This window comes from Streptomyces sp. NPDC059454 (assembly GCF_042749965.1).
Classification (GTDB): domain Bacteria; phylum Actinomycetota; class Actinomycetes; order Streptomycetales; family Streptomycetaceae; genus Streptomyces.
Genome location: NZ_JBHYVC010000002.1, coordinates 124623 through 181513, shown reverse-complemented (window position 1 = coordinate 181513; position 56891 = coordinate 124623). Strand labels below are relative to the sequence as shown.

Sequence of the window (56891 nt, the reverse complement as noted above, 5' to 3'; positions counted from 1 at the left end):
CGCCCGCACGCTGGGACGACCTCGTGGCACACGCCCCCGCGCGCCGCGGCCCGACCACCGCGCTGGCCGCCGAGCGGGCGCGGCAGGCGCGCATGGCCGTCGTCGGCCCCGTGACCGAGCGGTGGGCGCCCGAGCAGGCCGGGCCCGTGCACGAGAACTGGCAGCTGGCCGCCCCGATCGGCCCCGCCACCGACCTCTGGGCGCTGGGCTCCCTGCTGTTCCGGGCCGTACAGGGACACGCCCCCTACCCGGAGGAGTCGACGGCCGAGCTGGTGCAGATGGTGTGCGCCGAGCCGCCCGCGTTCGCCGAGGAGTGCGGGCCGCTGCGGCCGGTCGTGGAGTCGCTGCTGCGTCAGGATCCCACTGAGCGTCTTGATTTCGAGGAGCTGCGCGGCTGGCTGCGTTCGCTGGTGCGGTCGGCGCCCGAGCCCGAGGCGGGTGTGCACGTCATAGCGGCGCCGCCCGTGGACGCCAGCCGGCTGCCCGTCATACGGCGCCGGGGCGAGCTGGTGCGCAGGCGCCGTGCCGGGCTCCCCGCGCACCACGGGCGGCACAAGCGGGCCAAACAGGAAGCGGGTTCCCCGCGCCGGCTCGGCCGCACCCTGCTTCTGCTGGTGCTGCTCGCCATGGCGGCGGCGATCACGTACGCCATGCTGTTCATGCCGAAGTCCGGTGAGGACGCCGCGGGTTCGGCCGACCGCACCGGAGCCGCCGGTGAGGTGAGCCCCGCACCGAGCCCGCCGGACACCGGCGGGGAGCCGGGAGACGGGAAGAACCCGCCGAACCCAGAGGACACTTCCAAGGACGGACCCGAGGAGTCGGCCGCCTCCGCCGAGACGCAGACCACCGGCCCCGAGATCGCCGACGGCTTCACCCTGGCCAAGGACCCGGAGGGCTTCCGGATCGCCGTCGCCGAGGGCTGGCAGCGCACCGCGAAGAACGGCAGCGGTCAGGTCGTCTACGCGAGCGGCGACTTCGAGCTCATCGTCGTACCGGGCCGGGACAGCGCGGAGACGTACGGCGGTGACCCCATGGCCTACCAGCGGGACGACGAGCGCGAGCTGCAGCCCTACCGCGACTCCAGCTGGGCCACCTCCACCGGTCTGAAGACCATCGAGGTGGGCGGACGGACCATGGCCGAGGGCCAGTTCACCTGGACCGGCGACGGCGGCGAGCTGTACGTCCGCAACCTCGCGGCGCTGATCGACGGCCGTTACCACGTGGTGCAGGTACGCGGACCGGAGGCCGAACGGGACGAGGTGACACGGCTCTACGAGCAGGCGGCGGCGACCTACCGGTTCACCGGCTGAACCACCGACTCAACGCGTTCGCAGGGGTTTTGGTTGCCTGACGCCCCATACAGCGAGAACTGTCACAGTGCGGTCTCCATGGCACGTGGTCGGTTCCCAGGGCGGGCCGGGGTATTTACGCTGACCCTGTCAAGACCATTGCGGGGCAACGTGAATCAGATGCAGGGCTCGCTCGTCGCGGGCCGCTACCGGCTCGGCGAATCCATCGGGAGCGGTGGCATGGGCCGGGTGTGGCGCGCCCACGACGAGGTGCTGCACCGGGCCGTCGCCATCAAGGAACTGACCGCGGCGCTCTACGTCTCCGACAGCGAGCGGACCATGCTGCTGGCACGCACCCGCGCGGAGGCGCGGGCGGCCGCGCGGATCAACCACTCCGCCGTCGTCACCGTGCACGACGTACTGGAGCACGACGGCCGGCCGTGGATCGTGATGGAGCTGGTCGAGGGTCACTCGCTGGCCGACGCGGTGAAGGAACAGGAACGCGTCGAGCCCCGCGAGGCCGCGCGCATCGGCCTGTGGGTGCTGCGCGCCCTGCGCGCCGCGCACACCGCCGGCGTACTGCACCGTGACGTCAAGCCGGGCAACGTCCTCCTCGGCCGGGACGGCCGGGTGCTGCTCACCGACTTCGGCATCGCGCAGATCGACGGCGACGCGGCCATCACCCGCACCGGAGAGGTCGTCGGCTCGGTCGACTACCTCGCGCCCGAACGGGTCCGCGGCCACGACCCGGGCCCCTCCTCCGACCTGTGGGCGCTCGGCGCGACGCTGTACACGGCGGTGGAGGGCAGGTCACCGTTCCGCCGCACCTCACCGCTGACCACCATGCAGGCGGTCGTCGAGGAGGAGGTCGAGGAACCACGGCACGCCGGCCCCCTCGGGCCCGTCATCAGCGCTCTTCTGCGCAAGGATCCGGCCACTCGCCCCGACGCGGCCCAGGCCGAGCAGATGCTCGCCGAGGCGGCCGAGGGACGCCGTCCGCATGCCGCGCAGGAGTACGTGCCGACCCGGGCCGTCGACGCCCATGCGCCACTGCCGTACGAGACCGCGCCGGAGGCGGTCCCGCAGCACCGGCAAGGCGGTCCCACGGCCGTTCGGCAGCCGTACCCGCCCGCCGCCGGCGCACCCCGTCGGCGGGTGCGCGGGCGGGTGATCGCCCTGGTCGTCGTCCTGGCGGCGATCATCGGCGGGGGAACCGCGGTGATGCTCCAGCAGGGGGAGCGCGGTGGTACCACGACCGGCCCCTCCCCGACCACCACGCCCGGCCCCACGGAGACGGGGCGGACCGAGTCGCGGGGAAACCTCCCGGAGGGCTGGGTGCGCCGCAGCGACCCCTGGGGCTTCAGCATCGTCCTGCCCGGCGACGACTGGGAACGCGTGCTCTTCGACGAGGAGACCCGGCAGGTCGACTACACGCCCGACGGCGGCAAGCACTACATCCGCATCGCCATCGACGACTCGCCCGACTTCGACGATCCGTACGAACACCTGAGGGATCTGGACCGGCAGATAGGGCAGCGCCTGGCCGGCTACCAGCGGACCGGTCTGGACCGCCGCGTCTACCGGGACCGTAAGAGCGCCCGGCTGGAGTTCACCTGGACCGCGCTGGCCAAGGACCCCGGCTTCCCGGGGCCGCGCCGGGCGGTGGACCAGATGTACCTCTCGCGCGACGGGATCGAGTACGCGATCTACATGTCCGGGCCGGCCGAGGACTGGGCCACGACCAGCGCACAGTTCGAGACGGTGCTGAAGGGGTGGCGCGAGCCCTGACACCCGCGGCGGGCGGGGATGCCCGTCGCTTGGCCGAATCGCCGTACCGGAGGGCACACATCCGGTGGGGCATGATGGGCCCATGGGGACCGACGGGGACGCCGAGAACGCGACCGCCAGGACCAACGGCCGTGTCATCGCCGGTCGTTACCGTTTGGAGGCGAGGCTCGGGCGCGGCGGCATGGGTGTGGTCTGGCGGGCCACCGACCAACTGCTCGGACGGGGTGTCGCCGTCAAGGAACTCCCCCTCGACGAGACGCTCTCCGCGGCGGACGCCCGGCGGCAGCGGGACCGCACCCTGCGCGAGGCACGTGCCCTGGCCCAGTTGAGCCACCCGCACATCATCGTCGTCCACGACGTCGTCGAGGACGACGAACGCCCGTACATCGTCCTGGAACTGATCGACGGGCCGTCCCTCGCCGACCGCGTCGCCGAGCAGGGCCCGGTCGACGCCGCGGAGGCCGCGCGGATCGGCGTCGACCTGCTCGGCGCGCTGCGCGCCGCCCACGCGGCCGGTGTGCTGCACCGCGACCTCAAACCCGCCAACGTCCTGCTGGAGAACGGCACCGGCCGGGTCGTCCTCACCGACTTCGGCATCGCCCGGGTGTCGGGCTCCACCACGCTCACCGAGACCGGCTCCTTCGTCGGCTCGCCCGAGTACACCGCCCCCGAGCGGATGTCCGGTGCCAGGACGGGACCGGAGTCCGACCTGTGGTCGCTGGGCGCGCTGCTGTGCACGGCGCTCAGCGGCGAGTCGCCGTTCCGGCGGGACTCCCTGGGCGGGGTCCTGCACGCGGTCGTGGTCGACGAGATACGGCCGCCCGCCGAAGCAGGACCGATTCTTCCCGTGGTGCGCGGCCTGCTGGAGCGCGACCCCGACCGCCGACTGGACGCGGACCGGGCCGAACGGATGCTGCGGGCGTTCCGAAAGACGGGCCGTACGCCGGAGTCGGCACCGCCCGGCCCGCTGCTCCCGGACCGGGACGCGCCCCGCCGACGGCCCCCGGTGCGGCGGGAGGAAGCGGGCGGGAGTCCCGAGGCGCGTCCGGTCCGGCGGCAGCCCACGAGGGGTGTGCTCGTCGCCGCCCTGGCGGTCGCCGCCATGGCGGGAGCGGGGGTGTCCGCGGCGGCGCTGCTCCTGCAGGACGGGGACGGCGGTGGGGGCGGCGCGCCGACGAGTACGGCGCCGGAGACACCCGCGAGCCCCTTGCCCTCCGGGTCGCCGAGTCCCTCTGCCTCGCCCACGCCCACCGACTCCTCGATCCGGCCGCATAACCCCGTAAACGGGAGATAAGTCCCCACGAGGGTCACGGGTCTGTGACCGGTCGGCGTCCGCAGTGGATACGTGAGGGCTTGGCGCGATATGGATGAACCATGAGCAGCAACGGGGGAGCCCGCCACGGGGCCGACGAGCCAACCAGCTTTGGTCTGCAGCCGCCGGTCCCGAACCCGCCCACGGCCGTGCCGCACCCCGGCAACCCGTACGCGGCACCGACCGAGGTGGTTCCGCCGCAGGCGCAGGCGCAGGCGCAGGCGCAGACACGGACGCAAACGCAGAACGAGCCGGGCGCCGGTCGGCTGATCGCCGGCCGTTACCGGCTGCTCGCCAAGCTCGGACACGGCGGCATGGGCACGGTGTGGCGGGCCAAGGACGAGACCGTGGACCGCGAGGTCGCCGTCAAGGAGCCCCGGGTCCCGGACCACCTTCCCGAACGCGAACGCTCCAACGCCTCCGAGCGGATGCGCCGCGAGGCCCGTGCCGCCGCCCGGCTCGACCATCCCGCGGTGGTCGACGTCCATGACGTCGCGGTGGTCGACGGCCGGCCGTGGATCGTGATGGAGCTGGTCCAGGGCCGTTCGCTGGGCGCCGTACTGCAGGAGGAGGGCACCCTCTCCGCGCGCGAGGCGGCCAGGATCGGCCTGGAGGTGCTCGGCGCGCTGGAGGCCGCGCACGCGGCGGGCATCCTGCACCGGGACGTCAAACCGGACAACGTGCTGCTCGGCCGGTACGACCGGGTCGTCCTCACCGACTTCGGCATCGCCCAGATCGAGGGCGAGACCAATCTGACCGACACCGGCGGCTTCGTCGGCTCGCCCGAGTACATCGCCCCGGAACGGGTGCTGGGCCAGCGCCCCGGCCCCGCCTCCGACCTGTGGTCGCTCGGTGTGGTGCTGTACGCGGCGACGGAGGGCGTCTCGCCGTTCCGCCGCAGCAACACCCCCGCCACCCTCCAGTCGGTCCTCAACGCCACGCCGGCGCCGCCCGCCTCCGCGCAGGGCCCGCTGGCCGAGGTCATCACCGGACTGCTGCAGAAGGACCCGGCGCGCCGTCCGAACGCCGCCCAGGTCCGTGCCGCACTGGAGACGGCCGCGCACCCGCCCGCCCCGCGGCCCACGCAGGTCGTCCGGCTCCCCGCCGGGGAATCCGGCGGCAAGGGCATCCGGATCGGCCGCAGGACGCTGACGGGGCTGGGCGCGGCGCTCGTCGCGGGAGCGGTGGCCGCCTACCTGGTGATCGCCGACCCGTTCGCGGGACCGCTGCCGGACGGCTGGAAGCGGCACGGTCTCCCGGAGCGGGTGGGCGCCGCCGTCGCGGTGCCGGAGGACTTCGTGGCGGACGAGCAGGCCGAGGACTCGGACGGGACCATCGCCTCCTTCACCGATCCGAGCGGACTGGTGCGGGTCGAGGTCAACCGCGACATCAAGGCCGAGGACAAGAACGGCGAGATCGAGGCCTCGGCCTCGGAACGGGCGTTCGCCCACTGGGAAGAGCTCAGGGACGGCGAGTACGGCTGGGGCATCGCCGACACCCCGGCCCCGAAGGGCAAGCCGCGCGAGACCACGTACAAGGACCGTGAGGCGGCCACCAACACCATCGTCTACACGACGACGACCGATCCGGCGCTGGTGCGCGAGGTGCGGGTCATGTACTACCGGAACAAGGACGGCGACATGTACCGGCTCTGGATCGTGTACCCGGGCAAGGGCTACTTCGCCGAGGAGGGCCGGGAGATCGCCCGTACGGTCATCGACTCGTGGGACATCCGCAAGCTCTGAACGCGCCGATGTCCGCCAACGCCCTGATCAGGGGCTTTGTTGCCAGCGTTCACTGGCGATGTGTGAGCGGTGGGTGAATCTGTTACCGACGGGTACACAAAGTGTTCCCCCGGGCATACCCTGCGGCTCATGACGGACGCGCAGACCCGGGAAACGACCGGCACCAATCCCCTCGCCCCCGCGCCGGCGGGGGCCCGCACCGCCGCCGACGTGGTCACGCCGGAGCTGGTCGCCCAGCTCACCAAGGGCGTGGCCGGCTCCGGCCGGACCGCCAGCCACACGCCGTTCACCGGCGAGAAGCTGGCCGACCTGCCCGAGTCGACGCCCGAGGACGTCGAGAAGGCCTTCGAAGCGGCCCGCGCCGCCCAGGCCGTCTGGGCGCGGATCCCGGTACGGGAGCGCGCCGCCGTTCTGCTCCGCTTCCACGACCTGGTGCTGGAGCGCCAGGCCGAGGTGCTCGACCTGATCCAGCTGGAGACCGGCAAGGCCCGCCTGCACGCCCACGAGGAGGTGCAGGCCGTCGCCGTCGCCGCCCGTCACTACGGCCGCCGGGCCGCCGCCTACCTGCGGCCCAAGCGGCACGCGGGCGCCGTGCCGGTCCTCACGAAGGTCACCGAACTGCGCCACCCGCGCGGTGTCATAGGCCAGATCGCACCCTGGAACTACCCCCTCGAACTCTCCGTCGGCGACGCGCTCCCGGCGTTCGTCGCGGGCAACGCGGTCGTGATGAAGCCCGACACGGAGACCTGCCTCACCGCGCTGTGGGCCCGTGACCTGCTGATCGAGGCCGGACTGCCCGCCGACGTCTTCCAGGTCGTCCTCGGCGAGGGTCCGGTCGTGGGCCCCGAGGTGGTCCGGCACGCCGACTACGTCTCCTTCACCGGCTCCACCCGCACCGGCCGCGAGGTCGCCCAGGGCGCCGCCGCCCGCCTGGTCGGCGTCTCCCTCGAACTCGGCGGCAAGAACGCCATGCTGGTGCTTCAGGACGCCGACCTCGACAAGGCCGCCGCGGGCGCCGTCCGCGCCTGCTTCTCCTCCGCCGGCCAGCTGTGCATCTCCGTCGAGCGGCTGTACGTCCACGAGTCGGTCGCGGACGCCTTCCTGGAGCGCTTCGCCGCCCGCACCAAGGCGATCCGCCTCGGCACGTCCCTCGCCTACGGCGCCGACATGGGCTCGCTGGTCGGGCAGCGCCAGCTGGACGCCGTCACCCGGCACGTCGACGACGCCGTCGCCAAGGGCGCCAAGGTGCTCGCGGGCGGCACGGCCCGCCCGGACATCGGCCCCTACTTCTACGAGCCGACCGTCCTCGACGGCGTCGAGGCCCCGATGAGCGTCTGCTCCGAGGAGACCTTCGGCCCGGTCGTCTCCGTCTACCGCTTCTCCTCCGACGACGAGGCGGTCGAACGCGCCAACTCCACCCCGTACGGCCTGAACTCCTCCGTCTGGACCAAGGACGCCCGGCGCGGCCGCGAGATCGCCGCCCGGCTGCGCACCGGCACCGTGAACATCAACGAGGGGTACGCGTCCGCGTACGGCAGCGTCCAGTCGCCGATGGGCGGTATGAAGGACTCCGGCCTCGGCCGCCGGCACGGCTCCGAGGGCATCCTCAAGTACACCGAGGCCCAGACGGTCGCCCACCAGCGCCTGCTCCCGATGGCCCCGTCACTGGGCATGGACGACGAGAAGTACGCGGCCTTCATGAGCCGCAGTCTGCGCCTCATGAAGGCATTCCGGTTCAGGTGACCACCCCCAGAGGCGCGGGGCCGCATCGATGTGCGGCTCCGCCGCGCGAGCGCGACCAGCCACCTACCACCCGCACGTGAACTCAAAGAGGAGACACCTGTGCCTCAGGACGCTTACGACTACGACGTCCTCGTCGTCGGCTCCGGCTTCGGCGGCTCCGTGTCCGCCCTCCGCCTGACGGAGAAGGGATACACCGTCGGCGTCCTGGAGGCCGGCCGCCGCTTCACCCGCGACACCCTGCCCAAGAACTCCTGGGACCTGAAGAACTACCTCTGGGCGCCGGGACTCGGCATGTACGGCATCCAGCGCATCCACCTGCTGGGCAACGTCATGGTGCTGGCCGGCGCGGGCGTCGGCGGCGGCTCGCTCAACTACGCCAACACTCTCTACGTACCGCCGAAGCCGTTCTTCGAGGACCCGCAGTGGGGGCACATCACCGACTGGCGGGAGGAGCTGGGTCCGTACTACGACCAGGCCAGGCGCATGCTCGGCGTACGGCTCAACCCGACGATGACCCCGTCGGACGTGCACCTGAAGGCGGCGGCCGAGCGGATGGGCGTGGGCGACAGCTTCCACATGGCGCCGGTCGGCGTCTTCTTCGGCGACGGCGAGGACGCCGACGGGAAGGTGAGGGCGAAGCCGGGGCAGGAGGTGCCCGACCCGTACTTCGGCGGGGCGGGGCCGTCGCGGCGGGCCTGTGCCGAGTGCGGCGAGTGCATGACCGGCTGCCGGCACGGCGCGAAGAACACCCTCAACGAGAACTACCTCCACCTCGCCGAGAAGGCGGGCGCGGTCGTGCACCCCATGACGACGGCCGTGTCGGTCACGGAGGACTCGCGGGGCGGGTTCGCCGTCGCCACGCTCCCGACCGACGACCGCCGCAAGGGCGAGGGGCGCACCTTCCGCGCCCGCCGGGTCGTCCTGGCCGCCGGCACCTACGGCACCCAGACGCTGCTGCACCGGATGAAGGCGGGCGGCCAACTGCCGCACCTCTCGGACAGGCTGGGCGAGCTGACCCGCACCAACTCCGAGGCCCTCGTCGGCGCGCAGACCGACGACCGCCGTTACCGCAGGGCCACCGGCGCGCCGAAGGCCGACTTCACCCGCGGTGTGGCCATCACGTCGTCGATCCACCCGGACGAGAACACCCACATCGAGCCGGTCCGCTACGGCCGCGGCTCCAACTCGATGGGCGGGCTGTCGATCCTCCAGGTGCCGTACGCGGGCGGCGGCTCGGGCGCGGCCCGGGTGCTGGGCTGGCTGGGCAACGCGGCGAGGCACCCATGGCTGCTGCTGCGTTCGCTGTCCAACCGGCGCTGGTCGGAGCGGACCATCATCGGGCTGGTGATGCAGTCGCTGGACAACTCCCTGACGACGTACCTCAAGCCGTCCGGGGCCGGCCGCGGGCTGCTCACCGCCCGGCAGGGCCACGGCACCCCCAACCCCAAGCAGATCAAGGCGGCCACGGACGGCGCGTCGGCGCTGGCGGCCGAGATCAACGGCTTCGCCGGCTCCAACGTCGGCGAGCTGACGGGGATGCCGCTGACCGCCCACTTCCTGGGCGGCTGCCCCATCGGCGGCTCCCGCGACACCGGCGTGATCGACCCGTACCACCGCCTCTACGGCCACCCCGGCATCTCGGTCGTGGACGGAGCGGCGGTCTCGGCGAACCTGGGCGTCAACCCCTCTCTGACCATCACGGCACAGGCCGAGCGGGCGATGTCGTACTGGCCCAACAAGGGCGAGGCCGATCCGCGTCCCGCGCAGGGGGAGGCGTACCGGCGTCTGGAGCCGGTCGAGCCGAAGTCCCCGGCGGTCCCGGCGGAGGCGTTCGGCGCGCTGCGGCTGCCGTTCCTGGGGATGCCGGCGGTGCCGCCGAAGAAGTAAAGGGAAGAGGACCTGTGCCCCCCTCCGAGCTCAGGTCCTCTTCCCTTGTCCTGGGTGGTGCCGCACGCGGTGCGGCCGGGCGGTGTTACGCCTCCGAACCGGCCTTGCGCCGGCGCACCACGAACACCGCACCGGCACCGGCCACGACGGCGGCACCGCCGGCCAGGCCGATCATCGGCAGAGCGGAGTTCGAACCGGTCTCGGCGAGGCTGCCGGTGACCTTGACGTCCTTCACCTCGTCGAGCTCGACCTTGCCGCCGGTCTGCGGCTTGGCGTCGTTCGGCTCACCGGGGTCGGAGCCGGCGGCCAGGATGTCGAAGAAGTAGATCCAGCCGTTGGAGTCGTCGGCGATCCAGCAGCCCTCGTCGTCCGCGTACTCGGCGAAACCGCCGGTGAGGCCGAGCGCGTCGGGCACCTTGCCGCTGACGCTCAGCCGCAGCTGGTACGAGACCGACTGACCGGCACCGAGCGAGAACGCGGCGAACGTACCGCCCTCACCGGCGGCGTCCGCGAGCGTGTTCCACGTCCCGGTGGCCTTGTCGAAGACCTGGACCGTGATCTGGCCGGAGTAGTCCTCCTCGTCCCAGCCGAGGGCCGCGACGCCGATCAGCGGCTTGATGTCCTTGATCTCGTCGTCGCTGCGATTGGACACGTTGAACGAGAACGCCGTCCAGCCGCTGCCGGCGACGATCGTCTCGGGCAGCCCCGACAGACCGCTGCGCAGGTCGGCGCTGAGCTCGGCGGTGCTGTTGCCCTCCTCGTCGAGGCAGAGCTCGACGTCGTCCTCGTCTTCCGCCGGGGGGTTTTCGTCCTCGGCGGGCGGGTTCTCGTCTTCCGCCGGAGGGTTCTCGCCCTCGGCGGGCGGGTTCTCGTCCTCTGCCGGGGGATTCTCGCCGTCCGCCGGAGGGTTCTCGTCCTGGGCGGGCGGGTTCTCGCCGTCTGCCGGGGGGTTCTCGTCTTCAGCGGGCGGGTTCTCGTCTTCCGCCGGAGGGTTTTCGCCCTCGGCGGGCGGGTTCTCGCCGTCTGCCGGGGGGTTCTCGTCCTCGGCGGGCGGGTTCTCGCCTTCCGCCGGGAGGTCCTCGTCCTCGACGGACGTGCTCGTCGACGTGCTCGGCGTCTCCTCGCTGCCGGTCGCGAAGGCTGCCGGAGCCGAGAGCAGGGCCAGTGGCGCGATGACGGCCGTCGCGGCCGCTGCGGCCATGGCACGGCGAAGCTTCATGAAGACCTCGGTGAGTCCGGCGTACTGCTCGGGTGCGGTACGAGAGGGGAGGCTCCTCCGCGGAGGGAGCCACGGGTGTGATCCGTGAGGATTCGGTGAGTTCGATCAACAAGGCCGGTGAATGGTTGTCCTGCCCTTCACGGAATTTTTATGTGAGGTGGATCACAAGTGAGAGGTGATCGTCATGTGGCGTACGCTCGGCCGCCTACGACCGCCATCGAGAGAAAGCCCGCGACCCCGTGGCCGAACAGCCGTCCGAAGAGTTCGGACCGGAGTCCTCGTCCCTCCCCGATGACGTCTGGGAGAAGTTCGTCCAGGACAGTGAGCGCGACATCCGTGCCTCCGCTCCCAAGGAGCCGTCGGCGCGGGCGCGCATGGTGACCGAGCGGCTGCGGGCCATGGACGAGGCGCAGGCCGGGGCGGCCGGTGGCGGCAAGCGCCGCTGGGGCAGGAAGCGGACGCCCGTGCGGCCCGCCCGGCCCGAGGGGTGGCGCACGGGTCCGGCCTGGCAGGAGACGAACGGCCGCACCTCGCGACGGCGCCGGATCTGGAGCGCGGTCGGCGTGGTGGTGGCCGCGGCGCTGGCCGTGGTCGCCGTCAATCCGTCCGCCGCGCTGTCCTGGCTGCCCGGCGGCCTCGGTGAGGGGTCCGGCGCGGCGGACGAGGCACGGACGGCCGACGCCACGCCGCTGGCCCCCGAGACCGCCCGGCCCAGCACCGCGCCCTCCGCCGTCCCCGCGGACGTCCCCACCCGTGCGAGGCCGTTCGCCGGATCCCCGGCCGCCCGGTGGGAGGCGGGAGCGGATGCCGTCCGGCTGCCCGAGGCCGAGGCCGTCAACGGAGTCCCCGCCGCCCGGATCGAGGCCGCGCTGAAGGGGACGAAGGAGTTCCTGGTCGCCTCCAACCTCGATCCCGCGGTGCTGAAGGGCGGCCGGCCGGAGAAGGCGCTGGACCTCGTGGACCCGCTGGAGAAGGACTACCTCGCCGAACTGCGCGCCGGGCTGCGCGAGCCCACGGTGAAGAACGACCCGGTGTGGACGTTCACCCGCTTCGATCCCGAGGAGGTCGAACTCGTGGGCGACGTGCGGGTCCGTGGCCGTATGACGGTCGAGGCCGTGAGCGGAACGGCCGGGAGGGCCGTGATCAAGGCCGACTACACCTTCGTGTACCCGGTGGCCCGGGCCGGCGGCGGTGACGAGGTGACCCGGGCCGTCGTTCGCCGGTCGGTCGAGGTGGAAGCCGTGGACCCGGCCAGGTTCCAGAACAGCGAGGGGCACATCTGGCTCGCCGCCGTCAACAGCGAGATAGCCAACGACGACTGCCGGGAGGGTGACGGCGTGATCCGTCCGCAGTTCTTCGCCGACCGGCGGACCGCCGCTCCCGAGTCGTCCGGGGAGGCGCGCGATCCGTACGACCGCAGCAAGGAGCTGACGGCGGACGGGCGCGACGAGGAGTGCGGCGTCGTGACCCGTACCTGAGACGCGCGCCGTTCGTCCGGCACGGTCTCGGACGGTTCCCGCCGGCCGGTCCCGGGCGTCCCCGGGACCGGCCGTTCTCCGGGGTGACCGGGCCGCTGTCCCCTGCCGTCCGGTCACTCGTCCGGAGCGAGGTCCCACGGCGTACGGCGGAGCCGCACGCCTCATCGCTCCGGCGAGCCACGCGTGGTTCTCCCGGGCCCGCCCCTGGACGGCGCGGACACCGGTACCAACGAAGCGGTTCCGGTGCCGGTCACGCGCCGTACGGGTGAGGGGCACGCGTTCGTCCGTACCGCGAACGCGGATTCAGATCCTGCCGCGGCACAGCTCCAGCAGGGTCATCGCGAGCGTGGTGCCCGGCTTGCCCAGGGCGTCCCGGTAGTGCGCGAGGACCTCCATCTCGCGGGAGAGGTTCACCCGCCGCCCGCCGGAGGCGATCCGTTCCTTCTGGATGACGGCCGACACGGCCATCCGTTCCTGCACCAGACCGATGATGCGGTCGTCGAGCGCGTCGATCCGTTCGCGGGCGCCGGTGATCAGCTCGGCGGCCTCGGTGGTGCGGGCGCCGGTCTTCTCGGTCGACTCCGTCGTGGTGGCGGTCATGTCGGGGCTCCTCGGTGGGTGGGCGCGGTGCCCCGGAGCGGCAAGGTCCGGAGGGAAACGCCAGGCGCCCCGGACCTTGTCGGCCCGGGGCGCCTGGGAAGTCGCTCGTCAGTTGCTCAAGCGGCACGACCATGGCAGCCGGCGGGCCGGTCGCCATAGGTAAAGAGGAAGGTCGGGTGCGTGAGCATGGGGCAAGTATGCCCGGCCGGCCGCGGCCGGCCAACACGGATCGCATGGTGAGACGGGGCCCGGTTCCGGCGGCGGGACGTGCCCCGCCGCCACCTCGGTAGAATTGGGAGGCACAAGACTCCCGCCCCACCGCCGGAAGGCACCTCGTGTCATCAGCGTCTCCCGCTGCCAACGCGCCCGACACCGTCCTGGTCGTCGACTTCGGCGCGCAGTACGCCCAGCTCATCGCCCGTCGCGTCCGCGAGGCGCGGGTCTACAGCGAGATCGTGCCGAGCACCATGCCGGTCGAGGAGATCCTCGCCAAGAACCCGGCGGCGATCATCCTGTCCGGCGGCCCCTCGTCCGTGTACGAGGAGGGCGCCCCCCGTCTCGACCGCGAGCTCTTCGAGGCCGGCGTCCCCGTCTTCGGCATGTGCTACGGCTTCCAGCTCATGGCCCAGAGCCTGGGCGGCCAGGTGGACAACACCGGCGCCCGCGAGTACGGCCGTACCGACCTGCACGTCTCCAGGAACTCCTCCACCCTCTTCGAGGGCACCCCGGACGAGCAGGCCGTCTGGATGTCGCACGGCGACGCCTGCTCCGCCGCCCCCGAGGGCTTCACCGTCACCGCCTCGACGGACGTCGTCCCGGTCGCCGCGTTCGAGAACGACGAGAAGAAGCTCTACGGCGTCCAGTACCACCCCGAGGTGATGCACTCCACGCACGGGCAGCAGGTGCTGGAGCACTTCCTGTACCGGGGCGCGGGCCTCACCCCGGACTGGACCACCGGCAACGTCATCGACGAGCAGGTCGCCGCCATCCGCGAGCTGGTCGGCGACAGGCGCGCCATCTGCGGTCTGTCCGGCGGCGTGGACTCCGCCGTCGCCGCCGCCCTCGTCCAGAAGGCCATCGGCTCCCAGCTGACCTGCGTGTACGTCGACCACGGTCTGATGCGCAAGGGCGAGACCGAGCAGGTCGAGAAGGACTTCGTGGCCGCGACCGGCGTACAGCTCAAGGTCGTGGACGCCCAGGAGCGGTTCCTCACCGCTCTGAAGGGGGTCTCCGACCCCGAGGAGAAGCGGAAGATCATCGGCCGGGAGTTCATCCGGGTCTTCGAGCAGGCCCAGGCCGAGATCATCGCGGACGCGGGTCCGGCGGTGGAGTTCCTGGTGCAGGGCACGCTCTACCCGGACGTCGTCGAGTCCGGCGGCGGCACCGGCACCGCCAACATCAAGTCCCACCACAACGTGGGCGGCCTGCCCGAGGACCTCGAGTTCCAGCTGATCGAGCCGTTGCGCAAGCTGTTCAAGGACGAGGTCCGGATGGTCGGCCAGGAACTCGGCCTGCCGGACGAGATCGTCCACCGCCAGCCGTTCCCCGGCCCCGGCCTCGGCATCCGCATCGTCGGCGAGGTCACCAAGGAGCGGCTCGACCTGCTCCGCGAGGCCGACGCCATCGCCCGTGAGGAGCTGACCGCGGCCGGTCTCGACCGGGACATCTGGCAGTGCCCGGTCGTGCTGCTGGCGGACGTGCGGTCGGTGGGTGTCCAGGGCGACGGCCGCACCTACGGCCACCCGATCGTGCTGCGCCCCGTCTCCAGCGAGGACGCCATGACCGCCGACTGGTCCCGGCTGCCGTACGACGTCCTCGCCAAGATCTCGACCCGGATCACCAACGAGGTGCGGGACGTCAACCGCGTCGTCCTCGACGTGACCTCCAAGCCGCCGGGCACCATCGAGTGGGAGTAGTCCCCGCCGTCACCTAGGTCCGCTTGAGAGTGCGCACCGGCTCTCCGGGCTTCCAGACCTGGACGACCAGGTACTTCTCGTCCTCGACGCAGGTCCTCACGACCTCCGTCAGTTCGGTGCGGAAGAGGTGGAACGGCTCCGGCGGTTCCACCTCTTCGGCGTACCTGCCCCGGGTGTCGTCGTCGGCGATCTCGACCGCCCGGCCGCCGATCCGGACGTCCCCGCCGCCCATGCCCGTGCCGTCGCCGGGGTTCGCCTGGAGCGCGAAGCGCGGGTCGCGGCGCAGATCGAGTGCCTTGAGCGAGTCCGGCATCATGCCGAACCAGAGCTCTCCGTCCAGAAAGCGGACCTCCAGGCCGGTGGTGCGGGGTGAGCCGTCCTTGCGCAGGGTCGCGAGGACGTGATGGGTGTACGCGGCGAAGCGTTCCTCCACGGTCTTCGCGAGGTCCGGTTCGGCGGCGGTGAAGGCCGCCCAATTCGTGTGCATGGGCCGAGTGTGGCGGGGATACCGGACATCTTGTGTCGGGTATCGGCGGTGTCCTCCGGACGGAGCAGCGGGGCCCGTGCGCTTCTTTATCGAAGAGAGCTGTCGTTCGGGGCTGCCCGCCGGTAACTTCCGCCCCGTACGCAACCCCCCCGCGGGAGGACTCATGCACGGGCCCACGTCGCCCCTGCCGCTGCCCACCGACAAGCTGCGCTTCGCCATGCCGCCCCGGCACGAGTCGGTCGAGGACGAGCGCCGGCACCGCAAGGAGCGGCTCGCGGGCGCGCTGCGGCTCTTCGGGCGGCTCGGCTTCGAGGACGGTGTCTCCGGGCACATCACCGCACGCGACCCGGAGTTCAGCGACTGCTTCTGGGTCAACCCGTTCGGGATGTCCTTCCGGCAGGTCACCGTGAGCGACCTGGTGCTCGCCAACCGGGACGGCCAGGTCGTCGAGGGCGGCCACCACGTCAACCAGGCCGCGTTCACCGTGCACGCCCAGGTGCACGCGGCCCGGCCCGACGTCGTCGCCGTCGTCCATTGCCACTCGGTGCACGGCCGCGCCCTCGCCGCCCTCGGCGACCTGCTCGACCCGATCACCCAGGAGAGCTGCGCCTTCTACGAGGACCACGCCCTCTACGACGCCTACAGCGGCGTCACCGTCGACGCCGAGGAGGGGCGGCGGATCGCGGATGTGCTCGGCTCTCACAAGGCGCTGGTGCTGCGCAACCACGGGCTGCTCACCGTGGGCGACTCGGTGGACGCGGCGGCCTGGTGGTTCGTGACGATGGAGCGGTCCTGCCAGGTGCAGCTCACCGCGAAGGCGGCGGGCCGGCCCGTCCTCATCGACCACCGGCAGGCGGTGGCGACGCGGGAGCAGCTGGGCGGGGACCTGGTGGCGTGGATCAACTACCAGCCGATGTGGCAGGACATCAGCCGGAGCGAGCCGGATCTGCTGACGTAGGCGGCAGGTCAACCCGGTGCCCTGAAGTTCACTCGTCCGGACCGGGCCTGCCGGACGGGGAGGGGGCGGGGTAGGGCACAATTCGCTGTCGTCACCGGGGACTTGCGTGGGGACGGTGGCAGTGATCGTGGGTCGATTCGTGGTTGTGACGGCGGGGAAGGCGGGCTTCGGGCGTGGCGGTGCAGGAGGCGAGGCAGGGCGGCCCCGACATGGGCGCCCACGGGGGCGGCTGCACCTGCGGGGACTGTCCGCACGGGGTGCGTGAGGGGCATCGGCGCGCGGTCGCCGCGTTCCTGCTGAAGCGGGACGAGTTCGCGGCCGGGCAGGGAGTGCCGGCCGCGGTGGCCCACTCCGCCTCCGCCTCCCGGCAGTGGGTGTCGGAGGAGCTGACGCAGGCCGCGGAGGTCGTCGCCGAACGGGGGCGGGCCGAGGGCGCGGCGTGGCTGGTGCGGCTGTGGCGGCGGACCGCGGGTGTGGTGTGGGCGGGCGTCGTGCTGCTGCTCCTGGGACAGGCGCTCACGGCGATCGGCGCGGGGTGGACCGCCGCGCGCACCGCCGGGTTGCTGGCCGCGCTGGTGGTGGCCGGGGCACTGACCGCCGCGTCGTGGTTCCACCGGGCGCGCGGGGGTGTGCTGGCGCCGGTGATCGGGGAGGACAACCGGCTCTCCACGTCCCGTGCGGTGGCCGCGTGCTGGGTGCTGTTCCTGGCGTTCGCGGTGCTCGTTCTGGTGGGGCGGCTCGCGGCCGCCTCCGGCCACCGGGAGCGGGACGCTCTGCTCGACGGGCTGGAACTCGCCCGCGGTGCCGGTGTGGTGACCGTGCTGGCCGTGGTGTGCGGTATCGCCGTGCTGGTGCGGCGGGTGGTCGGGCTGCGGGTGCTGGGGCAGCGACTGCAGAAGGTACGCGCGTACCGGCCCAGGGCGGCGGACCTGCTGACCGACGACTCGGGGCGGGGCAGCTTCGCCGACATCCAGTACGTCGTGATCAGCGGCGTCGCCCTGGTGTTCGCGGCGGTGCGGCTGGCCCGGCGACCGGACCAGCTGCCGGATCTGCCGTGGGGGCTCGCGGTGGTGGTGCTGGTGTCGGCGGCGACGTATCTCGCGGGGAAGTACGCGGAGGGCGGCCGTCCGGTCATTCTCTCGGTGGTGCGTGCGCGGGAGGCCGGAGATCTGGACGCACCGATCCGGACCGGGGACGACATCGAGATCCGGGGGGCCGGGTTCGTGCCGGTGGGGGCGCAGGGGGCGGACCGGTTGTCGCGGATGGTGGTGCGGGTGGGGCCGGTGCACGTACACGTGCCGTTGGTCCCGGTGACGGGGGGCTTCGACAACCCGACGGACGCGCTGCTGACCGTGCCCGTGCCGGCGGAGGTGGAACCGGGACGGGTGGAGGTACAGGTCGTCACGGCGGCGGGCGTGGAGACGAACCGCTACGCCATCGACGTGACGGACTAGACGGACACCCGCTTCCGCGGGCAGTCGTGCCGCTGGGGTGGCACGGGTGGGCGCGACGGCACTCCGCAAGCACCGGGCCGCGCGAACACCCCGGCCCGCACCAACGCGGAGCACCCCCACCAACACCCCCACCCACAAGCACCGCACCCCGAAGAAAACCCCGCCTTCAGGATTGAGCCGCCGTCATTTGTCGTACGTATGGTCTATTGAGGAGTGCCGGCACAGCAGTGAGAGGCGGCGGACAGCGATGACTCACGGTATGCGCGCGGACACGTACTCCCCACACTCCGGCGGCGGCGGAGACTGGCGGGACACCGCCACCCGCTACGCGCTCGTGCCCCTGCGCATCTTCCTGGGCATCACCTTCATCTACGCCGGCCTCGACAAACTCACGGACAGCGCGTTCATGAAGGACGCCGGCGCCGGATCGATCGGCGACATGATGCGCGGCGTCCGCGATTCCTCCGCCCTTCCCGCACTGGTCGACATGGCGTTGGAGAGTCCTGTCGCATTCGGTTACGCCATCGCCCTGGGGGAGTTGGCCGTCGGGGTCGGCACCCTGCTCGGCCTGCTCACCCGCCTGGCCGCCCTGGGCGGCGCGCTGATCTCCCTCAGCCTGTGGCTGACCGTGAGCTGGGCCGCCGATCCGTACTACTACGGCAATGACCTCCCGTACATGTTGTGCTGGGTACCCCTCGTACTGGCCGGCGCGCCCCTCTGGTCACTGGATGCCCTGATCAGGAACCGACGCGGCCGAGGGCGCTACTAGGGTTGTAGCCTCCCCTATCTGATGATCTGATGGCCCGGATTCCGCTGGTGCCGGCGGGCGCTCCGCTGCTGTCCGTGGACGCCGCTCTGCGCGCGCGACGGCGGCAGCGGAGGGGGAGTACCGGTAGCGCCCGCTCAGGGTGCCGTCTCCGCGTCGGTCCTCCGGGGGACCGACCTGCCTCGGCGGCGGCGCATGAGGCCGGTCAGGGAACCCACCGCGCCGGCCAGGCAGAGCCCGCCGGTGACCACGGGGATCACCACGAACCAGGGGGTCTCCCAGGCGCCGCCCGCGTCACCGGCGTAGATCACCGCGGCGAGGGTGAGGAAGGCGCCGGCCACCAGCCTGCCCGGCTGGAACTCATGACGTAGCACGGCTCACCTCCGCCTGTCCCGCGCCGACCTGGAGATCGAGGTCGAGCGTGCCCCCCTCCTTGACGCCGGCCGGCGGCTCCAGGGTCACCTCCTTGTGCTTGCCCGGTGCCACGTCCACGTCCTTCCTCCTGTCGCCCGGCAACTGGATGTCACCCACTCCCACATCGACGCTCAGCCTCACGGTCACGTCCCTGGGCACGATCACGTGGATCCGGCCCAGGCCGACATCGGCCCGTGTCGAGACGGTTCCGTCCGCGGGGACGCGTATCGCCGACAGGTCCAGGAGGCCTTCCCCGGCGCCCAGGTCGTAGGCCGGGCGTATCTGCGCGACCGAGGCCGGCTCCCAGGTCGTGTGCGTCCACTCGGTGCCGATGTCCTTGGGCAGGGCGGCCGACCCGGCGAGCAGGCCCGCCGTGACGACCGCCAGGATGATCGATCCCGCCCCGGTGCGGCCGAGGAACGCGCTGACGGCCACGCCGATGCCGAAGACGGCGAGCGCGCAGGCGAGACCGGTCTGCAGGCTGGTGCCGAGCGGGTGTTGCTCCCACGTCAGTTTGGTGCCGAGACCTCCGGCGAGCAGGGCGAACAGGAAGATCCAGCCGCCGGTCCCGCGGGGGCCGCGCGGCGTCGGCGGCCGGCGGAGCGGCGCGTACGCGGTGCCGCGGGTACCGGTGCGGGGGTCGAGGCTGATGTCGACGGCGGCGGCGATGTCCATGGCGCGGGAGTCCTGGGGGCCCCACAGATAGCCCGTGCCCCCGACGTGTGTGCCGTCCTTGACGATGGGATCACGCCACCACGACGGGAAGGCGGAGGGGGCCGGCGGTGCCTGGGGCTCCGGCGGGGCGTCGGCCACGGCCTGGGCGGCTATGTGATCGGGGCTGGGCGCACCGCGCCGCCGTGACCAGTACCCGGCGCCGGCGAGCAGCAGGGACAGTATGACGGCGAAGCTCAGCACCCCGTCGTTGCTCAGCATGGTGAGGAAGACGCCGCAGCCGACCAGCGCGAACAGCACGGCCGTCAGGGTGTGGCCGTCGACCCGGCCGGTCAGCAGCCGGCGGATCTCGTTCTCCTCGTCGTCCTCGTACGGGACGAAGAGCCAGGTGAAGCCGTAGAAGATGAGGCCGATGCCGCCGGTGGCGGACAGGACCGCGAGCGTGATCCGGAAGATCACCGGGTCCATGTCGCACTGCCGGCCGAGCCCCGCGCACACCCCGCCGAGCATCTGGTGCCGGCGGTCGCGCCGGAGGCGTCCGCTGTCGTCGGCCCGCTCCGGTGGCGGGTCGGCCGCTCCCCCCGGGGCGGAGACGGGTCCCGGATCCGTCGCGGCGTGCTGGTGATCGGTCATGGGTCCATGGTGACGGGCGAGCCGCCGCGGCGGCAGTCGGTACGACCCTGGCCGGACCCTGATATCGGCCCCCGAAGGAGGCCGGGGGAGCGTTCGGCGGTCCCGGCCCGTGGAGATCAGGGGAGTCTCCGGGGCCGACCCTGATGCTCCGGTACTTCGGGCGTGTGACCATCAGTGGCATGTCGGAAGCCGCAGCAGCGCCCGTAGCCGAGCCGCGGCCGCCGCGCAAGCTCTACCGCAGCAGCGACGGACGCTGGCTCGGTGGTGTGGCGCGAGGGCTCGCGGGACACCTCGGGCTGCCCGTGATCTGGGTACGTCTCGTCTTCGTCGGTCTGTTCATGGCCGACGGTCTCGGTGCGCTGCTGTACGCCGCGTTCTGGTTCTTCGTACCGCTGGGCGTCGGCGGGGTGGACGCGCAGAAGCCGCCCTCCCTGGTGACGACGGAGACCTCGCCGGACGGCCGGCGCAGACTCGTCACCCGGAAACCGGACAAGGGCCAGATCGTCGCCCTGCTCCTCATGGTCGTGGTGGCCATGATCTTCGTGGGCAATGTGAACCTGACCAACGGCGCCAGGGCCTACCTCTGGCCGACCGTGCTGGTCGGTGCGGGCGTCGCCCTGGTCTGGCGGCAGGCGGACAACGCCCGCCGGGCCCGCTGGATGGAGGTCGGCCGCCGCCGGCGCACGGTCACGCTGCTGCGGGCCGTGGCCGGTGTGCTCCTGGTGACGGCGGGGGCCTCGGGCATCTTCGTCCTGCGGGGCTCCGGCAGCCACCTCGGCTCGGTGCTCCAGGCGGCCCTCGCGGTCCTCGTCGGCATCACCCTCCTCGCAGGCCCCTACCTCGTGCGCATGACACAGGACCTCTCCGAGGAGCGCCTGATGCGCATCCGGGCCCAGGAACGCGCGGAGGTCGCCGCCCATGTCCACGACTCGGTGCTGCACACCCTCACCCTGATCCAGCGCAACGCGGACAACGCGGGCGAGGTGCGTCGCCTGGCCCGGGCCCAGGAGCGCGACCTGCGCGCCTGGCTCTACAAGCCGGAGGGCAACGGCAAGGACGAGGACGACGAACCCACCACGCTCGCCGAGGCGGTGAAGCGCAACGCCGCCGAGGTGGAGGACAAGCACGGTGTCCCCCTCGAGGTCGTGGTCGTCGGCGACTGCCCGCTCGACGAGAGAATCGGTGCACAGATGCAGGCCGCGCGCGAAGCGATGGTCAATGCCGCCAAGTACGGTGGCGAGGGAGGCGCGGTGCAGGTCTACGCCGAAGTCGAGGGAAGGACGGTCTTCGTGTCCGTCCGGGACCGCGGCCCCGGCTTCGACCTGGACTCGATACCCGCCGACCGCATGGGCGTCAGAGAATCGATCATCGGCCGCATGGAGCGCTACGGCGGCACGGCGCGGCTGCGCGCGGTGCCGGACGGCGGCACGGAGGTCGAGCTGGAGATGGAAAGGGCGGAGAAGACGTCATGAGCGAGCCGACCGAGGTGAACGGAACGACGGGAGCGGCACAGGGAGCCGAGTCCGCGGAATCGGCCGCCGGTACCGCCGGGCGTCATGTGCGCGTCGTCCTCGTCGACGACCACCGCATGTTCCGCACGGGCGTCCAGGCGGAGATCGGGCAGACCGAGCAGACCGGTGTCGAGGTGGTCGGCGAGGCCGCCGACGTCGACCAGGCGGTCACGGTCATCACCGCCACCCGGCCCGAGGTGGTCCTGCTCGACGTGCACCTGCCCGGTGGCGGCGGTGTCGAGGTGCTGCGCCGCTGTGCCCCGTTGATGGGTGACGCCGAGCAGCCGGTCCGTTTCCTTGCCCTGTCCGTGTCGGACGCGGCGGAGGACGTGATCGGGGTGATCCGGGGCGGTGCCCGCGGATACGTGACCAAGACGATCACCGGGACCGACCTGGTCGACTCGATCTTCCGGGTGCAGGAGGGGGACGCGGTCTTCTCGCCGCGTCTGGCCGGCTTCGTCCTGGACGCCTTCGCCTCGACCGACGCCCCGCCGGTCGACGAGGACATGGACCGCCTCACCCAGCGCGAGCGGGAGGTACTACGGCTGATCGCCCGGGGCTACGCCTACAAGGAGATCGCCAAGCAGCTGTTCATCTCGGTGAAGACGGTCGAGTCCCACGTCTCGGCGGTCCTGCGCAAGCTCCAGCTGTCCAACCGCCACGAACTGACCCGCTGGGCGACGGCGCGGCGGCTGGTCTGAGCGGGCCGTTCGGACCACGCGCGTGGCGCCTGCGAAGGGCATCTCGCCGGGAGCCGCGCGGCTCCGGTGGCGGGTTGTGCGGAAGTGGCGTGAGCGGACCCGTCGGGGGACCACAAGTGGCAGGGGCCCTGCTCCGGCTTCGTCGTCTTCGCTCAGGGTGATGACCGATGTGCCGGAGGAAGGACGGATGAGGGCGCCGGAGTGCTACGCGGCGGCTATGGCTAGGCTCCGGCCTCATGGACGTACTCATCCACCTCTTCGTCGGTCTGCACATCATCGGCATCGCGTCGCTCCTCGGCGGTTTCCTCACCCAGATGAAGGCGATGGGCGCGGGCACCGCCCGGTTCGTCCCCGCGATGCTGCACGGTGCGCTGACGATGCTGGTCACCGGTGTGGTCCTGGTCGGCCTCAACCAGGCCCAGGACTACTCCGTCGACAACATCAAGATCGGCGTGAAGCTGGCCCTGCTGATCGTGATCCTCGGCCTGGTCTATGTGAAGCGGGACGAGGAGAGGGTGGACAAGGGCCTGTTCGGCCTGGTCGGCCTGCTGACCGTGACGAATGTCTTCATCGCGGTGCTGTGGACCTGATCGCCTCCGCCCGGCGCCGCGTGCAGGGGCGCCGGGCTCCGTCCCCCGAGCAGGTCAGGCGGGGCGCACCACGCTGTGGATCGAGGACTCGCCGTCGTAGAAGATCGACTCCTCGCGGACGTACGTGCCGGGCTTCGGCGCGTGGATCATCATCCCGTTGCCGATGTAGATGCCCACGTGGGTGACATCGTCGTAGAAGAAGACCAGGTCACCGGGGAGGGCCTGGGAGACGGGGACCGTCGTGCCCGCGTCGACCTGGTCGTAGGTGGTGCGCGGGACGGTGACGCCGGCGGCCTTCCACGCGGCCTGGGTGAGGCCTGAGCAGTCGTAGGAGCCGGGGCCGGTGGCGCCCCAGACGTACGGCTTGCCGATCTGCGCGCGGGCGAAGGCGAGGGCCTTCTCGGCCTTGGTGGCGTATGAGGAGTCGGTGGACGGCGTGGTGGCCGAGCCGGAGGACCCCGAGGAGCTGCCCGACGTGCCGTCGTCCTGCTGAGCGGCGGCGGCCTCCTCCTGGGCCTTCTGCTGCTCCGCCTGCTGCCGGGCGAGCTCGGCGGCCTTGCGGGCGGCCTCCTTCTGCTTCTTCTTCTCGATCGCCGCGAGCCGTGCCTTCTCCTCGGCGGTCAGCTTCGACATCAGCGCGCGGGCGTCGGCGAGCTTCTTCTGGACGGTGGCCTTGGCCGTCTTCAGGTCGCCCTGGGACTCGGTGAGCGTCTCGAGGCTCTCGGTGGCCTCCTGGCGCTTCTTCATCGTCTCGGACTGCTGGGTGACGTAGTCGTCGACCGCTTCCTTCTGGCGGCCGGTCATCCGGTCCATCAGCTGGGACCGGTCGAAGAAGTCCTGCGGGGTGTCCGCGAGCAGGAAGGTCGCGGTGTCGGGGACACCGGAACCGGTCCGGTACTGGGCGGCGGCGAAGGTGCCCAGCTCCTCCCGCGCGTCGTTGAGCTTCTGGGTGCGCTTGGCCACGTCGTCGAGGAGGGTGCCGACCTGCTTGCGCTGCTTCGCGGTCTTCTCCTTGGCCGCGTTGTACTTCTCGGTCGCCGACTCCGCCTGGCGGTAGAGGTCGTCGACCTTCTTCTCGACCTCCTCCAGGCTCGGCCTGCCGTCGTCGGAGGGGGCGGCGGTGGCCGTCTGGGACAGCAGGGCCACGGAGGTCAGCGCGGCCGTGGCGAGGGCCGGGGTCCGTATGCCTGCCACGCGCGTGCCGGGGATGCGCGACTTGCGGTGCGACGCCAAGGGAGGCGACTCCTTCCAGTGCTCCGCCTACCGGGTTAGCTGTCGGGTTCGGGCGGGTGCTTGGAAGGGTTGCCCTACGGCCGCTCCGCGAGGGAGTGGGCCGATTCACCCCAAGGTTTCGGTGGGTCCCCGGCTCCGGCTGCCGTGATCGGCAGTGACGGACTCGGCGGAGGCCGCGCGGCCCGGCGAGGTTCGCCGGTGGGGGTCGCACGGCCCGCCCGCACCGTAGCCAACTGGTGTGGTCCCTGTGAAGGTTGATGGGTGATATGCCCGATACATTTTCGTGACCTTGCGTGTGGCGTCACGCAGGGTGAGATGATGGTTCTGGAGGGTGCGTGTTCTGCCCCGGCTGCCGGAATCCGGGGATGTTCCCGGGGCGGCCCCGGGTTGTCGGTGGAGCGCCCTAGACTCGGAGAGCGATGAGCAGCCTCTTTGACGACAGCTTCCTGGCAGACCTCCAGGCCCGGCGGGGCCCCGCGGAGGAGCCCCCGCCACCACCCGAGGACGAGCACGTACCGGAGCAGATCCCGGACGACCTGTTCGGCGGGAGGTTCGACGTGCCGCCGGACAGGGACACCCACTACCGCGACGGCGCCCCGCGCCCGGTGATCGACGCCGCCGCGCTCCTCGAAGGGCTCAACGACAACCAGCGCGCCGCCGTCGCCCACTCCGGCTCCCCGCTGCTCATCGTGGCCGGCGCCGGCTCCGGCAAGACCCGCGTGCTCACCCACCGCATCGCCCACCTGCTGGCCGAGCGGCACGTCCACCCGGGCCAGATCCTCGCGATCACCTTCACCAACAAGGCCGCGGGTGAGATGAAGGAGCGCGTCGAGCAGCTCGTCGGCCCGCGCGCGGGCGCCATGTGGGTCATGACGTTCCACAGCGCGTGCGTGCGCATCCTGCGCCGCGAGAGCAAGAAGCTCGGCTTCACGTCGTCGTTCTCGATCTACGACGCCGCCGACTCCAAGCGTCTGATGGCCCTGGTCTGCCGGGACCTCGACCTCGACCCCAAGCGCTTCCCGCCGAAGTCCTTCAGCGCCAGGATCAGCAATCTGAAGAACGAGCTGATCGACGAGGAGGACTTCGCCGCCCGGGCCGCCGACGGTTTCGAGAAGACCCTCGCCCAGGCCTACGCCATGTACCAGTCACGCCTGCGCGAGGCGAACGCCCTCGACTTCGACGATCTGATCATGACGACGGTCAACCTGCTCCGCGCCTTCCCGGACGTCGCCGAGCACTACCGCCGCCGCTTCCGGCACGTCATGGTCGACGAGTACCAGGACACCAACCACGCCCAGTACGCCCTGGTGCGTGAGCTTGTCGGCACCTCCGGGCACCCCGCCGACGTACCGCCCGCCGAGCTGTGCGTGGTGGGTGACGCCGACCAGTCGATCTACGCCTTCCGCGGCGCGACGATCCGCAACATCCTCCAGTTCGAGGAGGACTACCCGGACGCGACCACGATCCTGCTGGAGCAGAACTACCGCTCCACGCAGACCATCCTGAGCGCGGCCAACGCCGTCATCGAGCGCAACGAGTCCCGCCGCCCCAAGAACCTGTGGACCAACGCCGGCACGGGCGCGCGGATCACCGGGTACGTCGCGGACACCGAGCACGACGAGGCCCAGTTCGTCGCCGACGAGATAGACCGCCTCACGGACGCGGGCGAGGCGAAGGCGGGTGACGTCGCCGTCTTCTACCGCACCAACGCCCAGTCCCGTGTCTTCGAGGAGATCTTCATCCGCGTTGGCCTGCCCTACAAGGTCGTCGGCGGCGTCCGCTTCTACGAGCGCAAGGAGGTCCGGGACGTCCTGTCCTATCTGCGGGTGCTCGCCAACCCCGAGGACTCGGTGCCGCTGCGCCGCATCCTCAACGTCCCCAAGCGGGGCATCGGCGACCGTGCGGAGGCCATGATCGACGCCCTCGCCCAGCGCGAGAGGATCAGCTTCCCGCAGGCGCTGAAGCGCGTCGACGAGGCGTACGGCATGGCCGCGCGGTCGTCGAACGCGGTCAAGCGGTTCAACACGCTGATGGAGGACCTGCGTACGGTCGTCGAGTCCGGGGCGGGCCCGGCGACGGTTCTGGAGGCGATCCTCGAACGCACCGGTTATCTTGCCGAGTTGCAGGCATCCACCGACCCGCAGGACGAGACCCGGATCGAGAACCTCCAGGAACTCGCGTCCGTCGCCCTGGAGTTCGAGCAGGAGCGCGGCGAGGGCGAGTCGGTGGCGCTGTCCGACTTCCTGGAGCAGGTCGCCCTGGTCGCCGACTCCGACCAGATCCCCGACGAGGACGAGGACGGCTCCGGAGTCATCACCCTGATGACCCTGCACACCGCCAAGGGCCTGGAGTTCCCGGTCGTCTTCCTCACCGGCATGGAGGACGGCGTCTTCCCGCACATGCGCGCCCTCGGCCAGACCAAGGAGCTGGAGGAGGAACGGCGCCTGGCGTACGTCGGCATCACGCGCGCGCGTGAGCGGCTGTACCTGACCAGGTCGACGCTGCGCAGCGCGTGGGGCCAGCCGTCCTACAACCCGCCCTCGCGCTTCCTGGAGGAGATCCCGGCCGCCCATCTGGAGTGGAAGCGGACGGGGGCCGGCGCGCCCGCGTCGTCCGGTCCGGCGTCGGGCGCCTCCGGTTTCGCCACCCGGCGGGCCGCGGACAAGCCCGCGGTGTCGCTGGTGGTCGGGGACCGGGTCACCCACGACCAGTTCGGCCTCGGCACGGTGGTCGCGGTGAAGGGCACGGGGGCGAACACGGAGGCGACGATCGACTTCGGGGACCCCAAGCCCAAGCGGCTGCTGCTGCGGTACGCGCCGGTGGAGAAGCTGTAACCGGACGCCGGGACCCGTCGAGGGGGGACCCTACGACGGGTCGAGGCCGTGGCTGCGGAACCAGGCGAGCGGGTCGATCGCCGAGCCGCCGCCGGGGCGCACCTCGAAGTGCAGGTGCGGGCCGGTCGAGTTGCCGGAGTTCCCGGAGAACGCGATCGTGTCGCCGGCCTTCACGGTCGTACCGGAGGGGACCTGATAGCTGGAGAGGTGGCAGTACCACGTCTCCGTGCCGTCCATCGCGGTCACGATCATCATGTTGCCGTAGGCGGCGTTGTACTGCGTGCGCACCGTGCCGTCGGTCGCGGCCATCACCTTCGCGCCGTACGAGACGGGGAAGTCGATGCCGGAGTGGACGGACATCCAGTTGATGCCGGACTGGCCGTAGTAGGCGCTGAGGCCGTGCTGCGCCACCGGGAGCGCGAACTTCGGCCGCAGCCGCTCCTTGCGGGCCGCCTCCTCCGCGGCCGCCCTGCGCTCGGCCGCCTGCTGCGCCTTGAGGTCGATGCGCTCCTGGGTGCGGCTGGCCCGGTCGGCGAAGTCGTCGGCGCCGGCGGCGAGGCTCTCCAGCTGGGTGTCCAGCTTGATGTTGGCGGCGGACGGTTTCACCGGCTGGACGTCCGCCGCGGTCGTCGCCGTCTCCTGGCCGCCGTCGTCGGCCAGGTTGCCGACCGAGGCCGCGGCGATACCGGCGACGCCCATCACACACGCCGAGGGCACGGCCACCGTCAGCAGCGCGGAGCGCTTGACGGGCGCACGGCGGCGGGAACGGGACCCGGAGCGCGGGGCCGGGGTGGGAGCGGCCTCCTCCTGCTCGTCGAGCAGGTGCACCGCAGGCAGCTCACCGGTGTCGGCCGGCTCGCCGTCGGCGCCGGGAGCCTCGTAGGGATCCTGGTCGAACGACTCGGCCTGCGGCTCGTAGGACTCGGCCTGCGGCTCGTAGGACTCGGACGCGGGCGTCGGGGCGGTGGTGTCGCCGCCGTCGGAGTTCCACTGCGTGGCGTCGTAGACACCGCTGTCGAAGGTCTGCGCGCTCCAGTCCCAGTGCTGGGTCCGGTCGGCGGGGTTCCCGGCCTGGTCGGGCTGGAGCCACTCACCCGCGTCCCACTGGCCGCTGGTCTCCGGGGAGGTGGCCTGCGGCGGAATCACCGTCATCGGGTGGTGGCCGGTGGTCCATGCGGTCGCGTCGTAGCCGCCGGTGTCGTGCGCGGACGGGTACGGGGCCGCGTACGTGTCGTACTGCCCGGTGTCGTGACCGCCCGCGGGCCAGTGCCCGGTCTCGTACGCACCCGTGTCGTGGCCGCTGCCGGGGAGGTCGCCGAAGAGGGGGTCGGTGGCGAAGGTTCCGGTGGTGTGGCCGGTCCCGAAGTGGGTGGCGGTGAAACCGGTGGCGTTGTACTCGCCGTATGGGGTGAAGTCGCCGTACTGGGCTTCCTGGGTGCCGTACGACGCATAGGGCGCCGAGGCGGCGTCGGAAGCCGGAGCCGGGTCCATGGTCCCCGACGGGTGACGGTCGTTCACCAACTTCTCTTTCGCCTCGACAACAGGGGCTGCCAGAGCAGTGCGGCGACTGTACCCGGCGGTACGCGGGCGCGACAATCTTCCGCAGGTTTCGCGCGCGCAGGAAACGGGCAATCGGTCGCCTTTTGGCGGACGGCGGGCGCGGTCTTGGCTTTTTGTTCGAGATTTGTTCGAAGTGGTGGAGGGGTCGACGGCGGTAAGTGGGCCGTCCCTGGCCGTTGTTGTTCGGATTGCTGTCGAGGGGACGCGTGGTTCCGGTTGTCTCGCGGCGCCGGTGCCGGGCGTGTCGCGCCATCCCCGTGTGTCATCCCCGCGTGCCACCTCCGCGCGGCGGCGCCCGGGGCCCGCCGGCCGTCAGGCCACCGTCAGGCCTTCCGGGCGGCCGGTGGCCGGCTCTCCGGGGTGTGCCGTGTCCAGGGCCTGCCGTATGCGGGTCGCCACGGCCGGGTGCACGGGCAGGGCGAGATGGCCCACGCCGCTCACCCGTACGTTCACCGCCGTCAGGTCGGGGTGCTCGACGCACGCCGACTCCAGCGGGTCCATGATGTGGTCGAGGTCGCTCCAGAAGGCGACGAAGCGCGTACGGCAGCCCGGTGCGGGCTGAGTGAGCTCCTCGAGCACCGGCGAGCCGGGGCGCATCTGGCGCACGATGGGGTGCGCGTTGGCCAGCGGCGCGACGCGGGTGCCGGAGTGCGGGGTGCCGAGCGTGACGAGCGTCCGCACGTGGGCGTCACCGCCCAGCCGCTGCACGTAGTACCGCGCGATGAGCCCGCCGAGGCTGTGCCCGACGACATCGACCCGGCGACTGCCCGTGCGTTCGCACACCTGCTCTATGTGTCGGCCGAGCAGTTCGGCCGCGATGCGGATGTCGCAGGTCAGCGGCGAGTAGTTGAGCGACTCGATCTGCTGCCTGCCGTGCTGGGAGAGGCTGCGGCGCAGCAGGACGAAGACCGACCGGTTGTCGATGAAGCCGTGCAGCAGCACCACCGGGGGCTTGGCCTCCGCCGGCAGCTGGGCGGTGCCGTCCAGGGCGGGCAGCGCGGCGCTCGCACCCCGGCGCTCCTGGACGATGCCGGCGGGATAGAGCAGGAGGTGGCCCGCCAGGATCGCCAGCTCCAGGGCGGTCGCCTTCAGCAGGCTCAGGGAGAGATCCGCCAGCCGGATCGGCAGAAGACGCCGGCAGAGCGGCAGGAAGGGGAGAGCTGCCTCGGTGACCTTCATGGCCGACCTCCTGTCGGCACGCGGGAGGACAGCCCTGTCCCTCGTGTGCCCTCATGGGAAATCGCCGCGAGAGCGGTCGACGGTGCGCGCGTGCGATGCGTGGAGGGGGCGCGGTGGTGCGGCGACCTCGGTGCGAATCCCTTGTGCGCATGCTCCCACCGTTGCCCGAGTGGTGCACGGGCGCGCGGTGTACGGGGCTCGGAGCCCGGGAACGCTACGCGGTGAACGTGTCCCTCCGTGTGATTTGCCCCTCGCTGCGCACCGTGAAACTGCCGGTTGCGGGATGCTGGAGATAACGTTCGTTCACTTCCCCGGCCGGTTCGGGCCGGAGTGCCCGAACGATGTGTACGGCACGACGGATGTGTGCGGTACTTGTCGGTACGGATGGATGTAGTCGCTTCATGGAGGCAGTGATGGGTGTGGCAGCCGGTCCGATCCGCGTGGTGGTGGCCAAGCCGGGGCTCGACGGCCACGATCGCGGGGCCAAGGTGATCGCGCGGGCGCTGCGCGACGCCGGTATGGAGGTGATCTACACCGGGCTTCACCAGACCCCCGAGCAGATCGTCGACACCGCGATCCAGGAAGATGCCGACGCGATCGGTCTGTCCATCCTCTCCGGGGCGCACAACACGCTCTTCGCGGCCGTCATCGAGCTGCTCGAGCAGCGGGACGCGGCGGACATCCTGGTCTTCGGCGGTGGGATCATCCCCGAGGCGGACATCGCTCCGCTGAAGGAGAAGGGCGTCGCGGAGATCTTCACGCCGGGCGCGACCACGGCGTCCATCGTGGACTGGGTGCGGGCGAACGTGCGGCAGCCGGCGGAGGCGTAGGGCGGCTTTGTGGCGCCTCGCGTGTCGCGGCCGGGGAACGGCCGGTCCACGCGGCCGGCGTTCCCGGAGCGCCCTGCATCGGTGCGGACAGGGGGTGGGTCGCGCTGCCCGGCGTTTGCGGGGTGCCGCCGCGCCCACCCTCCCCCACTCTCGGCTTCGCTCGGGCGAGGGGACCACCGTCGCCCCCGGGGGTACCTCCCAGGCCTTCAAGGCACTGGGGGAGGCACGACTGCCCGCAGTTGACGCGGCGTGGGCGCTCACGGCGGGTCGGCCGGGGACGGGCTTGTCGTCCCGGGACGACAGGGGGCGGCCGGGATCAGTTCCGTCAGCATGGCCGCGCGCAGGCGCAGTGTGGTGACCAGGCGCTGGAAGGCCTCCGACCAGTAGCCGCCGGCTCCGGGCGACGCGTTCTCCGGCTCGTCCGGTATCGCCAGGAGCGCGTCGAGGCGGCCGGCCTCGGACGGGTCGAGGCAGCGCTCGGCCAGGCCCATGACTCCGCTGAAACTCCATGGATAACTCCCTGCGTCACGCGCGATGTTGAGCGCGTCGACCACCGCCCGTCCGACCGGCGCGGCCCAGGGCACGGCACACACCCCGAGCAGCTGGAACGCCTCGGACAGGCCGTGCGTCTCGATGAACCCGGCCACCCACTCGGCCCGCTCGGCGGCGTCCAGCGTGCCGAGCAGCTTGGCGCGTTCGGCCAGGGACACCGCCCCCGGGCCGCCCGCCTCCGGCGCGGAGGGCTCTGAGAGCAGCGCCCGGGACCAGGCCGCGTCGCGCTGCCGTACCGCCGCCCGGCACCAGGCCGCGTGCAGTTCGCCCTGCCAGTCGTCCGCCACCGGCAGCGCCACGATCTCCCGCGGCGTACGCCCGCCGAGCCGCCGCGACCAGCTGCCCAGGGGTGCCGCCTCCACCAACTGACCGAGCCACCAGGACCGTTCGCCCCGGCCCGCCGGGGCTCTGGCCACCACGCCGTCGCGTTCCATGCCCGCGTCGCATTCGTGCGGCGCCTCGACGACGATCGTCGGTGTGTCCCGCGTACGGTCGACGGCCACACAGGCCCCGGCCCGGACCGCCATGCGCTCCGCCAGCGCCGAGCCGGGCAGTGCCGACAGCAGCTCCGCCGCCGTGGCCCGTACGTTGCGGCTGCGGTCGGCCAGGGCCTGTTCGAGGAACGGTTCGTCGTCCGGGCCGAGTCCGGTGCGCAGCGAGTCCAGGAACATCAGGCGGTCCTCCGCCCGCTCCGTCGCCCAGCTCGCCGCGAGGAGTTCCCGCGCGGTGGCCGGCCTGCGGGAGCGGAGGGCGGTGAGGAGGGCGACCCGTTCGGCGAAGAGGCCCTCCTGCCAGAGCCGTCGTATGCCCTCCGTGTCGTGGAGGCGGGGCACGGACGGGCCCCCGCCCGGTGTGGAACGCAGGGCGAACCGCCAGTCCGGGTTGAACCGGGCCAGCCACAGGGCGCGCGGCCCCGCGAACCGCAGCGCCGCCGGACGCAGGTCGGTCCGTCCCCGCGCGGCGTCGAGCAGGGCGGGCAGCGCGGCCGGGGGCGCCGCGAAACCGCGGGCGTTCGCCGCCGCCAGCCACTGGGGCAGCAGCTCCATGAGGTCCGGAGCCGTGCCCCGGCGGCCACCGCCCGAGGTGCCGGGACGGTCGGCGAGCAGCATCGTGAGCCGGCGCGCGGCGGCGGACGGCAGCGGAGGGCGCGGGTCCTCGGGAGCCGGCCGCGGACGCTCCGCGGCCGGCGCGGGCCGCAGCCCGGCGCGTCGCCGTACGGTCGCCACGGCCGCCGCGTCCAGCAGGGCCGACGGCGCGTCCGGCCCGGGCGCGGAGCCAGGCGGTGTGCGCCGGTCCGTGCCCAGCAGGGCCGTGGTCACCAGTTCCTCCCAGGAGTCCGGGAGGGAGGCGCCCACGGCGGTGGTCGTCCTGCTCATGAGCTTCCTTTCCGACGGGCGTCCCGGCACGGTCGAAGACCCACGCGCACCGAGTGTCCAGTGATGTCCGAAAGATTCCTTGACTGTGCGGGAACGGGGAGGAGCGCGCCGCTCAGCACAGCGGCACCACCTCCCCGGGCCCCTCCGGCCATGCCGCCAATGGAGTGAATCCCTGGTGGCCGCACTCGCCGAAGACCCTGACCGGTGCGCCGCCCGACAGGGCGACCAGGCGCCACAGACCGGGGCGGGACCGCGCGGCCGGCGTGAGCGGCAGGGCCGCGTCCTCGTCGGCGTCGGCCAGCTGCCAGCCGTCACCGTCCGGAGCCGGTACCACCCGGTCCAGCGTCACCGGGACCGAGTCCAGCCAGGGGTCGTCGCGCAGCGCCTCGCCGTAGCGGGCGGCCGCCCGGGCCGTCGTCGTCCCCGGCGGCCGTACGTCCGTCGGCGCGGGCGGCGCGAACCGCTCACCCAGGGCCACCCGCGGCTGCTCCGCGCCCGGGTACGCGGACAGCTCCGCGTCGAGGGCCAGCCCGACCGGCAGCGCGAGCTCCGGGGCGCGGCCCGCCGCCCCGTAGGAGAGGAGCAGCGCCGTGCGCCCCGAGCCCGCGCCGTACAGCCAGACGCGGCGGGTCGTCAGACGGCTGTCCGCCGTGTCGTACTGGGCGAGGACCAACCAGCGGTCCCGTATCGCCGGGCCGTCCGCCGACGCGGGCAGGCCGATACGGGAACGGACCGTCGCGGCCAGCCCTTCCGGCAGCCGTTCCCGGCGCAGCCAGCCTTGGCCGAGGAGGTGGAGCAGCGCGCACTCCTCCAGCAGCCGCACCGGCCCGCCCGGCCCGGTGCCCGCGAGCGCCCCCAGCTCCCGCACCCGGGCGGCCAGTCCCGGTGCCTGGGCGTCGACCATGCGGGCCGCGGTCTCCTCCCACAGCCCGTACCCCGACTGCTCGGCCGACGCCAGGCCGCCGCGGAGCAGATCCGCCAGGCGCTGCTCCAGTTCCACCGCGCCCGCCGTCACCCGCTCGGCCCGGCGCTCGGCCCGGCGCCGCGCCGCCTTTGGGCCGGCGGAATCCGAGGAGCCCGAGGAGTCCGAGCGGCCCGCGGTCCGCTTCTGTTCCGCGCGTGTGCGCCGGCCCGCGATCCAGTGCTCGGCCCACTTCGGCGCCTCTCCCCGCGGCACCACCCCGTCACCGCCCGACCAGAGCAGCAGCAGACCGAGCGCGTGCTTGCACGGGAACTTACGGCTCGGGCAACTGCACTGGTACGCGGGCCCGGAGGCGTCCGCGACGTCGACGACCGTCCGGTACGGAGTGCTCCCACCGCCCTCGCACAGACCCCACACCGTCCCCTCGCCCGAACTTCCGGCCCCGGACCACGCACCGGCCGCGCCGAGTCTGCTTCCCGCCGTGCGTGACGCGGGGTCAGGCGCCAGTGCCAGCACCTGGTCCGCGGTCCAGCGCACCCCCTGCTGAGTCATACCGACGAAACTAGATCCCGGCACTGACAATCGCCCCGGCGAGCGCATTAGTGCAGGTCAGAGCGATTGTCAGTGGTGTGGTGCACGGTTGGTGCCAGATCCGAACCGGCCGAGCTGGAGGGGGACCCAGTCATGACTGCGTCCGTTGGACCTACGTCCGTCGACCCGACGCGGAACAGCCCCGCGCCCGCGCACACGGCGGCGAAGACGCGGACGCTGCGGCCGCACGCCGAGGACGCCTTCGCCGCCGAACTCGCCGCGCTGGCGGCGCAGGACGACCGCCCCCGCCCCGCCCGCTGGCGGCTGTCGCCGTGGGCCGTCGCCACCTACCTGCTCGGCGGCACGCTGCCGGACGGCACGGTCATCACGCCGAAGTACATCGGTCCGCGCCGCCTCGTCGAGGTCGCGGTGAGCACCCTCGCCACCGACCGCGCCCTGCTCCTGCTCGGCGTGCCCGGCACCGCGAAGACCTGGGTCTCCGAGCACCTGGCCGCCGCGGTCAGCGGCGACTCCACCCTGCTCGTGCAGGGCACGGCCGGCACCCCGGAGGAGGCCATCCGCTACGGCTGGAACTACGCCCGGCTGCTCGCCCACGGCCCCAGCCGCGACGCCCTCGTGCCCAGCCCGGTGATGCGGGCCATGGCGGAGGGCATGACGGCCCGTGTCGAGGAGCTGACCCGCATCCCGGCCGACGTCCAGGACACGCTGATCACCATCCTGTCGGAGAAGACGCTGCCGATACCGGAGCTGGGCCAGGAGGTGCAGGCGGTCCGCGGCTTCAGCCTGATCGCCACGGCCAACGACCGCGACCGGGGGGTCAACGACCTGTCCAGCGCCCTGCGCCGCCGCTTCAACACCGTGGTGCTGCCGCTGCCGGAGACCCCGGAGGCGGAGGTCGACATCGTCTCGCGCCGGGTCGACCAGATCGGCCGCTCCCTCGACCTGCCGGCCGTGCCCGACGGCATCGACGAAATCCGCCGGGTCGTCACCGTCTTCCGCGAGCTGCGCGACGGGATCACCACCGACGGCAGGACGAAGCTCAAGTCGCCCAGCGGCACGCTGTCGACCGCCGAGGCGATCTCCGTCGTCACCGGCGGGCTGGCGCTGGCCGCCCACTTCGGCGACGGCGTGCTGCGGGCCGGGGACGTCGCCGCGGGCCTCCTCGGCGCGGTCGTCCGCGACCCGGCGGCGGACCGTGTCGTCTGGCAGGAGTACCTGGAGACCGTGGTCCGCGAGCGCGACGGCTGGAAGGACTTCTACCGGGCCTGCCGGGAGGTCAGTGGATGAGCGGCGGGAAGGCGGACACCGCGGGGCCGCTGCTGCTCGGCGTGCGGCATCACGGGCCGGGATCCGCGCGGGCGGTGCGGGCGGCGCTGGAGGAGGCCCGGCCGGGTGCCGTGCTGATCGAGGGCCCGCCGGAGGCGGACGCGCTGGTCCCGCTCGCCGCCGAGGAGGACATGCGACCGCCCGTCGCGCTGCTCGCCCACGCGGTGGACGAGCCCGGCCGCTCGGCCTTCTGGCCGCTGGCCGAGTTCTCCCCGGAGTGGGTCGCGCTCCGCTGGGCCCTGGAGCACGAGGTTCCGGCCCGCTTCATCGACCTGCCGGCCGCGCACACGCTGGCCCAGGAGGGTGACGAGGGCCGCGCATGCGGCGCGGACGACGAGGTGCGGGTCGACCCCCTGGGGGTGCTCGCCGAAACCGCCGGGTACGACGACGCCGAGCGGTGGTGGGAGGACGTCGTCGAGCACCGCGGTGTGGGCGAGGGGGACGCGGTCGCGCCGTTCACCGCGCTCGAGGAGGCCATGACCGCGCTGCGGGAGGAGTACGGAAGCGGGGGACACCGGCGGGACCTCGTGCGCGAGGCGCACATGCGGCTGCGGATCCGGGCGGCACAGCGGGAGTCCGGGGACGGCGTGGCCGTGGTCTGCGGGGCCTGGCACGTGCCGGCGCTGCGCCGCAAGGCCACCGTCGCCGCCGACCGTGCCCTGCTGAAAGGGCTGCCCAAGGTGAAGACGGACATGACCTGGGTGCCCTGGACCCACCGCAGACTCTCCCGGAGAAGCGGCTACGGCGCGGGCATCGACTCCCCGGGCTGGTACGGGCATCTGTTCGGCGCCCCGGACCGGCCGGTCGAGCGGTGGCTGACCAAGGTGGCCGGGCTGCTGCGGGCCGAGGACCGCATCGTCTCCTCCGCGCACGTCATCGAGGCCGTACGGCTGGCGGAGACCCTCGCGGCGCTGCGCGGACGTCCGCTGCCCGGCCTGAGCGAGACGACCGACGCGGTACGGGCGGTGATGTGCGAGGGCTCCGACGTGCCGCTGGCACTGGTGCACGACCGGCTGGTCGTCGGCGACGTGCTCGGAGAGGTGCCGGCGGCGGCGCCCGCCGTGCCGTTGCAGCGGGACCTCGCGCGGATCCAGCGCCGGCTGCGGCTGAAACCCGAGGCCGGGGAGCGGGAGCTGGAGCTCGACCTGCGCAAGGAGACCGATGCGGAGCGCGGCAGACTGTTGCACCGGCTGCGGCTGCTCGGCATCGGCTGGGGAGAACCGGCCGCCGCACGCGGCGGCACGGGGACCTTCCGGGAGACCTGGCGGCTGCGCTGGGAGCCCGAGCTGTCCGTACGGGTCGCCGAGGCCGGGATCTGGGGGACGACCGTGCTCGCCGCCGCGACCGTCAGGGCGGAGGCGGACGCCCTCGGTGCGAGCGGCCTCGCCGAGGTCACCGGGCTCGCCGAACGCTGCCTGCTGGCCGCACTGCCCGAGGCGCTGCCCACGGTGATGCGGATCCTCACCGACCGCGCGGCCCTCGACACGGACGTCGGCCATCTCGCCCAGGCGCTGCCCGCCCTGGTCCGCTCGCTGCGCTACGGCGACGTGCGCGGCACCGACACCGCGGCGCTGGCCGAGGTCGCCGCGGGTCTCGCCGAGCGGGTCTTCGTCGGACTGCCCCCGGCCTGCGCCGCCCTGGACGCGGACGCCGCCGACGAGATGCGGCGCCACGTCGACGCGGTGCACGGCGCGGTGGGCCTCCTCGGCGACGCCCCCGCACCGGGCCACGGGAAGCTGCGCGCCCGCTGGCAGTCGGTGCTGCGGACCCTGTCCGCACGGGACACCGTGCCCGGCGTCATACGGGGACGGTCCGTGCGGCTGCTGCTGGACGACGGGGAGCTGGCGCAGGACGAGGCGGCACGGCTCATGGGGCTCGTGCTGTCCCCGGGCACGCCGCCGGCGGACGCGGCCGCGTGGATCGAGGGCTTCGTCGGCGGCGGCTCCGGCGGCGGACTGCTCCTGGTCCACGACGAGCGGCTGCTCGGGCTGGTCGACAGGTGGCTGACGGGCGTACCGGCGGAGGCGTTCACGGACGTACTGCCGCTGCTGCGGCGGACGTTCTCGGCGTACGAGCCGGGAGTGCGGCGCACCCTCGGTGAACTGGTCCGGCGCGGACCGGGGGCACGTGGCGGCACGGCGGCCGCGGTTTCCGGCATACCCGGCTTCGCCCCCGACCCCGACACCACCCGCGCGGACGCCGTGCTGCCGGTCGTGCGGCTGCTGCTCGGGCTGGACGGGGACGACGAGGGAGCACGCGACGGACTGGCGGGGGTGAGGGGATGACGGACACACAGGGAGAGGCGGCGGGGACGACGGACCCGGCGCAGGAGCGGCTGCGGCGCTGGCGGCTCGTGCTCGGCGGCGACCCGGCCGACGGAACCGGATACGCGCTGTCCGGGCAGGACACCGCGATGGACGGGGCGCTCACCGCGCTCTACGGCAAGGGGGACACGCCGCAGGCGGGCCGCGACCGCTCGGCGGGGCTCGGCGCGTCGGCGCCGTCGGTGGCCCGCTGGCTCGGGGACATCCGGACCTACTTCCCCTCCTCCGTCGTCCAGGTCATGCAGCGCGACGCCATCGACCGGCTCGGCCTCGCCACGCTTCTGCTGGAACCGGAGATGCTGGAGGCCGTCGAGGCCGACGTCCATCTCGTCGGCACGCTGCTGTCGCTCGACAAGGCCATGCCGGAGACGACGAAGGAGACGGCACGGGCGGTCGTGCGCAAGGTCGTCGAGGACCTGGAGAAGCGGCTCGCCGCCCGCACCCGGGCCACCCTCACCGGCGCCCTCGACCGCAGCGCCCGCGTCGGCCGGCCACGCCACCACGACATCGACTGGAACCGCACGATCGCGGCCAACCTCAAGCACTACCTCCCGGAACACCGGACGGTCGTGCCCGAGCGGCTCATCGGCTACGGGCGTGCCTCGCGGTCGGTGAAGAAGGAGGTCGTCCTCTGCGTCGACCAGTCCGGATCGATGGCGGCGTCCGTCGTGTACGCGTCGGTGTTCGGGGCGGTGCTCGCCTCCATGCGGTCGATCGGCACCCGGCTCGTCGTGTTCGACACGGCGGTCGTCGACCTCACCGACCAGCTCGACGACCCCGTCGACGTGCTCTTCGGCACCCGGCTCGGCGGCGGTACGGACATCAACCGGGCGCTGGCGTACTGCCAGTCGCGGATCACCCGGCCGGCGGAGACGGTGGTCGTGCTGATCAGCGACCTCTACGAAGGGGGGATACGCGACGGGATGCTCAAGCGGGTGGCGGCGATGAAGGCGTCGGGCGTGCAGTTCGTGACGCTGCTCGCGCTGTCCGACGAGGGCACGCCCGCGTACGACAGGGAGCACGCGGCGGCGCTCGCCGCGCTGGGCGCACCGGCGTTCGCCTGCACACCCGATCTCTTCCCGGAGGTGATGGCGGCGGCGCTCGAGAAGCGGCCGTTGCCGATACCGGACGCGGCATGAGGAGCGGACTCGGGCCGGTGAAAAGGGACATGAGTACCCATCGGTAACGGAGGGCTTGCGCGACCTCGGGAGTCGCGTGCGAGGATCGGCGCCGTTCGATGAAGGACCCGTGAAGTGTCTCCCGCCGTCCCGCCGTCCCGCCGTCCCGCCGTCCCGCCGTCCCGCCGTCCATCCGTCCCGCCGTCCCGGAGGAACCGCCCCTCTTGATCCGGTCAGCAGCCTTGCCCGGTGCCGCTCTGCGCACGATGCGCGCGGCGGCGGGGCGGCGTGCGGTCCAGTTGGCGCTGCTGGTGGGCGCGGTGTTCGTGCTCGGCGTGCTGTACGGGGAGCGGGCGCAGGCGGCGGACGGCGGGCCGGTCGAGCGGACCCTCTCCGCCGTCGGGTCCGCGGTGCCGACCGGCTCGGGCACCCCGCCCGACTCGAACGGGCCCGCGCCGGTCATCGAGACCCTCACCGTGCAGCGCCCGGACGTGGCCGGGCCGATCCGCCCGCTGACCGAGAGCGTGGTCCGGTCCGTGGACGAACGGGTCGTACGGCCGGTCGGGGACCTGGCCGGCGCGGTGACCGGCCGGCTGGACGAGGCGACGCCGGGGCGACTCCCCGCCCGGCCCGCGCTCCCCGCGCTCCCCGCGCTCCCCGCGCTCCCCGGCCTGGAGCGGCCCGCGCCGCTGCCGGAGCTCCCGTACCTGCCCGGCACGCCGGAGCAGACACTCCCCGCCCGGCCCGCCCTGCCCGCGCTCCCCGGCCTGGAGCGGCCCGCGCCGCTGCCGGAGCTCCCGTACCTGCCCGGCACACCGGAGCAGACACTCCCCGGGCCGGGCACGCCCGTCCCGCAGCCGGGCGCCTCGGACGGGCCGTCCGGCGCGCCCGGGCAGGACGCCCCGGACGAGCCGAAGGGGCCGGACGGACCGTCCGGGACTCCGGATCCGGCCGCGGGGCCCGGAGCCCACGGCCCGGAGTTCATCCGTGCCGGCCGCGCGGCCCACGCGGACCAGGGACACCGGCCCGCGCAGGACGCCGTACGCGTCGTGGACGCCGGCCCGGCCCCCGCACCGCACGCCCCCGGCACTCCCGCCGGTCGGTCGGACGGCACGGCGAGCAGCCGTTCGGCCGCGGACCACGGCACGCCGCGACACGGTGACGCGTACGCCGTCACCGCGCATCACCGGCCGCCGCTCCGGCTCGTACCCGGCGACACCGTGCGCGCCGAGACGGCCGGTACGCGGAACCCGCACCGGGACGTCCCGGTCTCACCCGCTTAGGAGCGGTCCCTTCCCTCGCCGCGGACACGTGCGCGCGAGGGCGGCGCGGCAGCCTGCCCGTTCGGGCACCCTCCGGGCACCCTCCGGGTCCCGGCGGAAGCCGCCGCGGCCCCCTCCCGCCGGTCCGGCCGCACGCGCCCGCGTCCCCACCCGTACCTGACTCACGGGTAACAAAGGACTCCGCGGGGCATCAGGACCCGGACAGCCGAAAGCCGTCGGTCTGTCCGGTCGGAACCTCGTGGAGGGGTGGCCGACCCCCATTGGGGTGAGGGCCGGCCACCCCGCATCCCGGAGAGCAGGGTGTTCACCGCCCCTCCGGGCTGTTCGAAAGGGCCTCACCGGGCCAACCCCAGCCCGGTGAGGCCCCTCACATCCGGCACGCCGTGCCAGAGATGGCGGCATCATGTGACAGGTATCACCGCTCATGTGTGACCCGCGATTTAGAGAGGTCCCCCATGCGGCGATAACCTGCGAGACGGACATGCCGCGCGCTCGGACACCGTGTGCGCCTCCCTTGTGACACAGCGGACGTCACGTTGCCCTTCGCGGCACGCCCACGCATCAACGAACCGCGAGATCACTGATAGGGACGGAAGCGCGTGGACCTGTTCGAGTACCAGGCGAGGGACCTCTTCGCCAAGCACGATGTACCGGTGCTGGCCGGTGAAGTCATCGACACGCCTGAGGCGGCCCGCGCAGCCACCGAGCGTCTCGGTGGCAAGTCCGTCGTCAAGGCCCAGGTGAAGGTCGGCGGCCGCGGCAAGGCCGGCGGCGTCAAGCTCGCCGCCACCCCCGACGAGGCGGTCGAGCACGCGACCAACATCCTCGGCATGGACATCAAGGGCCACACGGTCCACAAGGTGATGATCGCCGAGACGGCCCCGGAGATCCTGGAGGAGTACTACGTCTCCTTCCTCCTCGACCGTGCCAACCGCACCTTCCTCTCCATCGCCTCCGTCGAGGGCGGCATGGAGATCGAGGAGGTGGCGGCCACCCGCCCCGAGGCCGTCGCCAAGACCCCGATCGACGCCAACGAGGGTGTGACCCCCGCCAAGGCCCGCGAGATCGTCGAGGCCGCGAACTTCCCGGCCGAGGTCGCCGACAAGGTCGCCGACATCCTGGTCACCCTGTGGAAGACCTTCGTCGCCGAGGACGCGCTCCTCGTCGAGGTCAACCCGCTGGCCAAGGTCGCCTCCGGTGACGTCATCGCCCTGGACGGCAAGGTCTCCCTCGACGAGAACGCCGAGTTCCGTCAGCCGGAGCACGAGGCTCTCCAGGACAAGGCGTCGGCCAACCCCCTCGAGGCCGCCGCCAAGGAGAAGAACCTCAACTACGTCAAGCTCGACGGCGAGGTCGGCATCATCGGCAACGGCGCGGGTCTCGTCATGAGCACCCTGGACGTCGTCGCCTACGCCGGTGAGGCGCACGGCGGCGTCAAGCCCGCCAACTTCCTCGACATCGGTGGCGGCGCCTCCGCCGCCGTCATGGCGAACGGCCTGGAGATCATCCTCGGCGACCCGGACGTCAAGTCCGTCTTCGTCAACGTCTTCGGCGGCATCACCGCCTGCGACGAGGTCGCCAACGGCATCGTGCAGGCGCTGCAGCTGCTCGCGGACCGCGGTGAGGAAGTCACCAAGCCGCTGGTCGTCCGCCTGGACGGCAACAACGCCGAGCTGGGTCGCAAGATCCTCTCCGACGCCAACCACCCGCTGGTCCAGCGCGTGGACACCATGGACGGCGCGGCCGACAAGGCCGCCGAGCTCGCGGCTGCGAAGTAAGGGACGAGGACTAAACAGCCATGGCTATCTTCCTCAACAAGGACAGCAAGGTCATCGTCCAGGGCATGACCGGTGCCACGGGCATGAAGCACACCAAGCTCATGCTGGCCGACGGCACGAACATCGTCGGTGGCGTGAACCCCCGCAAGGCGGGCACGTCCGTCGACATCGACGGCAACGAGATCCCGGTCTTCGGCACGGTCGCCGAGGCGATGGAGAAGACGGGCGCCAACGTCTCCGTCCTCTTCGTCCCGCCGGCCTTCGCCAAGGCCGCCGTGGTCGAGGCGATCGACGCCGAGATCCCGCTCGCGGTCGTCATCACCGAGGGCATCGCGGTGCACGACTCCGCCGCGTTCTACGCGTACGCCGTGGAGAAGGGCGACAAGACCCGGATCATCGGCCCGAACTGCCCGGGTCTGATCACCCCCGGTCAGTCGAACGCCGGCATCATCCCGGGCGACATCACCAAGCCGGGCCGCATCGGCCTGGTCTCGAAGTCCGGCACGCTGACGTACCAGATGATGTACGAGCTGCGTGACATCGGCTTCTCCTCGGCCGTGGGCATCGGTGGCGACCCGGTCATCGGCACCACGCACATCGACGCGCTCGCCGCGTTCGAGGCCGACCCCGACACCGACCTGATCGTGATGATCGGTGAGATCGGCGGCGACGCCGAGGAGCGGGCCGCGGCCTTCATCAAGGAGAACGTGAAGAAGCCGGTCGTCGGCTACGTCGCGGGCTTCACCGCGCCCGAGGGCAAGACCATGGGCCACGCCGGCGCCATCGTCTCCGGTTCCTCCGGCACGGCCGCCGCGAAGAAGGAGGCCCTCGAGGCCGCCGGCGTCAAGGTCGGCAAGACGCCGACCGAGACGGCGAAGCTGGCGCGCGCCATTCTCGCCGGCTGAGCGGGCGGCGCAGAGCGACACCGAGCGCCACCGTACGGGTGGGCCCGTTCCCCGCAGTGGGGACGGGCCCACCGTCGTCTCCACCCCCGGCTACCGCGCCTGCGGCGCCAGCCGTTCCGGTCCCCGCGGCAGCTTCTCCCGCAGCAGGGTGCGCAGTTCGCGCTGGTCCTCCGACAAGGGCCCGGGTGCCACCCGCGGCGGAACGCCCCGCACCGTCTCACCCGGTGGCACGGGTGGCTCGTAGCGGGTCGGGGCCGTGCGCAGGGTGAGCGCCGTGGTGCCGATCAGCGCGACCGTGAGCACGACGGCGGCCCGGGTCCACAGCCGGGCCCGGCGCTCGCCGCCGCCGCGCACCACCGGCGGCTCGGCCGCCCGCAGCCGCCCGGTGGAGGCCAGCTCGGCCAGCCGCCGGTGCAGCTCCCGCGGGTCCGACAGGTCCGGGAGCCGGGCGGCGACGGTCTCGCGCGCGTGTGTCAGCCGGCCGGCCGTCGCCCGGGTGGTGGCCTCCGTCTCCGCCGCCGTCTCGGGCAGACCGAGGCCGACCCCGTCGTACAGCAGGAGCGTGCGGCGGTACGGCGGCGGGAGGCGCAGCAACACCTCCAGGAGCGCCTGGTCGTCCTCGTCCGGGGGCGGCGGTTCGGGCTGCCGGTGGCGGCGGCGGTACCGGTGCCACGGGGAGAGCGCACACTCGTACGCCGCCGCGCGCACCCAGCCGGCCGGGTCCGGGTCCCTGGCCACCTCGGGCCAGCGGTCCCAGGCCAGTTGGAAGGCCCGCTCCACGGACTCGCGGGCGAGTGTGCGGCGGCCGGTGAGCAGGTAGGTCTGCCGGACGAGGGCGGGGGCGCAGAAGGAGTACAGGGCGTCGAAGGCCTGAGCGGGCGTGCGGCCCGGGGAGGAGGCGGAGGACGGCGGGGGCGCCTGCGCGAACGCTTCGGGACTGCCGTCGCCGCCCGGCTTGTCCAGACACACCGTCACCACCGCTGTGACCTCCTTCTCCTGATGAACGGGCAGGGAACGCGGCGCCCCCGCGTCGGCGGTCCCTTCCGCCAGGCCGGCCAGCAGTTTCGCGTACGCCTCCCGGTTCCGGCCGCGGGGTGTGCTGCGGCCGGACTCCCACGCGCGTACCGTCTCGGGCCGGACGCCCACGCGCCGCGCGAGCCGATGCCGCGTCAGCGAGGCCGTCTCGCGCAGGCGCCGGCATTCGTCGGGTGGGGGGAGCGGGGTGGTGGGGCTCCGTGTCACCGGGAGCCCCTCCGTCCAGAAAAGTACATAAACGTATATTGAGCGACACAACCGTGCTTCGCCCGTTACGACGGGAAAGCGCGTGTCGTTGGGAGCATGGCGGACGTGACCCAGATGACCGCTCGCCGTACGACGCCGGCCGCCCTGCTCGCCCGCGTGCGTGACCGCTCGCCGGGGCTCGCCTCCGGCCTCCTCGGCGGCGCCCTCGCGGCCGGACTGGGGCTCGCGGCGTTCGCCGTGCTCGTGGTCCTGCTGTGGGTCAGCTCGCCCTACCCCGACAGCGGGCCCGGCGGCGCTTTGCACGTCGCGGCGGCGCTGTGGCTGCTGGCGCACGGCGCCGAACTGGTCCGCGCCGACACGCTGTCCGGCGTCCCCGCACCCGTGGGTGTCCCGCCGCTGCTGCTGCTCGCGCTGCCGGTGTGGCTGCTGCACCGGGCGGCCCGCGACGCGGCGGAGGGCGGCGCGGGCGGCGAGGCCCCGCTCGTCCCCGGCCGTACGGCGTGGGCGGGCGTCCTCCTCGGCTACCTCGCCGTTGGCGCGCCCGCCGCGCTCTCCTGCGCGGGCGGTGGGCTGCGGCCGGCCTGGGAGTGGACCGTGGTGTGCGTGCCGCTGGTCGCCGGACTGGCCGCGGGGACGGGAGTGTGGACGGCGTACGGCCGTCCGAGCGGACCGCTGGAGCGGGTGCTGGGCGCGGTGCTGCCCAGGGGCGTACGCCATCTGGTCCTCGGGCCGGACGGTCGTCCCGGAGTCGTGGCGCGGGCGGCGGCGGCCGGGGCGACGGTGCTGGCCGGCGGCGGGGCACTGCTGCTCGCGGTGTCGCTGGGATGGCACGGCGGGGAGAGCCGGCAGGCGTTCCTGCGGCTGACGGAGGGCTGGTCGGGATGGCTGGCGGTGCTGCTGCTCTGCGTCACGCTGGCGCCGAACGCCGCGGTGTGGGCGGCGGCGTACGCCCTCGGCCCCGGCTTCCTCCTCGGGACCGGCACCCAGGTGACCCCGCTGGCCTCCCCGTCCGCCCCGCCGCTGCCGCCGTTCCCGCTGCTCGCGGCGGTGCCGGACGCGGGAGCGGGGACCGCGCCGAACTGGGCGGCGGCGGCGCTGCCGGTGACGGCCGCACTGGTGGTGGGGTGGCTCGTGGGACGGGGCGCCGCGAGGAGCGGACCGGCGCCCGCCCCGGCCTGGACCCGCGGCCGGACCGCCGGGGCGGCGGGCCTGGCGGCCGTGCTGTGCGCGGCCCTGCTGTCCGTGCTCGCCGCGCTCGCGGGCGGGCCGCTGGGGGTGGCCGCACTCTCCCGGTTCGGCCCGGTGTGGTGGCAGGTGGGGGCCGCGACACTGGCGTGGCTCACGCTGGTGGCGGTCCCCACGTCCCTGGCGGTACGCGCCTGGCGCCGCCGCCCGCCCGGCGGCGACCCCGGGAACCGGCTCCCGGGACCCGGGGCGCCACGGAACCGCCGCGCCCCGGAGGAGACGAAGCCCGCGCCGCCGGTACGCCGTCGGCCGGCCCTGCCCCTCCCGCGCGACGACCCCGACGAGCCGTACCCGCTCCACCCCACCCGGGGGGAACCCACGTCAGACCTGTGGGACTGGGACATGCCGTTCGGCGTGCGGGACGCGCTCACCGCCCCCGGAGAGGAGGACCCCACGTCCGGCGCCCGGGAGTGAGACTCCGCGTCCGGGCGCCGACGTCGTCAGTCGGTCGTGCCCAGCAGGTCGCGCAGCTGCTCCGGGAGGAGGTCGCTGCAGGACTGGCGGGCCTCCTGGGTGAGGGCGTCGTTGGTGCAGGTGTAGTAGTCGCTGTAGACCAGCTGGGCCGTGAAGGACGCGGCGACCAGGGCGAGCGCCAGCGACCCCGTGACCAGTCCGCTCACCGCGGCCGTGGTCTGCGGGCGGCCCTTCGGCTCGGGCGCCGGGGCGTCCGGGTCCTGCGCACGGGGCTTGGCGCGCAGGGCGCTGATGCCCCAGTACAGGGCGAGCGCGCCCAGCAGCAGCGCGACGTACGGCCAGCTGAAGAGGCCGAAGAAGAAGGCCCACATGCCGGACAGCAGGGCGTACCGCGCACGGCGCTGGGCCGGGTCCGTGGGGTCCCAGCGCGTGCCGGGTTTCTGGGGGCCGCCGCCCTGCCCCTCGGGGCTGCGCGGGCGCTCGCCGAAACCGCCGGGGGAGCGGCCGGGCTGCCGGTCGCTCCAGTTCCGCCCCCAGGGGGAGCGGCCGCCGCCCTCCCCGCCGGACGGGTGCCTCGGCTGCCAGGGCCGGTCGGGAGTCCCCTCCGGCGGCGGCGCGAACGGGTTGTCGTCCTGCGGTTCCTGGGGGCCCTGCGCACCCTCGGAGCCCTGGGCCCCGCGGCGTCCGTCGCCGCCCTCGCCCTGGGAGGCGTCGGGCGGCGAGGCGGGGCGCTCCCGCAGCAGCACGGTGCCCCGCTCCCCTCCCCGGGCGGACTGCTGGGGGAACGTGAGGAGTCGCAGGCTGCGGTCCGGCATCAAGTGAGCGTCTTCCCCTTAATGAAGCACGGCGTGGTCCGGCGCGACCGCCTCGCACGACGTATCGACTACGACTGGGCTGGTGAGCCGACGCGTTCCCGTCGGCTCTACGCGGCCCGGGTCCGTCATCCTGTGAACGCCCGGTGCACGGTTCGCGTTCCCACGCGCCCCGACGTTCCAGGACCGGCTCTTCCCAGACGCTACCTTCCGGCCACGCCCCCGTCCCGTGGGGGCCGCCCGGTGTGCCGGTATCGTTGCTGACGGTCGGCCGCTTCGTAGGCTTCCCCGTATCAGGGGACGTGAAGCATTCGTACGAATACACAAAGCGCTGTGCCGCCGGCCGTGCAGACGCTCCCCGAGAAAGGGCCCCACCGTGGCCGCCAAGCCCGTGGCCGAGCGCGCCAGGCGTCTCGTCGTGCTGGTCTCCGGATCCGGCACCAACCTCCAGGCGCTCCTCGACGAGATCGCCGCCACCGGCGCCGAGGCGTACGGGGCCGAGATCGTGGCCGTCGGCGCCGACCGCGAGGGCATCGAGGGGCTGGCCCGCGCCGAGCGCGCCGGGCTGCCGACCTTCGTGTGCAAGGTCAAGGACCACCCGACCCGCGAGGAGTGGGACGCGGCGCTCGCCGAGGCCGTCGCCGCCCACGAACCCGACCTCGTCGTGTCCGCCGGGTTCATGAAGATCGTGGGCAAGGAGTTCCTCGCGCGCTTCGGCGGGCGGTTCGTCAACACCCACCCCGCCCTGCTGCCCAGTTTCCCCGGGGCCCACGGCGTACGGGACGCGCTCGCGTACGGCGCCAAGGTCACCGGCTGCACCGTCCACTTCGTCGACGACGGCGTCGACACCGGGCCGATCATCGCGCAGGGCGTGGTGGAGGTCCGGGACGAGGACGACGAGAGCGCTCTGCACGAGCGCATCAAGGACGTCGAGCGAAGGCTGCTCGTCGAGGTCGTGGGGCTCCTCGCCCGCAACGGCTATCGCATTGAGGGACGAAAGGTAGTTATCCAGTGACCGCCGAGAGCAACAAGCGGGCCATCCGACGGGCGCTCGTCTCCGTCTACGACAAGACCGGCCTCGAGGACCTCGCGCGCGGCCTGCACGAGGCCGGCGTGGAGCTCGTCTCCACCGGGTCCACCGCCGCGAGGATCGCCGCCGCGGGCGTCCCCGTCACCAAGGTCGAGGAGCTCACCGGCTTCCCCGAGTGCCTGGACGGCCGCGTCAAGACCCTGCACCCGAAGGTGCACGCCGGCATCCTCGCCGACCTGCGCCTGGAGGACCACCGGCGGCAGCTCGCCGAGCTGGGCGTGGAGCCGTTCGATCTCGTCGTCGTGAACCTCTACCCGTTCCGTGAGACCGTCGCCTCGGGTGCCACGCCCGACGAGTGCGTGGAGCAGATCGACATCGGCGGCCCGTCCATGGTGCGCGCCGCCGCCAAGAACCACCCGTCGGTCGCCGTCGTCACCAGCCCGGCGCGGTACGCGGACGTCCTCGCCGCGGTCAAGGACGGCGGCTTCGACCTCGCCGCCCGCAAGCGGCTGGCCGCGGAGGCCTTCCGGCACACGGCCGCCTACGACGTGGCGGTCGCCTCCTGGTTCGCCGCCGAGTACGCCCCCGTGGACGACACGCAGTTCCCCGACTTCCTCGGCGCCACCTGGGAACGCAAGAACACCCTCCGCTACGGCGAGAACCCGCACCAGCCCGCCGCGCTGTACGTCTCCGGCACCGGCGGTCTCGCCGAGGCCGAGCAGCTGCACGGCAAGGAGATGTCGTACAACAACTACACGGACACGGACGCCGCCCTCCGTGCCGCGTACGACCACGACGGTCCGGCCGTCGCGATCATCAAGCACGCCAACCCGTGCGGCATCGCGACCGGCGCGGACGTCGCCGAGGCGCACCGCAAGGCGCACGCCTGCGACCCGCTGTCGGCGTTCGGCGGCGTGATCGCGGTCAACCGCCCGGTCTCCAAGGAGATGGCGGAGCAGGTCGCCGAGATCTTCACCGAGGTCATCGTCGCGCCGGACTACGAGGACGGCGCCCTCGAGGCCCTCACCAAGAAGAAGAACATCCGCGTGCTGCGCGCCCCCGAGGCCCCGTCCGCCCCGGTCGAGGTCAAGCCGATCGACGGCGGCGCGCTCCTCCAGGTCACCGACCGCCTCCAGGCCGAGGGCGACGACCCGGCCACCTGGACGCTGGCCGCCGGCGAGGCCCTGACCGAGGCGGAGCTGGCCGATCTCGCCTTCGCCTGGAAGGCCTGCCGCGCGGTGAAGTCCAACGCGATCCTGCTCGCCAAGGACGGCGCCTCCGTCGGCGTCGGCATGGGCCAGGTCAACCGCGTCGACTCCGCGAAGCTGGCGGTGGAGCGGGCGGGCGCCGAGCGGGCGGCCGGTTCCTACGCCGCCTCTGACGCGTTCTTCCCGTTCCCCGACGGCCTGGAGATCCTCACCGAGGCCGGGGTGAAGGCCGTGGTCCAGCCCGGCGGTTCGGTCCGCGACGAGCTGGTCGTCGAGGCCGCGAAGAAGGCGGGCGTGACCATGTACTTCACGGGGACGCGGCACTTCTTCCACTGACGGGTCCGTCCGCCCGTTCACGTGGACGGGCGGACGCGGCCCCTACTTGTCCACCTCGTACTGGCCGACCTCGAGGAGGTACCGCAGCTCCTCGGGCGTACCGTCGATGACCTCCTCGGCCGCCGCGCGGAGCGCGTCGCTGATGTTCGGGTCGGCCAGCATGAGGGCGACGGCGACGCGGTCGTCCTCGGCCCGGGCGAGGCGGTAGCCGGTTTCGAGAAAGGCGCGGGCGGCTTCCGGGGTGTCTGTTTCGAGGGCTTCCGTGGCTTCGCGCTTGACGCCCTTGCCGGAGTCGGGGTCGGCCAGGATGCGGAGGATGGCGATGCGCAGCTCCTCGTCCGACATCTCGTCCACTGGCGTGCCGGGGTCGTCCGTCTCCGCCGCCGCCGTGACACCGACGGACGACGGCGCCGCGTCGGCGGCGAAGGCGGGACCGGTGAGAAGGAGGGCCGGCGCGAGCGCCGTGGCGGCCACCAGCAGAACACCGCGGGTCGGTCTCATGGACCAACCTGCCTTGTGAGTAAGGGCTTTCACAAAGACGGGCGAGCGTCGTCCCGAACACCCTTTCACAACCCCCGGTCGGAGATCACTGCCGGATCAAGGCAGTCCTGACGCCTGGTCATTGCCGGTGCGACCACAGCGTGACCCCGGCCGAACGGGGCCGGAGCCACGCTGTGGCGTCGCGGACCGAGCCGTTCGGAGGGTCAGTCGCAGGTGTTGGAGGTGTAGCTCGTGCTGTGCCACGCGCTGTTGTGGTAGATCCGGTACTTTCCGTCTGTCCGGTAGACGTCGAAGTGGTACCTCGCCCCCTGGTAACGGAGGTCCAGGGTCCCGCCCGAGGCCGTGCTGCCCGACAGGTAGCGCAACTTGCTGTCGGCGTAGCCGAAGGTGTTCGGGCCGACCTTGCCGTCCGCTTCGCTGAACGAGTCGGCGAGTCCCCAGCTCACCTGCAGCCGCTTGGTGGCGTGCTGCGTGTTGGACCCGAAGTGGCCGTCGATGTCCGAGGGGTCGAAGTCGGTGCCGTCCGACTCGTTGGCGCCCTCCGCCAGGAGGATGATCTGCCACAGGCAGGTGGCGTTCGAGCTGCTGTACGAGGACGTGGACAGGATGCCCTCGTCGCCGAAGTCGTCGGTGTACGTATCGGCGCCGCTGACGTATCCGCCGGAGGCCGAGGCGGAGGCGGGCGAGGCGCCCACGGCCAGAGCACCGGCGGCGAGCGCGGCGACGGCGGCGGCGCCCAGGCGAGTGCGTGTCGTACGGAGGTACATGGAGGTTCCTTCCCCGTTGGTCCGGTGGTGCTGGCGTTTCGCCGTGACCATGCTGGGCGGGGCGAGCGATCGGGGGTACCTGAAGAGTTTCAGGGTGCGTCTTCCGGGAGCTCGCACCACACTGTCTTGCCGGTCGGTGTCAGCCACACACCCCAGCGCTGTGCGAGCGCGTCGAGCAGCAGCAGGCCGCGGCCGCTCTCGTCGTCCTCGTCGGGGTGGCGCGCGATGAGCCAGGCGTGCGGGTCGGAATCGGTGAGTTCCACACGGGTACGGCCGTCCGCCGTGCGGACCAGACGGAGGGTCACCGGCGTGCCCTCGCCGACGTGGTCGATCACATTGGTCAGCAGCTCGCTGACGCAGAGCTGGACCTCGGGGCAGGGTGCGCCGAGGTGTTCGCGGACCGTCCGACGAACCTCGGGTACGGCCTTGGGGAGCGCGAGCAGTTCGAGCGTGAGCGGCTCGGTCACCGGCCGGCCGCCTTGCGCAGGGCGGCGGTCAGGGCACGGGCGGTGGCCGTGTTGCAGTTGCCGAGCGCGATGAGCGGCGGTGCGGCGTACGCGCCTGCGAAGGTCGGCAGGTCCACGGCGAGGGAGGGGAGCGTGATGCCGTGCGTCTTCAGCGCGGTGCGGAGTTGTTCGACACAGGTTTCCGTGTCGTCGGAGTGGTGCATGCCGTGCGCCTTTCTGCGGCCTGTGCGTTCCGTGACGAATCACTCACAGAGTGGCGTCGGGCGGCGTACCGTGAAAGGCCTTCGGATTGCGCACGGCAACCGGCAAACGGAGGTGGTGGGTTGTGCCCGCACGCAAGGACCCCGACGCGTCGACGAGCGTCCCCTGCTTCTACGGCGCCGAGTTGCGCTACAGGCGGGAGCAGGCGGGGTTGACGCTGGAGCAGTTGGCGGAGGGTAGTTTTCGCGGGCTCTCGTTCCTCAGCCAGATCGAGCGCGGTGAGCGGCGGATGCCGATCGATCTGGCCAAGCATGTCGACGAGCGGCTGGGGACCGATGGGTTCTTCCAGCGCCGGTGTGACGATGTCGCCAAGGCGCGACGGGCGGGCATCGCCGAGTACTTCGCGGATGTCGCCGAGCTGGAGCGGCGTGCGCGGACGATCGAGGACTGGGCCCCCATGCTCGTGCCCGGACTGCTTCAGACAAAGGCATACGCAACGGCGATCACGCGGGCGGCGCTGCCGCGTGCTTCAGACGCCAAGGTCGACGAGTTGGTGGCTGCCCGTCTGGAACGGGCTGCGCTCTTCGATGCCGAGATGCCGCCCAAGTTGTGGGCGATCCTGGACGAGTCGGTTGTCCGGCGTCGAGTCCTGTCGCCGACGGGCATGGTGGAACTACTGGAGCACATCGCCAAGGTGGTCAAGGTTACGCGCTCCATTGTGCAGATCGTTCCGACAACCGCGGACGCCCATCCGTTCATGATGGGGACGACGCGGATCATGACCTTCGTGGACGCGCCGCCGCTGGTGTACACGGAGGGGGTGCACCATGGCCAGCTCATCGACTTTCCTGCCCTCGTGATGGACCACCGGGAGTCGTACGATCTGCTCAGGGCCGCCGCGCTGGCGCCGGAGGCGTCCCTGGCCATGATCGAGGCAGCGGCAGAGGAATACCGGGATGAAGTCCAACAGCAGGATCGACTTGAGCTCTGCGCAGTGGCGGAGGAGCAGCTACAGCAACGGCACCGGAGGTGAATGCGTCGAAGTCGCCGACAACCTCCCCGGCCTCACCCCCGTCCGCGACTCCAAGAACCCCCAGGGCCCTGCCCTCCTCTTCGCGGCGGACGCCTGGAACCGCTTCGTCGCCTCCCTCGTGAACTAGTGCCGCATCAGGCAACGTTCGCCCTGTACAGGGCTACGGTGAAAGTCGAGTGCGAGACGTCCTGTCCATGGCCATGATGTGGATCATGACTGCGTACGTCGGCAATCCTGCCCGGCTCGGTGAGAGTCGTCTGCATGATGGACGGTTGCTTGGTTGGGCCGAGTGGGGGCCGTTGGACGGGGTTCCCGTTCTGTTGTGTCCGGGCGCGGCTACGAGCCGGTGGCTCGGTTTCGGCGCAGGGGTCGTCGAGGCGCTGGGAGTGCGTCTTGTCTCTGTGGACCGCCCGGGGCTCGGTGCCTCAACACCTGCGCCCGGCCGGACCTTCTCCGACTTCGCTGGTGATATTCGGCAACTCTGCGTGCTGCGAGGGCTGGGGCATCCGGCTGTGGTCGGGAACTCACAAGGCGCGCCGTTCGCTCTCGCCTGTGCTGAGGAGGGTGTGGTCTCGGCACTGGCTGTCGTCTCCGGCGCGGATGAGGTCGCCGCGCCGGAGTTCGCTTCCGCTCTGCCGGAGGAACTGCGTGGCCTGGTCGAGCGGACCGCGTGCGACCCGGTTGGCGCCGAGGAGTTTTTCGCGGGCTTCACTGCGGATGGGATGTGGGGCATGGTCATGGACGGGAGTCCAGGGTGCGACCTCGCCGTGTACCAGGATCCTGATTTCGCGAAGGTTTACCGCAGGGCCTTGGACGAAGGCTTTGTTCAAGGTGCTGCTGGTTACGCCCGCGACGCGGTCCTGGCCATGGGGCGGTGGCCGTTCGCTCTCGACGAGATCACTGTCCCGGTCGAGATCTGGTACGGCGAACGGGACACCAGCCACTCGCCCGATAAGGGAGCACTGCTCGCTACCCGTATCCCCGGTGCGAACCACCGTGTCGTACCGGGAATCGGCGGCGCGTTGCTGTGGACACATTCCGAGTCGATCCTCACTTCGCTTCTTGAGAAGGCCACGACCGACCGGTAGGCGGCCGGCTCATGGCAGTGCCGGGACGTGAGGTGTGCGCTGTGCCGGACGGCCGATCCCCGTCAAGCTGTTACGGGTGCGGGTACGGGAGATCGACGGTGACGGAGGCAGACAGCTGTTGCGGATCATCCGCAGGGGTACCCGGTCGGTGGTGACCTGGCGGCGGGCACAGATGGTGCTGTTGTCCGCGCAGGGCATGCCCGTGATGAAGATCGCCGAGGTGACGTTCACCAGCGCGGACCGGGTCCGGGACGTGATCCACAACTTCAACACCGACGGCTTCGACTCCCTCTGCCCGAAGTACAAAGGCGGTCGGCCGAAGACCTTCACACTGCCCGAGCGGCGCGAGATCAAGAAGATCGCCATGCCCAAGCCGACCGAGCACGGCCTGCCGTTCTCGACTTGGAGCCTGGCCAAGCCGGCGGACTTCCTGGTTGCCGAGGGGGTGGTCGACGACATCAGCCACGAGGGCCTGCGCATCCTGCTCCGTGAGGAAGGCGTCTCCTTTCAACGAGTGAAGACCTGGAAGACCTCTCGCAATCCGGACCACGCGACCAAGAAGGCACGGGTCGAGCACCTGTACGCGATCGCCGATGGCGAGGTCATTGCCGACGACGGCGAACCGGAAGTGGTGTTCTGTCTGGATGAGTTCGGGCCCCTGAGCCTCCAACCCCACCCGGGACGCCAGTGGGCCGAGCGCGACGGCAAACACAATGACCCCGACCGTGAGCCCAGGGCCAGGCGGCGCGCGACTTGCACCCGCCCCCACGGGGTGCGGCACCTGTTCGCCGCCTACGACCTGGCCAAGGACAAGCTCTACGGCCACATCAAGAAGACCAAGAACCGGTTGAAGTTCCTGGAGTTCTGCCGTTACCTGCGCACCCTCCATCCGCAGACAGTCCGCCTGGCGATCGTGTGCGACAACTACTCCCCGCACCTGACCACCAAGCGGTGCCGCCGGGTGGCGGACTGGGCCGAGGTCAACAACGTCGAGATCGCCTGCATCCCGACCAACTCCTCCTGGCTGAACCGCATCGAGGCCCAATTCACCGCCCTGCGCTACTTCACCCTCGACGGCACCGACCATCCCAGCCACAAAGAACAGGGCAGCATGATCCGCCGCTACATCATCTGGCGAAACCGCCACGCTGACGACCAGCAGCTACGAACCGTGGTCAACAGGGCGAACGTTGCCTGATGCGGCACTAGCCCGCCTTGCGCAGGGCGCGCCGCCGCCGGGGTTTCCACCGGGGCAACCGGGGTGGGCGCGAGGTGCCCGCGGCCCGCTCCACGCGACGCAGCAGCACCGCCGTGTCCGCGGTCCGGTCCTCGGGGGAGGGTGCCAGACAGTCCCGTACGATCTCCCGCCATTCCTCGGGGAGTCCGGAGGAGAGCCGCAGCTCCTCCGCGCCACGGGCGTAGCGCGTCGCCGCGTCGCCGCGCGCCTCCGTGGTGTCGCCCGGCAGCGGGAACGAACCCGCGAGGACGACGTGGGCCAGCACGCCGAAGGCCCAGATGTCGGCGGTGGGGCGGATCAGGGTGCCCCGCGCGTCGGTCTCCGGCCAGAGAAGTTCGGGCGGGGTGTAGTCCGGGGTGGCGAACGCGGGGGCGTAGGCGTGGGTGCCCTCCAGCTCGGCGGCCGTGTGGAAGTCGGCGAGCCGTACCGAACCGTCCGGCATCAGCAGCACGTTGGCCGGCTTCAGATCACCGTGCACCCACCCCGCCCGGTGCACGTGCGCCAGCCCCTCACAGATCTGCCTGAGCACGGCACCGGGCGACGGGACCGGACGCGGTAGGACGTCCAGTGACCGCTCGGCCCGTTCCAGTACGAGCACGGTGGCACCGTCGAGCTCCGGGTGGTCCGGGTCGTCCACGGTGAGGCTCTCGTACATCCGGACCAGCCGTGGCGAGTGGAGCCGGCTGAGGAAGTCGATTTCACGCTCGGCCGGTTCACGCGCGTGATGCCGTCGGCTACGGGTGCGGGTGCCGGTGGGCAGGACCTTCAACGCCGCTCGGCGGGGGAGTTCCGCCGGGCCCTCTTCGACGAGCCGTCCGGCGTGGACGGTGGCGAACGCACCCGAGCCCAGGGGCTCGCCGACCTCCCAGCGCCCGATCCGGTAACCCCCCGGGACAGCGACGGTGTGCGGCCGGCCGCCGGTCACAGCCGCACCTTGCCCGTGTGCGCGGCGAGCACGACAAGGTCGTCCTCGCGGAGCAGATCGAAGCGGAGTGCCAGCGACACGAGGGATTCCTTCTTGCCGCTCAGGCGCTGACCCGGCTGCGCCGTGTCGGGGCTCGGTCGCAGCCGCAGCTTGAGTGCGAGGTAGTCGATGTTCCAGTAGACGGTGGAGCGGTTGACCGTCGGCCAGACCGGGGCCAGCCGCTCGACGAGTTGCTCGACGGTCGGCAGGGGAGCGTGCGGCTCGCCACGCAGGCGGGGTTCGCACAGGGCGGCCAGCACCGCGAAGTACCGCCTGGTGCGGTCGAGCGTGAACGCCGGAGTGGTGAGAGCGCCAGGGACTTCGTGCCGGGTGGCGCTGCGGAAGGTGTGTCGCGGCGCCCAGACGTCGAAGGTCAGCAGGTCCCCAGCGGCGGGCAGGACGACACGGGCGAACTCGAACGGTACCGGTGCGTCCATACGGCCCGGCGCGACCTTGATGTGCTCGCCGGCGCCCTCCGGGTTCTCGACGACGTACGTCTGGTCCTCGCTGCGGTTGTTCAGCAGCCAGAAGTTCCGGTGCGCGGTGATCTCCCCGGCGGTCCGGGGCACCCCCTCGTGCGCGATGGTGAGGCCGTGGGCCTTCTCGCCCCGGCCGAAGGCGACCTGCTCACCGGTGGCGATCCTGATCTGGTCGGCCGGTCTTGCGCAGGCCGGCGGCACGACGATGACGCTGTACATGGATTCGTTCCCCCTGTCGGATCCATTACGGTCACACGGCCTGAAAACATCTCCCTTCCGGATCGGTCGGTCTTTTCGGATGGTTGTCGAGAGACGGCGGGGCCGGGCCGTGCTGTCGGGGCTGAGGGTGAAAGCCGAGCCCTGTGAGGGAGAACGCGATGTCCCGCACTCGGCAGAAACCCTTCAGCAAGCTTGTTGAGCCTTTGTATAGGGTCCGTTGATTCCCGCCTCCTACGATCGCTCATCCGACGACGTCCGGCCATGCCGTTGCGCTGCAGAGCAAAAGCTCAGTCCATAGGGGGGAACGAGATGCTCCGCATCCATTTCAGCGACGCCGACCTGGGCAGGACCAAGATCGCCGCAGCCCCGGACCCTCTCTGGGAAGTCGCTGCCAGCCTGCACCGGTTGCAGAGCCGGAGAGGGCGTTGGGCCTATGCCGCGTGGTATCGCACGGCGCGGGAGCGGATGCAGGGGCAGGGGCTGGAGCGCCTCGTACGCGGCGTGCTCCTCCCGCTGTACCCGAGGGCCGCGTACTTCCCGGACTTCCTGACGCCGGCCCAGGGCATGGGCGGCTGGGACTCCGGGGTCGAGGCCATGCTGGCCACTTCACCGAGGCGCGTCCGTGAGGAGATGACCATCCTCGACCGGACCGTCGGAGCGCCTTTGTGGGCCGCGCGGTTGGCCGGGCTCGAGGAGCGCAGGGAGTTCGTGGG

47 protein-coding genes, 1 pseudogene and 1 riboswitch (2 of these 49 cut by a window edge) are annotated in these 56891 nt (G+C 72.2%); of the genes and pseudogenes, 30 read left to right on the top strand and 18 right to left on the bottom strand.

The genetic code is table 11. The annotated features are described in order from the left end of the window. The 6 genes from ACFXAE_RS02170 to ACFXAE_RS02145 all read left to right on the top strand — a co-directional run. On the top strand, positions 1-1310 hold the 3' portion of the coding sequence (locus tag ACFXAE_RS02170) for a protein kinase (protein WP_384706732.1). 1240 nt of this gene lie to the left of the window's left edge; 1310 of the gene's 2550 nt are visible here — the last part of the coding sequence; its start codon lies off the left edge, out of view; the stop codon is at positions 1308-1310. Between the two features lie 159 nt (positions 1311-1469). Next, entirely contained in the window at positions 1470-3077 is a 1608-nt protein-coding gene (locus ACFXAE_RS02165) for a serine/threonine-protein kinase (protein WP_384706730.1), read from the top strand. Between the two features lie 82 nt (positions 3078-3159). Further along, the gene (locus ACFXAE_RS02160; protein ID WP_384706728.1) at positions 3160-4371 is read left to right on the top strand and encodes a serine/threonine-protein kinase; all 1212 of its coding nucleotides are present in this window, start codon (positions 3160-3162) and stop codon (positions 4369-4371) included. An 80-nt stretch (positions 4372-4451) separates the two neighbouring features. After that, positions 4452-6134, top strand: coding sequence for a serine/threonine-protein kinase (locus tag ACFXAE_RS02155; protein ID WP_384706726.1), 1683 nt, complete (start codon positions 4452-4454; stop codon positions 6132-6134). A gap of 129 nt (positions 6135-6263) precedes the next feature. Continuing rightward, positions 6264-7877 carry a succinic semialdehyde dehydrogenase gene (locus ACFXAE_RS02150; RefSeq protein ID WP_384706724.1) on the top strand — a complete coding sequence of 538 codons (1614 nt, stop codon included), beginning with the start codon at positions 6264-6266 and terminating at the stop codon, positions 7875-7877. Positions 7878-7976: 99 nt separating this feature from the next. Then, on the top strand, positions 7977-9764 hold the full coding sequence (locus ACFXAE_RS02145; RefSeq protein ID WP_384706722.1) for a GMC oxidoreductase: 1788 nt from the start codon (positions 7977-7979) through the stop codon (positions 9762-9764). An 85-nt stretch (positions 9765-9849) separates the two neighbouring features. Here ACFXAE_RS02145 and ACFXAE_RS02140 read toward each other — a convergent pair whose 3' ends face one another. Further along, positions 9850-10983 (bottom strand): LAETG motif-containing sortase-dependent surface protein, encoded by a 1134-nt coding sequence (locus ACFXAE_RS02140; protein WP_384706720.1) that lies wholly within the window; start codon positions 10981-10983, stop codon positions 9850-9852. Between the two features lie 239 nt (positions 10984-11222). Between ACFXAE_RS02140 and ACFXAE_RS02135 the strand changes: the two genes are divergently transcribed. Next, the gene (locus tag ACFXAE_RS02135; protein ID WP_384706718.1) at positions 11223-12461 is read left to right on the top strand and encodes a hypothetical protein; all 1239 of its coding nucleotides are present in this window, start codon (positions 11223-11225) and stop codon (positions 12459-12461) included. 303 nt (positions 12462-12764) lie between these two features. On the opposite strand, the gene ACFXAE_RS02130 is transcribed toward ACFXAE_RS02135, so the two are convergent. Then, entirely contained in the window at positions 12765-13061 is a 297-nt protein-coding gene (locus ACFXAE_RS02130; protein ID WP_384706716.1) for a chorismate mutase, read from the bottom strand. A 335-nt stretch (positions 13062-13396) separates the two neighbouring features. On the opposite strand from ACFXAE_RS02130, the gene guaA reads away from it, so the two are divergent. Beyond that, positions 13397-14977, top strand: a complete 1581-nt coding sequence (gene guaA, locus ACFXAE_RS02125; RefSeq protein WP_384706714.1) for a glutamine-hydrolyzing GMP synthase — start codon at positions 13397-13399, stop codon at positions 14975-14977. Positions 14978-14990: 13 nt separating this feature from the next. On the opposite strand, the gene ACFXAE_RS02120 is transcribed toward guaA, so the two are convergent. Continuing rightward, positions 14991-15464, bottom strand: coding sequence for a pyridoxamine 5'-phosphate oxidase family protein (locus ACFXAE_RS02120; RefSeq protein ID WP_384706712.1), 474 nt, complete (start codon positions 15462-15464; stop codon positions 14991-14993). A 163-nt stretch (positions 15465-15627) separates the two neighbouring features. Here ACFXAE_RS02120 and ACFXAE_RS02115 point away from each other — a divergent pair, with 163 nt between their 5' ends. From ACFXAE_RS02115 to ACFXAE_RS02105, 3 genes are all read left to right on the top strand, one after another. Beyond that, on the top strand, positions 15628-16422 hold the full coding sequence (locus ACFXAE_RS02115) for a class II aldolase/adducin family protein (protein ID WP_384706710.1): 795 nt from the start codon (positions 15628-15630) through the stop codon (positions 16420-16422). A 173-nt stretch (positions 16423-16595) separates the two neighbouring features. Continuing rightward, positions 16596-17876: a hypothetical protein gene (locus ACFXAE_RS02110; protein ID WP_384706708.1), complete on the top strand. Its 1281-nt coding sequence runs from the start codon at positions 16596-16598 to the stop codon at positions 17874-17876. 247 nt (positions 17877-18123) lie between these two features. Further along, positions 18124-18645 carry a DoxX family membrane protein gene (locus tag ACFXAE_RS02105; protein ID WP_384706706.1) on the top strand — a complete coding sequence of 174 codons (522 nt, stop codon included), beginning with the start codon at positions 18124-18126 and terminating at the stop codon, positions 18643-18645. Positions 18646-18779: 134 nt separating this feature from the next. Here ACFXAE_RS02105 and ACFXAE_RS02100 read toward each other — a convergent pair whose 3' ends face one another. After that, positions 18780-19016 carry a hypothetical protein gene (locus ACFXAE_RS02100; RefSeq protein WP_384706704.1) on the bottom strand — a complete coding sequence of 79 codons (237 nt, stop codon included), beginning with the start codon at positions 19014-19016 and terminating at the stop codon, positions 18780-18782. Further along, on the bottom strand, positions 19003-20361 hold the full coding sequence (locus ACFXAE_RS02095; protein ID WP_384706702.1) for a PspC domain-containing protein: 1359 nt from the start codon (positions 20359-20361) through the stop codon (positions 19003-19005). The genes ACFXAE_RS02100 and ACFXAE_RS02095 overlap by 14 nt, the downstream gene beginning before the upstream one ends. 179 nt (positions 20362-20540) lie before the next feature. Between ACFXAE_RS02095 and ACFXAE_RS02090 the strand changes: the two genes are divergently transcribed. The 3 genes from ACFXAE_RS02090 (at position 20541) to ACFXAE_RS02080 (ending at position 23163) form a co-directional block, all read left to right on the top strand. Next, on the top strand, positions 20541-21833 hold the full coding sequence (locus ACFXAE_RS02090) for a PspC domain-containing protein (RefSeq protein WP_384706700.1): 1293 nt from the start codon (positions 20541-20543) through the stop codon (positions 21831-21833). Further along, the gene (locus tag ACFXAE_RS02085; RefSeq protein WP_384706698.1) at positions 21830-22573 is read left to right on the top strand and encodes a LuxR C-terminal-related transcriptional regulator; all 744 of its coding nucleotides are present in this window, start codon (positions 21830-21832) and stop codon (positions 22571-22573) included. Before ACFXAE_RS02090 ends, ACFXAE_RS02085 begins: the two co-directional genes overlap by 4 nt. A 236-nt stretch (positions 22574-22809) precedes the next feature. After that, positions 22810-23163: a hypothetical protein gene (locus ACFXAE_RS02080; RefSeq protein WP_384706696.1), complete on the top strand. Its 354-nt coding sequence runs from the start codon at positions 22810-22812 to the stop codon at positions 23161-23163. 54 nt (positions 23164-23217) lie between these two features. On the opposite strand, the gene ACFXAE_RS02075 is transcribed toward ACFXAE_RS02080, so the two are convergent. Then, positions 23218-24396: an NlpC/P60 family protein gene (locus ACFXAE_RS02075; RefSeq protein ID WP_384706694.1), complete on the bottom strand. Its 1179-nt coding sequence runs from the start codon at positions 24394-24396 to the stop codon at positions 23218-23220. Positions 24397-24403: 7 nt separating this feature from the next. Beyond that, a riboswitch (cyclic di-AMP (ydaO/yuaA leader) is annotated at positions 24404-24560 on the bottom strand. Positions 24561-24815: 255 nt separating this feature from the next. On the opposite strand from ACFXAE_RS02075, the gene pcrA reads away from it, so the two are divergent. Next, the gene (gene pcrA, locus ACFXAE_RS02070; RefSeq protein WP_384706692.1) at positions 24816-27230 is read left to right on the top strand and encodes a DNA helicase PcrA; all 2415 of its coding nucleotides are present in this window, start codon (positions 24816-24818) and stop codon (positions 27228-27230) included. A gap of 30 nt (positions 27231-27260) precedes the next feature. On the opposite strand, the gene ACFXAE_RS02065 is transcribed toward pcrA, so the two are convergent. Both ACFXAE_RS02065 and ACFXAE_RS02060 read right to left on the bottom strand, forming a co-directional pair. Beyond that, complete coding sequence (locus ACFXAE_RS02065; protein ID WP_384706883.1) at positions 27261-28721, bottom strand: M23 family metallopeptidase; 1461 nt, start codon at positions 28719-28721, stop codon at positions 27261-27263. Positions 28722-29102: 381 nt separating this feature from the next. Beyond that, a complete protein-coding gene (locus ACFXAE_RS02060; RefSeq protein ID WP_384706690.1) occupies positions 29103-29969 on the bottom strand; it encodes an esterase/lipase family protein in 867 nt (288 codons plus the stop codon). Between the two features lie 413 nt (positions 29970-30382). Here ACFXAE_RS02060 and ACFXAE_RS02055 point away from each other — a divergent pair, with 413 nt between their 5' ends. Then, positions 30383-30799 carry a cobalamin B12-binding domain-containing protein gene (locus ACFXAE_RS02055; RefSeq protein WP_351997491.1) on the top strand — a complete coding sequence of 139 codons (417 nt, stop codon included), beginning with the start codon at positions 30383-30385 and terminating at the stop codon, positions 30797-30799. Between the two features lie 257 nt (positions 30800-31056). Here the strand turns inward: ACFXAE_RS02055 and ACFXAE_RS02050 are convergent, their stop codons facing one another. Further along, complete coding sequence (locus ACFXAE_RS02050; RefSeq protein ID WP_384706688.1) at positions 31057-32727, bottom strand: DUF5691 domain-containing protein; 1671 nt, start codon at positions 32725-32727, stop codon at positions 31057-31059. A gap of 112 nt (positions 32728-32839) precedes the next feature. Then, positions 32840-34201, bottom strand: coding sequence for an SWIM zinc finger family protein (locus ACFXAE_RS02045; RefSeq protein ID WP_384706686.1), 1362 nt, complete (start codon positions 34199-34201; stop codon positions 32840-32842). Between the two features lie 132 nt (positions 34202-34333). On the opposite strand from ACFXAE_RS02045, the gene ACFXAE_RS02040 reads away from it, so the two are divergent. The 6 genes from ACFXAE_RS02040 (at position 34334) to sucD (ending at position 42935) form a co-directional block, all read left to right on the top strand. After that, on the top strand, positions 34334-35488 hold the full coding sequence (locus tag ACFXAE_RS02040) for an AAA family ATPase (RefSeq protein ID WP_384706684.1): 1155 nt from the start codon (positions 34334-34336) through the stop codon (positions 35486-35488). After that, positions 35485-37812 carry a DUF5682 family protein gene (locus tag ACFXAE_RS02035; protein WP_384706682.1) on the top strand — a complete coding sequence of 776 codons (2328 nt, stop codon included), beginning with the start codon at positions 35485-35487 and terminating at the stop codon, positions 37810-37812. Before ACFXAE_RS02040 ends, ACFXAE_RS02035 begins: the two co-directional genes overlap by 4 nt. Further along, positions 37809-38990, top strand: a complete 1182-nt coding sequence (locus tag ACFXAE_RS02030) for a VWA domain-containing protein (protein WP_384706680.1) — start codon at positions 37809-37811, stop codon at positions 38988-38990. The genes ACFXAE_RS02035 and ACFXAE_RS02030 overlap by 4 nt, the downstream gene beginning before the upstream one ends. 203 nt (positions 38991-39193) lie before the next feature. Next, complete coding sequence (locus tag ACFXAE_RS02025) at positions 39194-40252, top strand: hypothetical protein (protein ID WP_384706678.1); 1059 nt, start codon at positions 39194-39196, stop codon at positions 40250-40252. Between the two features lie 599 nt (positions 40253-40851). Further along, positions 40852-42030: an ADP-forming succinate--CoA ligase subunit beta gene (gene sucC, locus ACFXAE_RS02020; RefSeq protein ID WP_384706676.1), complete on the top strand. Its 1179-nt coding sequence runs from the start codon at positions 40852-40854 to the stop codon at positions 42028-42030. A 20-nt stretch (positions 42031-42050) separates the two neighbouring features. Continuing rightward, positions 42051-42935, top strand: coding sequence for a succinate--CoA ligase subunit alpha (sucD, locus tag ACFXAE_RS02015; protein ID WP_030829714.1), 885 nt, complete (start codon positions 42051-42053; stop codon positions 42933-42935). 90 nt (positions 42936-43025) lie between these two features. On the opposite strand, the gene ACFXAE_RS02010 is transcribed toward sucD, so the two are convergent. Further along, on the bottom strand, positions 43026-44177 hold the full coding sequence (locus tag ACFXAE_RS02010) for a helix-turn-helix domain-containing protein (RefSeq protein ID WP_384706674.1): 1152 nt from the start codon (positions 44175-44177) through the stop codon (positions 43026-43028). Between the two features lie 96 nt (positions 44178-44273). Between ACFXAE_RS02010 and ACFXAE_RS02005 the strand changes: the two genes are divergently transcribed. Continuing rightward, the gene (locus tag ACFXAE_RS02005) at positions 44274-45836 is read left to right on the top strand and encodes a DUF6350 family protein (protein WP_384706672.1); all 1563 of its coding nucleotides are present in this window, start codon (positions 44274-44276) and stop codon (positions 45834-45836) included. Positions 45837-45862: 26 nt separating this feature from the next. On the opposite strand, the gene ACFXAE_RS02000 is transcribed toward ACFXAE_RS02005, so the two are convergent. Continuing rightward, positions 45863-46651 carry a hypothetical protein gene (locus ACFXAE_RS02000; RefSeq protein WP_384706670.1) on the bottom strand — a complete coding sequence of 263 codons (789 nt, stop codon included), beginning with the start codon at positions 46649-46651 and terminating at the stop codon, positions 45863-45865. Positions 46652-47024: 373 nt separating this feature from the next. Here ACFXAE_RS02000 and purN point away from each other — a divergent pair, with 373 nt between their 5' ends. Further along, positions 47025-47663, top strand: a complete 639-nt coding sequence (gene purN, locus ACFXAE_RS01995; protein WP_384706668.1) for a phosphoribosylglycinamide formyltransferase — start codon at positions 47025-47027, stop codon at positions 47661-47663. Beyond that, a complete protein-coding gene (gene purH, locus ACFXAE_RS01990) occupies positions 47660-49222 on the top strand; it encodes a bifunctional phosphoribosylaminoimidazolecarboxamide formyltransferase/IMP cyclohydrolase (protein WP_384706666.1) in 1563 nt (520 codons plus the stop codon). Before purN ends, purH begins: the two co-directional genes overlap by 4 nt. Positions 49223-49264: 42 nt before the next feature. On the opposite strand, the gene ACFXAE_RS01985 is transcribed toward purH, so the two are convergent. From ACFXAE_RS01985 to ACFXAE_RS01970, 4 genes are all read right to left on the bottom strand, one after another. Then, positions 49265-49723: an ALF repeat-containing protein gene (locus ACFXAE_RS01985; RefSeq protein ID WP_384706664.1), complete on the bottom strand. Its 459-nt coding sequence runs from the start codon at positions 49721-49723 to the stop codon at positions 49265-49267. A 203-nt stretch (positions 49724-49926) separates the two neighbouring features. Further along, the gene (locus ACFXAE_RS01980; protein WP_384706662.1) at positions 49927-50490 is read right to left on the bottom strand and encodes a peptidoglycan-binding protein; all 564 of its coding nucleotides are present in this window, start codon (positions 50488-50490) and stop codon (positions 49927-49929) included. Positions 50491-50579: 89 nt separating this feature from the next. Then, positions 50580-50957, bottom strand: coding sequence for an ATP-binding protein (locus ACFXAE_RS01975; RefSeq protein ID WP_384706660.1), 378 nt, complete (start codon positions 50955-50957; stop codon positions 50580-50582). Then, the gene (locus tag ACFXAE_RS01970) at positions 50954-51160 is read right to left on the bottom strand and encodes a hypothetical protein (RefSeq protein ID WP_384706658.1); all 207 of its coding nucleotides are present in this window, start codon (positions 51158-51160) and stop codon (positions 50954-50956) included. The genes ACFXAE_RS01975 and ACFXAE_RS01970 overlap by 4 nt, the downstream gene beginning before the upstream one ends. A 122-nt stretch (positions 51161-51282) precedes the next feature. Between ACFXAE_RS01970 and ACFXAE_RS01965 the strand changes: the two genes are divergently transcribed. The 4 genes from ACFXAE_RS01965 (at position 51283) to ACFXAE_RS01950 (ending at position 54477) form a co-directional block, all read left to right on the top strand. Next, positions 51283-52191 carry a helix-turn-helix domain-containing protein gene (locus ACFXAE_RS01965; protein ID WP_384706656.1) on the top strand — a complete coding sequence of 303 codons (909 nt, stop codon included), beginning with the start codon at positions 51283-51285 and terminating at the stop codon, positions 52189-52191. Further along, on the top strand, positions 52115-52318 hold the full coding sequence (locus tag ACFXAE_RS01960; RefSeq protein ID WP_384706654.1) for a DUF397 domain-containing protein: 204 nt from the start codon (positions 52115-52117) through the stop codon (positions 52316-52318). Before ACFXAE_RS01965 ends, ACFXAE_RS01960 begins: the two co-directional genes overlap by 77 nt. Positions 52319-52403: 85 nt before the next feature. Next, on the top strand, positions 52404-53279 hold the full coding sequence (locus ACFXAE_RS01955; RefSeq protein ID WP_384706652.1) for an alpha/beta fold hydrolase: 876 nt from the start codon (positions 52404-52406) through the stop codon (positions 53277-53279). Between the two features lie 115 nt (positions 53280-53394). Then, the gene (locus ACFXAE_RS01950) at positions 53395-54477 is read left to right on the top strand and encodes an IS630 family transposase (protein WP_384706881.1); all 1083 of its coding nucleotides are present in this window, start codon (positions 53395-53397) and stop codon (positions 54475-54477) included. 28 nt (positions 54478-54505) lie between these two features. Here the strand turns inward: ACFXAE_RS01950 and ACFXAE_RS01945 are convergent. After that, positions 54506-55441, bottom strand: a pseudogene (locus ACFXAE_RS01945) (serine/threonine-protein kinase); the annotation flags it as partial. Then, entirely contained in the window at positions 55438-56178 is a 741-nt protein-coding gene (locus ACFXAE_RS01940) for an FHA domain-containing protein (RefSeq protein WP_384706650.1), read from the bottom strand. The gene ACFXAE_RS01940 and the pseudogene ACFXAE_RS01945, both read right to left, overlap by 4 nt. A 309-nt stretch (positions 56179-56487) precedes the next feature. Here ACFXAE_RS01940 and ACFXAE_RS01935 point away from each other — a divergent pair, with 309 nt between their 5' ends. Next, positions 56488-56891, top strand: partial view of an ArsR family transcriptional regulator gene (locus ACFXAE_RS01935; protein WP_384706648.1) — the 5' end (the start) only. The gene runs 628 nt beyond the window's last position; 404 of the gene's 1032 nt are visible here — the first part of the coding sequence; it begins with the start codon at positions 56488-56490; its stop codon lies beyond the right edge, outside the window.

Excerpts from the sequence above, each read along its gene's own strand:
- ACFXAE_RS01970 (WP_384706658.1), bottom strand. The coding sequence starts at position 51,160 with ATGCACCACTCCGACGACACGGAAACCTGTGTCGAACAACTCCGCACC.
- ACFXAE_RS02140 (WP_384706720.1), bottom strand. The coding sequence starts at position 10,983 with ATGAAGCTTCGCCGTGCCATGGCCGCAGCGGCCGCGACGGCCGTCATC.
- ACFXAE_RS02095 (WP_384706702.1), bottom strand. The coding sequence starts at position 20,361 with ATGACCGATCACCAGCACGCCGCGACGGATCCGGGACCCGTCTCCGCC.
- ACFXAE_RS02040 (WP_384706684.1), top strand. The coding sequence starts at position 34,334 with ATGACTGCGTCCGTTGGACCTACGTCCGTCGACCCGACGCGGAACAGC.
- ACFXAE_RS01980 (WP_384706662.1), bottom strand. The coding sequence starts at position 50,490 with ATGTACCTCCGTACGACACGCACTCGCCTGGGCGCCGCCGCCGTCGCC.
- pcrA (WP_384706692.1), top strand. The coding sequence starts at position 24,816 with ATGAGCAGCCTCTTTGACGACAGCTTCCTGGCAGACCTCCAGGCCCGG.
- ACFXAE_RS02030 (WP_384706680.1), top strand. The coding sequence starts at position 37,809 with ATGACGGACACACAGGGAGAGGCGGCGGGGACGACGGACCCGGCGCAG.
- ACFXAE_RS02065 (WP_384706883.1), bottom strand. The coding sequence starts at position 28,721 with ATGGACCCGGCTCCGGCTTCCGACGCCGCCTCGGCGCCCTATGCGTCG.
- ACFXAE_RS02165 (WP_384706730.1), top strand. The coding sequence starts at position 1,470 with ATGCAGGGCTCGCTCGTCGCGGGCCGCTACCGGCTCGGCGAATCCATC.
- ACFXAE_RS01985 (WP_384706664.1), bottom strand. The coding sequence starts at position 49,723 with ATGAGACCGACCCGCGGTGTTCTGCTGGTGGCCGCCACGGCGCTCGCG.
- ACFXAE_RS02035 (WP_384706682.1), top strand. The coding sequence starts at position 35,485 with ATGAGCGGCGGGAAGGCGGACACCGCGGGGCCGCTGCTGCTCGGCGTG.
- ACFXAE_RS01955 (WP_384706652.1), top strand. The coding sequence starts at position 52,404 with ATGACTGCGTACGTCGGCAATCCTGCCCGGCTCGGTGAGAGTCGTCTG.
- ACFXAE_RS02160 (WP_384706728.1), top strand. The coding sequence starts at position 3,160 with ATGGGGACCGACGGGGACGCCGAGAACGCGACCGCCAGGACCAACGGC.
- ACFXAE_RS02090 (WP_384706700.1), top strand. The coding sequence starts at position 20,541 with ATGTCGGAAGCCGCAGCAGCGCCCGTAGCCGAGCCGCGGCCGCCGCGC.
- ACFXAE_RS02105 (WP_384706706.1), top strand. The coding sequence starts at position 18,124 with ATGACTCACGGTATGCGCGCGGACACGTACTCCCCACACTCCGGCGGC.
- ACFXAE_RS02045 (WP_384706686.1), bottom strand. The coding sequence starts at position 34,201 with ATGACTCAGCAGGGGGTGCGCTGGACCGCGGACCAGGTGCTGGCACTG.
- ACFXAE_RS02080 (WP_384706696.1), top strand. The coding sequence starts at position 22,810 with ATGGACGTACTCATCCACCTCTTCGTCGGTCTGCACATCATCGGCATC.
- ACFXAE_RS02055 (WP_351997491.1), top strand. The coding sequence starts at position 30,383 with ATGGGTGTGGCAGCCGGTCCGATCCGCGTGGTGGTGGCCAAGCCGGGG.
- ACFXAE_RS02060 (WP_384706690.1), bottom strand. The coding sequence starts at position 29,969 with ATGAAGGTCACCGAGGCAGCTCTCCCCTTCCTGCCGCTCTGCCGGCGT.
- ACFXAE_RS02000 (WP_384706670.1), bottom strand. The coding sequence starts at position 46,651 with ATGCCGGACCGCAGCCTGCGACTCCTCACGTTCCCCCAGCAGTCCGCC.
- ACFXAE_RS02150 (WP_384706724.1), top strand. The coding sequence starts at position 6,264 with ATGACGGACGCGCAGACCCGGGAAACGACCGGCACCAATCCCCTCGCC.
- ACFXAE_RS02005 (WP_384706672.1), top strand. The coding sequence starts at position 44,274 with ATGGCGGACGTGACCCAGATGACCGCTCGCCGTACGACGCCGGCCGCC.
- ACFXAE_RS02085 (WP_384706698.1), top strand. The coding sequence starts at position 21,830 with ATGAGCGAGCCGACCGAGGTGAACGGAACGACGGGAGCGGCACAGGGA.
- ACFXAE_RS01960 (WP_384706654.1), top strand. The coding sequence starts at position 52,115 with ATGAAGTCCAACAGCAGGATCGACTTGAGCTCTGCGCAGTGGCGGAGG.
- ACFXAE_RS02120 (WP_384706712.1), bottom strand. The coding sequence starts at position 15,464 with ATGCACACGAATTGGGCGGCCTTCACCGCCGCCGAACCGGACCTCGCG.
- ACFXAE_RS02050 (WP_384706688.1), bottom strand. The coding sequence starts at position 32,727 with ATGAGCAGGACGACCACCGCCGTGGGCGCCTCCCTCCCGGACTCCTGG.
- ACFXAE_RS02115 (WP_384706710.1), top strand. The coding sequence starts at position 15,628 with ATGCACGGGCCCACGTCGCCCCTGCCGCTGCCCACCGACAAGCTGCGC.
- ACFXAE_RS01940 (WP_384706650.1), bottom strand. The coding sequence starts at position 56,178 with ATGTACAGCGTCATCGTCGTGCCGCCGGCCTGCGCAAGACCGGCCGAC.
- sucD (WP_030829714.1), top strand. The coding sequence starts at position 42,051 with ATGGCTATCTTCCTCAACAAGGACAGCAAGGTCATCGTCCAGGGCATG.
- ACFXAE_RS02155 (WP_384706726.1), top strand. The coding sequence starts at position 4,452 with ATGAGCAGCAACGGGGGAGCCCGCCACGGGGCCGACGAGCCAACCAGC.
- ACFXAE_RS02130 (WP_384706716.1), bottom strand. The coding sequence starts at position 13,061 with ATGACCGCCACCACGACGGAGTCGACCGAGAAGACCGGCGCCCGCACC.